At 68.1% G+C, this 56,091-nt stretch carries 50 protein-coding genes and 3 pseudogenes (2 of these 53 cut by a window edge); 22 read left to right on the forward strand and 31 right to left on the reverse strand.

Annotated elements, in window-relative coordinates:
- Positions 1-3,296 (reverse strand): annotated as a pseudogene (locus tag IPV08_RS03725) (glycoside hydrolase/phage tail family protein); it reaches 605 nt to the left of the window's first position.
- Positions 3,297-3,378: 82 nt separating this feature from the next.
- On the opposite strand from IPV08_RS03725, the gene IPV08_RS03730 reads away from it, so the two are divergent.
- Positions 3,379-3,720, forward strand: a complete 342-nt coding sequence (locus IPV08_RS03730) for a type II toxin-antitoxin system RelE/ParE family toxin (RefSeq protein WP_348646068.1) — start codon at positions 3,379-3,381, stop codon at positions 3,718-3,720.
- Entirely contained in the window at positions 3,717-3,998 is a 282-nt protein-coding gene (locus tag IPV08_RS03735) for an XRE family transcriptional regulator (RefSeq protein WP_056426820.1), read from the forward strand. Before IPV08_RS03730 ends, IPV08_RS03735 begins: the two co-directional genes overlap by 4 nt.
- On the opposite strand, the gene IPV08_RS03740 is transcribed toward IPV08_RS03735, so the two are convergent.
- From IPV08_RS03740 to IPV08_RS03785, 10 genes are all read right to left on the reverse strand, one after another.
- Positions 3,965-4,459, reverse strand: a complete 495-nt coding sequence (locus IPV08_RS03740; protein ID WP_207410818.1) for an NlpC/P60 family protein — start codon at positions 4,457-4,459, stop codon at positions 3,965-3,967. The two genes, IPV08_RS03735 and IPV08_RS03740, sit on opposite strands and share 34 nt — an antisense overlap.
- 19 nt (positions 4,460-4,478) lie before the next feature.
- On the reverse strand, positions 4,479-5,372 hold the full coding sequence (locus tag IPV08_RS03745) for a DUF2163 domain-containing protein (protein WP_207410819.1): 894 nt from the start codon (positions 5,370-5,372) through the stop codon (positions 4,479-4,481).
- A gap of 15 nt (positions 5,373-5,387) precedes the next feature.
- On the reverse strand, positions 5,388-6,023 hold the full coding sequence (locus IPV08_RS03750; protein WP_207410820.1) for a DUF2460 domain-containing protein: 636 nt from the start codon (positions 6,021-6,023) through the stop codon (positions 5,388-5,390).
- A 73-nt stretch (positions 6,024-6,096) separates the two neighbouring features.
- A complete protein-coding gene (locus tag IPV08_RS03755) occupies positions 6,097-6,669 on the reverse strand; it encodes a phage tail tape measure protein (protein ID WP_207410821.1) in 573 nt (190 codons plus the stop codon).
- A gap of 252 nt (positions 6,670-6,921) precedes the next feature.
- Entirely contained in the window at positions 6,922-7,140 is a 219-nt protein-coding gene (locus IPV08_RS03760) for a phage tail assembly chaperone (protein ID WP_207410822.1), read from the reverse strand.
- Entirely contained in the window at positions 7,137-7,460 is a 324-nt protein-coding gene (locus IPV08_RS03765) for a gene transfer agent family protein (protein WP_207410823.1), read from the reverse strand. Before IPV08_RS03765 ends, IPV08_RS03760 begins: the two co-directional genes overlap by 4 nt.
- A complete protein-coding gene (locus IPV08_RS03770; protein WP_207410824.1) occupies positions 7,460-7,867 on the reverse strand; it encodes a phage major tail protein, TP901-1 family in 408 nt (135 codons plus the stop codon). Before IPV08_RS03770 ends, IPV08_RS03765 begins: the two co-directional genes overlap by 1 nt.
- A gap of 62 nt (positions 7,868-7,929) precedes the next feature.
- On the reverse strand, positions 7,930-8,370 hold the full coding sequence (locus IPV08_RS03775; protein WP_207410825.1) for a DUF3168 domain-containing protein: 441 nt from the start codon (positions 8,368-8,370) through the stop codon (positions 7,930-7,932).
- Entirely contained in the window at positions 8,367-8,714 is a 348-nt protein-coding gene (locus IPV08_RS03780; protein WP_207410826.1) for a head-tail adaptor protein, read from the reverse strand. Before IPV08_RS03780 ends, IPV08_RS03775 begins: the two co-directional genes overlap by 4 nt.
- 22 nt (positions 8,715-8,736) lie before the next feature.
- Positions 8,737-9,297 (reverse strand): hypothetical protein, encoded by a 561-nt coding sequence (locus IPV08_RS03785; protein WP_207410827.1) that lies wholly within the window; start codon positions 9,295-9,297, stop codon positions 8,737-8,739.
- Positions 9,298-9,347: 50 nt separating this feature from the next.
- Between IPV08_RS03785 and IPV08_RS03790 the strand changes: the two genes are divergently transcribed.
- Positions 9,348-10,097, forward strand: coding sequence for a S1 family peptidase (locus IPV08_RS03790; protein ID WP_246747770.1), 750 nt, complete (start codon positions 9,348-9,350; stop codon positions 10,095-10,097).
- Between the two features lie 107 nt (positions 10,098-10,204).
- A complete protein-coding gene (locus tag IPV08_RS03795; RefSeq protein ID WP_056426786.1) occupies positions 10,205-11,068 on the forward strand; it encodes a trypsin-like serine protease in 864 nt (287 codons plus the stop codon).
- Between the two features lie 187 nt (positions 11,069-11,255).
- On the opposite strand, the gene IPV08_RS03800 is transcribed toward IPV08_RS03795, so the two are convergent.
- Positions 11,256-11,477: a hypothetical protein gene (locus IPV08_RS03800; protein WP_156467747.1), complete on the reverse strand. Its 222-nt coding sequence runs from the start codon at positions 11,475-11,477 to the stop codon at positions 11,256-11,258.
- Positions 11,478-11,942: 465 nt separating this feature from the next.
- Between IPV08_RS03800 and IPV08_RS03805 the strand changes: the two genes are divergently transcribed.
- Complete coding sequence (locus IPV08_RS03805; RefSeq protein WP_207410829.1) at positions 11,943-13,676, forward strand: hypothetical protein; 1,734 nt, start codon at positions 11,943-11,945, stop codon at positions 13,674-13,676.
- 120 nt (positions 13,677-13,796) lie between these two features.
- On the opposite strand, the gene IPV08_RS03810 is transcribed toward IPV08_RS03805, so the two are convergent.
- Together IPV08_RS03810 and IPV08_RS03815 are read right to left on the reverse strand one after the other, a co-directional pair.
- Positions 13,797-15,110, reverse strand: coding sequence for a phage major capsid protein (locus IPV08_RS03810; protein ID WP_207410830.1), 1,314 nt, complete (start codon positions 15,108-15,110; stop codon positions 13,797-13,799).
- On the reverse strand, positions 15,107-15,640 hold the full coding sequence (locus IPV08_RS03815; RefSeq protein WP_207410831.1) for an HK97 family phage prohead protease: 534 nt from the start codon (positions 15,638-15,640) through the stop codon (positions 15,107-15,109). Before IPV08_RS03815 ends, IPV08_RS03810 begins: the two co-directional genes overlap by 4 nt.
- Before the next feature lie 80 nt (positions 15,641-15,720).
- Here IPV08_RS03815 and IPV08_RS03820 point away from each other — a divergent pair, with 80 nt between their 5' ends.
- The 3 genes from IPV08_RS03820 (at position 15,721) to IPV08_RS03830 (ending at position 16,970) form a co-directional block, all read left to right on the forward strand.
- The gene (locus tag IPV08_RS03820; protein ID WP_056427074.1) at positions 15,721-15,957 is read left to right on the forward strand and encodes a type II toxin-antitoxin system VapB family antitoxin; all 237 of its coding nucleotides are present in this window, start codon (positions 15,721-15,723) and stop codon (positions 15,955-15,957) included.
- Positions 15,954-16,367: a PIN domain-containing protein gene (locus IPV08_RS03825; protein ID WP_207410832.1), complete on the forward strand. Its 414-nt coding sequence runs from the start codon at positions 15,954-15,956 to the stop codon at positions 16,365-16,367. The genes IPV08_RS03820 and IPV08_RS03825 overlap by 4 nt, the downstream gene beginning before the upstream one ends.
- A gap of 165 nt (positions 16,368-16,532) precedes the next feature.
- Positions 16,533-16,970, forward strand: a complete 438-nt coding sequence (locus IPV08_RS03830; protein ID WP_207410833.1) for a DUF4440 domain-containing protein — start codon at positions 16,533-16,535, stop codon at positions 16,968-16,970.
- 5 nt (positions 16,971-16,975) lie between these two features.
- On the opposite strand, the pseudogene IPV08_RS03835 reads toward IPV08_RS03830, so the two are convergent.
- The 3 genes and pseudogenes from IPV08_RS03835 to IPV08_RS03845 all read right to left on the reverse strand — a co-directional run.
- Positions 16,976-17,803, reverse strand: a pseudogene (locus IPV08_RS03835) (phage portal protein); the annotation flags it as partial.
- Positions 17,804-17,995: 192 nt separating this feature from the next.
- Positions 17,996-18,979: a hypothetical protein gene (locus IPV08_RS03840; protein WP_207410834.1), complete on the reverse strand. Its 984-nt coding sequence runs from the start codon at positions 18,977-18,979 to the stop codon at positions 17,996-17,998.
- Entirely contained in the window at positions 18,934-19,170 is a 237-nt protein-coding gene (locus tag IPV08_RS03845; RefSeq protein WP_246747771.1) for a DUF6471 domain-containing protein, read from the reverse strand. The genes IPV08_RS03840 and IPV08_RS03845 overlap by 46 nt, the downstream gene beginning before the upstream one ends.
- Positions 19,171-19,268: 98 nt before the next feature.
- Between IPV08_RS03845 and IPV08_RS03850 the strand changes: the two genes are divergently transcribed.
- The 4 genes from IPV08_RS03850 (at position 19,269) to IPV08_RS03865 (ending at position 21,416) form a co-directional block, all read left to right on the forward strand.
- Positions 19,269-20,246: an IS1595 family transposase gene (locus tag IPV08_RS03850; RefSeq protein WP_207410835.1), complete on the forward strand. Its 978-nt coding sequence runs from the start codon at positions 19,269-19,271 to the stop codon at positions 20,244-20,246.
- Positions 20,246-20,680 (forward strand): hypothetical protein, encoded by a 435-nt coding sequence (locus IPV08_RS03855; protein ID WP_207410836.1) that lies wholly within the window; start codon positions 20,246-20,248, stop codon positions 20,678-20,680. The genes IPV08_RS03850 and IPV08_RS03855 overlap by 1 nt, the downstream gene beginning before the upstream one ends.
- 359 nt (positions 20,681-21,039) lie before the next feature.
- Positions 21,040-21,243, forward strand: a complete 204-nt coding sequence (locus IPV08_RS03860) for a hypothetical protein (RefSeq protein WP_207410837.1) — start codon at positions 21,040-21,042, stop codon at positions 21,241-21,243.
- A gap of 11 nt (positions 21,244-21,254) precedes the next feature.
- Positions 21,255-21,416, forward strand: a complete 162-nt coding sequence (locus tag IPV08_RS03865; protein WP_207410838.1) for a hypothetical protein — start codon at positions 21,255-21,257, stop codon at positions 21,414-21,416.
- 695 nt (positions 21,417-22,111) lie between these two features.
- Here IPV08_RS03865 and IPV08_RS03870 read toward each other — a convergent pair.
- The 3 genes and pseudogenes from IPV08_RS03870 to IPV08_RS03880 form a co-directional block, all read right to left on the reverse strand.
- Positions 22,112-22,459, reverse strand: a pseudogene (locus tag IPV08_RS03870) (phage portal protein); the annotation flags it as partial.
- Between the two features lie 375 nt (positions 22,460-22,834).
- Positions 22,835-24,112 (reverse strand): terminase family protein, encoded by a 1,278-nt coding sequence (locus IPV08_RS03875; protein WP_207410839.1) that lies wholly within the window; start codon positions 24,110-24,112, stop codon positions 22,835-22,837.
- Positions 24,045-24,797, reverse strand: coding sequence for a hypothetical protein (locus tag IPV08_RS03880; RefSeq protein ID WP_246747772.1), 753 nt, complete (start codon positions 24,795-24,797; stop codon positions 24,045-24,047). The genes IPV08_RS03875 and IPV08_RS03880 overlap by 68 nt, the downstream gene beginning before the upstream one ends.
- 382 nt (positions 24,798-25,179) lie before the next feature.
- Between IPV08_RS03880 and IPV08_RS03885 the strand changes: the two genes are divergently transcribed.
- Together IPV08_RS03885 and IPV08_RS03890 are read left to right on the forward strand one after the other, a co-directional pair.
- On the forward strand, positions 25,180-26,235 hold the full coding sequence (locus IPV08_RS03885; protein ID WP_207410841.1) for a dsDNA nuclease domain-containing protein: 1,056 nt from the start codon (positions 25,180-25,182) through the stop codon (positions 26,233-26,235).
- Positions 26,236-26,319: 84 nt separating this feature from the next.
- Positions 26,320-27,975: a hypothetical protein gene (locus IPV08_RS03890; protein ID WP_207410842.1), complete on the forward strand. Its 1,656-nt coding sequence runs from the start codon at positions 26,320-26,322 to the stop codon at positions 27,973-27,975.
- A gap of 271 nt (positions 27,976-28,246) precedes the next feature.
- Here IPV08_RS03890 and IPV08_RS03895 read toward each other — a convergent pair whose 3' ends face one another.
- The 4 genes from IPV08_RS03895 to IPV08_RS03910 form a co-directional block, all read right to left on the reverse strand.
- A complete protein-coding gene (locus IPV08_RS03895) occupies positions 28,247-28,750 on the reverse strand; it encodes a hypothetical protein (protein WP_207410843.1) in 504 nt (167 codons plus the stop codon).
- A gap of 101 nt (positions 28,751-28,851) precedes the next feature.
- A complete protein-coding gene (locus IPV08_RS03900) occupies positions 28,852-29,334 on the reverse strand; it encodes an Hsp20 family protein (RefSeq protein WP_056426748.1) in 483 nt (160 codons plus the stop codon).
- Between the two features lie 619 nt (positions 29,335-29,953).
- Positions 29,954-30,415, reverse strand: a complete 462-nt coding sequence (locus IPV08_RS03905; RefSeq protein ID WP_207410844.1) for a hypothetical protein — start codon at positions 30,413-30,415, stop codon at positions 29,954-29,956.
- Positions 30,416-30,520: 105 nt separating this feature from the next.
- Positions 30,521-31,717, reverse strand: coding sequence for an MFS transporter (locus tag IPV08_RS03910; RefSeq protein ID WP_207410845.1), 1,197 nt, complete (start codon positions 31,715-31,717; stop codon positions 30,521-30,523).
- Positions 31,718-31,840: 123 nt separating this feature from the next.
- Here IPV08_RS03910 and IPV08_RS03915 point away from each other — a divergent pair, with 123 nt between their 5' ends.
- Both IPV08_RS03915 and IPV08_RS03920 read left to right on the forward strand, forming a co-directional pair.
- Positions 31,841-32,629: a helix-turn-helix transcriptional regulator gene (locus IPV08_RS03915; protein ID WP_207410846.1), complete on the forward strand. Its 789-nt coding sequence runs from the start codon at positions 31,841-31,843 to the stop codon at positions 32,627-32,629.
- Positions 32,630-32,745: 116 nt separating this feature from the next.
- Entirely contained in the window at positions 32,746-33,168 is a 423-nt protein-coding gene (locus IPV08_RS03920; RefSeq protein WP_207410847.1) for a hypothetical protein, read from the forward strand.
- Between the two features lie 112 nt (positions 33,169-33,280).
- On the opposite strand, the gene IPV08_RS03925 is transcribed toward IPV08_RS03920, so the two are convergent.
- The 6 genes from IPV08_RS03925 to IPV08_RS03950 all read right to left on the reverse strand — a co-directional run bounded on the left by IPV08_RS03925 (position 33,281) and on the right by IPV08_RS03950 (position 37,277).
- Complete coding sequence (locus IPV08_RS03925) at positions 33,281-33,925, reverse strand: OmpA family protein (RefSeq protein WP_207410848.1); 645 nt, start codon at positions 33,923-33,925, stop codon at positions 33,281-33,283.
- Positions 33,926-33,933: 8 nt separating this feature from the next.
- A complete protein-coding gene (locus tag IPV08_RS03930) occupies positions 33,934-34,386 on the reverse strand; it encodes a hypothetical protein (RefSeq protein ID WP_207410849.1) in 453 nt (150 codons plus the stop codon).
- Between the two features lie 178 nt (positions 34,387-34,564).
- The gene (locus tag IPV08_RS03935; protein ID WP_246747796.1) at positions 34,565-34,759 is read right to left on the reverse strand and encodes a DUF3606 domain-containing protein; all 195 of its coding nucleotides are present in this window, start codon (positions 34,757-34,759) and stop codon (positions 34,565-34,567) included.
- A 2-nt stretch (positions 34,760-34,761) separates the two neighbouring features.
- A complete protein-coding gene (locus tag IPV08_RS03940) occupies positions 34,762-34,956 on the reverse strand; it encodes a hypothetical protein (RefSeq protein WP_207410851.1) in 195 nt (64 codons plus the stop codon).
- A gap of 59 nt (positions 34,957-35,015) precedes the next feature.
- Complete coding sequence (locus IPV08_RS03945) at positions 35,016-35,840, reverse strand: ATP-binding cassette domain-containing protein (RefSeq protein WP_207410852.1); 825 nt, start codon at positions 35,838-35,840, stop codon at positions 35,016-35,018.
- Positions 35,841-35,894: 54 nt separating this feature from the next.
- The gene (locus tag IPV08_RS03950) at positions 35,895-37,277 is read right to left on the reverse strand and encodes a lysine N(6)-hydroxylase/L-ornithine N(5)-oxygenase family protein (protein WP_207410853.1); all 1,383 of its coding nucleotides are present in this window, start codon (positions 37,275-37,277) and stop codon (positions 35,895-35,897) included.
- 198 nt (positions 37,278-37,475) lie between these two features.
- Between IPV08_RS03950 and IPV08_RS03955 the strand changes: the two genes are divergently transcribed.
- Genes IPV08_RS03955 through IPV08_RS03965 form a run of 3 tightly spaced genes read left to right on the forward strand, consistent with a single transcriptional unit; the run spans position 37,476 to position 51,600 of the window.
- On the forward strand, positions 37,476-37,691 hold the full coding sequence (locus tag IPV08_RS03955; RefSeq protein WP_056426712.1) for an MbtH family NRPS accessory protein: 216 nt from the start codon (positions 37,476-37,478) through the stop codon (positions 37,689-37,691).
- A gap of 40 nt (positions 37,692-37,731) precedes the next feature.
- Positions 37,732-47,472, forward strand: coding sequence for a non-ribosomal peptide synthetase (locus IPV08_RS03960; protein ID WP_207410854.1), 9,741 nt, complete (start codon positions 37,732-37,734; stop codon positions 47,470-47,472).
- Positions 47,473-51,600: a non-ribosomal peptide synthetase gene (locus IPV08_RS03965; RefSeq protein WP_207410855.1), complete on the forward strand. Its 4,128-nt coding sequence runs from the start codon at positions 47,473-47,475 to the stop codon at positions 51,598-51,600.
- Between the two features lie 20 nt (positions 51,601-51,620).
- Here the strand turns inward: IPV08_RS03965 and IPV08_RS03970 are convergent, their stop codons facing one another.
- Entirely contained in the window at positions 51,621-52,403 is a 783-nt protein-coding gene (locus IPV08_RS03970; protein ID WP_207410856.1) for a GNAT family N-acetyltransferase, read from the reverse strand.
- A gap of 535 nt (positions 52,404-52,938) precedes the next feature.
- Between IPV08_RS03970 and IPV08_RS03975 the strand changes: the two genes are divergently transcribed.
- The 3 genes from IPV08_RS03975 to IPV08_RS03985 form a co-directional block, all read left to right on the forward strand.
- Positions 52,939-54,006: a siderophore-interacting protein gene (locus IPV08_RS03975; RefSeq protein WP_207410857.1), complete on the forward strand. Its 1,068-nt coding sequence runs from the start codon at positions 52,939-52,941 to the stop codon at positions 54,004-54,006.
- A 41-nt stretch (positions 54,007-54,047) separates the two neighbouring features.
- Positions 54,048-55,337, forward strand: a complete 1,290-nt coding sequence (locus tag IPV08_RS03980) for an MFS transporter (protein ID WP_207410858.1) — start codon at positions 54,048-54,050, stop codon at positions 55,335-55,337.
- Between the two features lie 70 nt (positions 55,338-55,407).
- Positions 55,408-56,091, forward strand: the 5' portion of a protein-coding gene (locus IPV08_RS03985; protein WP_246747773.1) for an ABC transporter substrate-binding protein. Its footprint extends 132 nt past the window's final position; 684 of the gene's 816 nt are visible here — the first part of the coding sequence; it begins with the start codon at positions 55,408-55,410; the stop codon falls past the right edge of the window.

Below are 56,091 nucleotides of genomic sequence, written 5' to 3' on the forward strand. Positions count from 1 at the left end.
CGATGATCTCGACCCCGCCATCGCTGCCCACCAGGGCGAACAGGTTCCCGCCCGCCAGAACGTCGCTCTCCGCGATGGAGGAGAGGGCGCCGGCATGGCGCAGGCGCAGATCGAGCCGGGTCCCCCGGTCGAAGCGCCAGAGCGGTCCCGGCGGCAGCGGGGTCAGCGTCTCGCCGAGGCAGGCGGGGTAATCGACGATCCGGTGCAGGCCGAGCGGCCCGTCCGTGCCGGCGGAGCGCCAGACGGCCATCTCACCGGGCCAGGGATCGGCCGAGACGGCGAGATATTGGAGGATGGTCGGGCTGCCCCTGTCCACCGGCAGGTCGAGCACGCGGGCGAAGGGGCGCCCGGCCATGGATGGCGGCGGCCTGTGGGATTTCCCGTCGGGGCTGCGATAGGCGTCGCGGCGGAACCCCTGGGCCGGGACCGCACGGGTCTCGATCCGCCGCGCGCCGGCGCTGTCGGCGATGCGCACGATCCGGTGGGGCAGTCGCGCGCCGGGCAGGGCCAGGAGGTCGCCCGGCACCAGGTCGATCCGGCGCGGGCTCACCGCGAAACCCGCGCTGTCGCGCCCGGCAATGGCCATGTCGAGGAGCGCCTCGGCCAGCGCTTCCGCGCTCTCCCGCCGCGTGACGATGGGGGCGTCGGCGCTGCTCTCGCGCCGTCTCAGGCCGGTGGGACGGATCGCCGAGGCGCTGGCTTTCCGGTAATCGGTGCTCTCCCCGTCGCAGAAGCCGAGGGTGAGCGCGCGCGGCAGTTCGGATTCCTCGGCGCGGACGAAGCTGAGCGGCGCCCGGTCCCGCTCGGTGAGCACGAGATCGGCGGCCGCCAGGACGATCGGCCTCTCGCGGCGCGGGCCTTGAATGTCGAGCCTGCCGCCCACCGCCGAGACCGTAGATCTGGGCGAGCGGTTCCAGGGCGCCGCGCGCCGAGATCGGCCGGTCGATGACGTAGCCGTCGAGCCAGGCATCGGCGGCGATCCGGGCCGGCGCGATGATGCCGAGATCGGCGAGAATCGCGCGGATCAGACGGTCGAGCTCCAGCCCCTCGATCCGTCCTGTGATCCAGTGACCCAGGGACCAGTTCTCCGCATCCGCCCAGACCGTGTCGAAATCCGGGAAGGCCGGGAAGGGCCGCGCATCCCAGCACCAGACGAAGACCGACTCGGCGGCGACCATCGGGCCGCCATAGACGGGCGAGACCGGGTTGTGAGCCGGCTCGAAACCAGGCAGCGCCGCATCGAAGCGGGTCAGGATGGCGCTGAGGCCACGGGCCTGGATCAGGTCGTCGCGACGATTGGCCGAGAAGGGCGGCGCGGCGTTCTCGGAGGATTTCGCGTCCGGGAAGACGTTGGGGCCGTTGGTGCCCCTGTCCACGGCGGGCACGCCGATCTCGGTGAGCCAGATCGGCTTGGATCGGGGAATCCAGGCGGTGGTGCCGGTCTCGACCCCGCCGTCGCGTTCGCGATGCGGGTTCGACCACCAGGAGACGAGATCCTTGGCCCGGTAGATCCAGGGCTTGGCCGCCGCGCCGTCGGTGATCGGCGTGCGCCGTTGCGCCCGCCGGTCGGCGTCGTCGGCATAGTACCAATCGAAGGCCTCGCCGGCCCCGAGGCGGCGCTTGAGATAGGCCGTGTCGTAGAGGCTGTCGGTCTCGGCGAGGTCGGCATGGTCCTCGCCGTCGCGCCAGTCGCTGATCGGCGGGTAATAGTCGATGCCTACCGCCGCGATGGCGGGATCGGCGAAGAGCGTGTCGAGGGGGAATCGGACCGTTGCCCCGCCGTCGCGGACATGGGCGCCGTATTCGGTCCAGTCGGCCGCGTAGACCAGGGCCACGCCGGCCCCGAGGCGGGCGCGCACCTCCTGGGCCAGCGCCGTGAACGCCTCCACGGCCGGATAGCGCCCGGCCTCGCCCCGCACGCGGGTGAGGCTCGGGAACTCGCTGCCGATGATGAAGCCGGAGAGCGAAACGCCGTCGGCCGCCCAGCCGGCGGCGAGGTCGGCATAATGGAGAAGGAAACGGCGATAGCCGTCCGGGTTCTGGAAGAAGGCCGCGACCTGCGCGGACGCAGCGGCGGTCCCGTCCGGGCTTCCGGGCTGGCCGGGGGCCGGCGCGCAGGTGATACGGCCCCGCCAGGGATAGGGCGGCTGATGGAGCGCGCCCGCGTCGCGCGGATCGGGCAGGCCGTTGCCGGCGGGCACGTCCATCATCACGAACGGGTAGAGCACGACCTCGAGACCGCGGCGGCGCAACTCGGCGACGAGGCGGCCGAGCCCGGCATCGGAGGGCGTGCCACCATAGGCCGCACCTCCCATGGGCGCGGTCGAGACCGTCTCCACCTCATCGCGGGTCAGCCCGGCGACGCTCCATGTGTCGCCGAGGGTCGCCTTGTCCGGCCGGTCGACCTTTGGCGTCACCGTGCATCGGCCCGCGCGCAGGTCGCTGCCGAACCAGCTCGCCACCACCGAGACGCGGGCGAGGCGCGGGCACAGGGCCTGGAGCGCGTCGAGGGAGGCGGTGACGTCGCTCGCCTCCTGGAACTGGAACCGGTTGGCGGCCCGCGTGGTGCCGAAACCCGCATCCTCGGTGACGAGGCGGGGGTCGAGGCCGAATTCCGTCGAGCCGGGAATGAGGCAGACGGCGCGGACCATCCCGGCGAGCCCGTCCACGGGGCGGATCACCTCGAAGGCCAGCTGCGGCACCCGGTTGCCGAACTCGGTGAGCGCCAGACGCTCGAACACCATATAGGCGAGGCCACGATAGGCCGGTGCTCGGTCCGCGCCCTCCTTGGCGACGATCAACGGATCGGGCGCCTGGTCGGCCCCGCCCCGGTGCAGGCGGAAATTCAGGGTGGTGAGGTCGATCTCGCGGCCATCGGCCCAGACCCGGCGGACATGGGCGATCTCGCCTTCGCACAGCCCCACCGCGAGGTCGGCGAAATACGCATAGGTCGTGGTCACGGTCTTCTGGCCGGCGCCGCCCTTGCCCCCGGACGCGGCGCGCTGGACGCTGGTATTGGCGACCTCCAGCGGGCGCGTCGCCCAGATCAGGGTGCCGCCCACCTTGGCGCGGCCATAGACCCGCTTGATCGGCTCGCCCTCCGTGGAGGACAGCCCGGCCACATCGGTCAGGCGCGGGCCTTCGACGAAGCGCGGCCCGGCCCGCGCTCCGAACAGGGCGCTGTCGATCGCACCACCGGCCACGGCGCCGAGCGTGCCGAGCACGGCCCCGCCGATCGGCCCGCCGAGCGCGGTCCCGAGAGCCGCCCCGGCTGTCTGCAGGATGAGCGTGGCCATGCGGGAGGGCTCCGGGAGGGAGGGGATGTGTTTGCGCGGCCGCTCTCCTTGGCTCGCCATACAAAATCTTGTATAGAGAGGCGTGGCAGAGCGATCCAAAGACGTTGTGTTTGTCGGTAACTCGCTCGATCAGCTCCGGGCGTTTCCGCTTTCGGCTAGGCGCAAGGCTGGACACCAGCTCGACAGAGTGCAGTCGGGCCACGAACCCGATGATTGGAAGCCGATGACTTCAATCGGAGTTGGTGTCCGAGAGATTCGCCTGCACGAGGCGACGGGAGCCTACCGGGTCATCTACATCGCCAAGCTGGCGGACGCCGTCTTCGTCTTGCATTGTTTCAAGAAGGCGACACAGAAAACGAGTCCCAAGGACATCGCGGTCGCCAAAAGCCGCTACGAGACTTTGATCAGGGACATGACACGATGATCGGACAGGCATTTTCGAGCGTCTGGGACGCGATCGAGGACAGTTCGGCCGAGGCCGAAAACATGAAGCTTCGCTCTTCGCTCATGATCGCTTTGCAGAACCACATCGTGGGCGAAGGTTTGAGCCAGACTGAGGCCGCCAAAATTCTCGGTGTGACGCAGCCGCGCATCTCGGATCTGATGCGTGGCAAGATCGATCTGTTCGCAATCGATTCCCTCGTGAACATGCTGGGCGCGGTCGGTCTTCACGTCGAGATGCGCGTCAGCAAGGCAGCCTGAGTTTCCGAGGTGGGAACGCATCCGGGAAACCGGAACACATGCGCCAGGTGACGGCGCCACCATCGCGTGAGGGTGACTTCCGACACCGCGGCGCCGTCATGGGCGTGGATCATCGTCCCATCCCCGCTCGCGATCGCGCAGTGCTTTGCTGGCAAATGAGAGCGGAAGGCGAAGAGCAGGACGTCGCCTGCTACCGGTGTGTAGCCGCTCAGAGGATCGCGCACGGCGGCGAGATGGCGGCGGGCGGCCTCCGCCATCGGGTCGCTGCCGGGGAGGGCGGATTCCGCCCATGAGGCCGAATAAGGCGGCGCGGTCTCGGGCTCCGGCCCGAGGAGCCCGCGCCAGATTCCCCGGACCAACCCGAGGCAATCGCAGCCGACGCCCTTGAGCGAGGCCTGATGCCGGTAGGGCGTGCCGATCCAGGCCCGTGCCTCGGCGACGATCCGGTCGGAACTTCGCATGACCAATTCCTTTGCCGGCTCAACGGAACAGGCTGCCGCCGTCGAGGGCGGTACTGGAACCCGGGATGGCGCGCATGACGAAGTCGTTGCCGGGCATGTGCGGGAATCCCTGGAAGTTCACCGCATTGGCGAAGACCGCCGCACAGGTGGAGAGGCGCTTGTCGCAGCCGGCCGTCAGGGTGAACCGGTCCCCGGCGGCCATGGCGCGGGGCGGCTCTTGCCAAAGTTCGATCAGGACGCCGCCCTCGGCCTGCCGGTGCTCCCGGACGTCGTTGGCGAGGCCGGCATTCGCGCCCGAATCCCAGCTGAGCCGTCCGCCCGTGAAGGTACCCTCGGCGAAAATCCCCGCCAGGGTGGCTGGCATGTCGCCCGGTGTCGCCGGCGCGAGAACGGTCCCGGTGGTTCGGTAGCGCGGATCGGCGAGGTCGACGCGGCAGCGTGCATCGCCGAGATCCGCCCCGCAGGTGGCGCGGAAGGTCCGGCCGCGCTCCTCGTCGAGGCGGTCCATCAGCCCGCGCAGTTCCGCGACGAAGGCGGTGCCCGCCCGGCGGATCTCGCCGATGGTCCCGACATCGAGGAGGAGCCGCGTTCCCGGGTCGGTCCAATCCACGAGCCAGGTCTCGATGCCGGCCGCGTCGTAGAGCCCACCCGCCACGTCCGCGTCGGCGATGCCGAGCGAGGTCAGCGCCCCGGCGACCTCGCCGCCGCCCACCGCGAAGCCGAGCTCCGCGCTCGCCTCGGCGGCCTCTAACCCCGAGCGCGCCGCGAAGGTGATGCCGGAGAAGGCGAGGTCGCGGTCATGGTCGGTGAAGCCGAGGGTGAGGCCGTCGCGCCGGGTCAGTGACCAGCAATGGCACAGGGTGGTGGACCCGCCGGCGAGATGCGCGGCGAGGGCGGCGGGGATGTCGCGCATGAATCCAAGCTCCGGTCAGGGCACGATCTCGATGAGCGGCACGTTTGGGATCTCGCCGGCGCTGAAAGCCTGCAGGTCCACGCTGAGATCGTCGGTGTCGAAACGGACGGGCACGTCGAACCAGAACCCCGCCGTCACCGGCGCGCCCGGGGCGGGGGCCGTCGCCAGGGTCACGAGGCCCGTGGTGCCGTCGCAGATGAAGGAAGAGGCCGGCTGCTCGACACCGGCCACCGCCACCCGCACCGTCTCCGCCACCGGCTTGGCGATGAGGCGGCGATAGGGCAGCGGCCCGGTGCCGTAGGTCTTGGCGAGGGCAAACACCCGCGTCGCGCCGTCCCCGAGGCCGAGAGGCTGGTCGCCCGGCCCCACTGCCTGGCTCGGCGGCCCCGAGCGATGGTCGATCCTGTCGCGATAGCGGAAGCCGTAGAGGCGCCCGCGCCGCTCTTCGAAGAAGGCCAGGACCGCGTGCAGGGCGTCGAGGGTGCGGATGCCGAGGCCCGCATCGTAGCGCCGCCGCGAATCGGCCCAACGGCTGTTGCGGTGCTCGCGCCCCGAGGCGAGGGTCACGATTTCGGTGAGCCGGCTCGGCCCGCCGCTGCCGCGCAGGGCCACGTCGAGGGGAAAGCGGACCTCGTGGAAATCACCGGCCATGGCGGGCCTCCCTGGATGGTGTTCAGGATGCCGTGGTTGTTCAGGATGCGCGCCGGCCGCGCGTCGTTCTCGCTCAGGACGCGCGCCTGCCCCGCGCTACGGCGCGGGCGAGGGCGGCGGCCACCTGGGCCTCCGAGCGGCGGAAGCTCTCCGCATCCGGCGTCGCGATATGGACGGTGACGGAGACCGGCTGCCCCGCCGCCCCGCCGGCGACCCCGAGCCGCCCGTCGCTGCCGCGCGCGAGGGGCAGGATCGCCTCCGGCCCGGCCTCGCCCATCAGGCCCGTCCCGTCGCGCATCGGGAAGTAGGTGGGGGCGGCCACCACGCCGCCGCTGGCGAAGGGGCGCACCCGGCCTCCAGCGATCACGCCGCCCTTGGCGAAGGCCGCGCTCGATGCGCCGGAATTGATGAGGCTCTTCACCAGGGATTCGATGCCGCCCTTCACCGGGTCGAGGACGGCCTTGCCCGCCATGCCGGCGAGCTTGGTGACGAGGGAGTTCAAGGCTCCATCGAGCTGCTTGGCCGGGCCGACCGTGCTGATGAAGGCCTTGCTCAGGCTGTCGCCGAACTTCTGGGCCAGATTGTCCAGGGTACCGAGTTGCTTTGCCTGCGCGGCTATGGTGCGGTCGATCTCGGTCTCGGCCATGGTCGGCTCCTGTCATCCGCTTCTCAGGGGCTCGGTTCTCCCCGCCCCCATCCTATCCAGCGACCTCATCCTGAGGTGCCGCAGCGCAGCGAAGGCCTCGAAGGAGGGCTCCAGAAGCCGCAGAGGGGGCTGGAGGGCTCCTTCGAGGCGGCTGTCGCCGCACCTCAGGATGAGGTGGTTTTTTGGAAAAGAGGTCCCTCATAGGCAGCGCGGCTCGCGTGGGAGCCGGGCGTCATCGAAGGCCGAACCACGTCACGACGGGTCGGGATAGGCATTCATCAGCCGCCGCAGGTCGGCGGCGCTGGCCGCGTCGCGGCGGCTAGAGCCTCCGAGTGCGGCCATCAATTCGCGGGGCGTCGCCGCCCAGAAGTCGCGCGGGCTCCAGCGCAGGGCATTCAGGCCCAGGGCCATGACCTCGTCCCACGGGAAGGCGGAGGGAGCCTCCGGCCCGATCCCGCCCGTGGGGCTCAAGGGTCCGGCGTCGCGGCTCCGAAGGCGGCGGCCAGCGCCTCGCCGAGGGCCGTGGCGATGGGTTCGATCCCGCCCGAGAGCGGCAGCCGCGCCACCGCCGCGTCGTCGAGGTCGTGGCCGCCGCCGCGCAGGGTCGCGCCGAGAAGCGCGATGAGGTCGCGGCTGGCAAGGCGGCCTTCGGCGAAGCGGCCCGCCAGGCCAGTGAGATCGGTGGCGCCGAGCGCCTCCTCCAGTTCGGCCAGGGCTCCCAGGGTGAGGCACAGGGTGTAGCACCGGTCCCCGATCGCGACGGAGACCTCTCCGCGCCTGCGGTTCGCCATCACAGGCTCGTAAAGGTCAGGGGCCCGGCCGACTCGAGGGCCATGTCGAAGGTCACCTCGCCGGCATGGTCGCCGCGATATTCCAGGCTGGTGATCTGGAACAGGCCCTGGATCGTGCCGAAGGCCGGCACCACGACCTGCAGCGTGTCGATGCTGCCGTCGAAGAACATCTGGCGCAGGCGCGCGTCGGAGGCCTCGTCGCGAAAAACGCCCGAGCCCGAGACGGCCGCGCGGCGCACCCCCGCCCCGGCCAACAGCTCGCGCCAGCGCCCGACGGATTCGGCGCTCGTCACGTCCACGGTCTCGGCGTTGAAGGCGAGCTGCCGGGCGCGCAGGCCGGCCACCGCCGTGAACCCCGTTCCCTCGCTGATCCGAATCAGGAGGTCCTTGCCTTTCTGGGCACTCATGGGGTCGCTCCTTAAAGCGGGTTTCGCAAACGTGGTCGCCGGATATGCGGGGCAGAACTCGCTCAGGAGGCCGGCAGCCGCTCGGTGACGGCCTGGAGGGTGAGGATGGCGCGGGTCTCGCCGCTGCGCTCGTCACGGGCGCAGGCGAGGGATTCGACCCGGAGGACCGAGAGCGCATGGCCGGCGGGAGAGAGCAGCGCCTCGTGCAGCAGGGCGGCGGCCCGGCCTGCAGCCTCGATGGCGCTGCGACTGGAGCCGGGCCTGGCGAACAGGATCAGCCCGATCCGATGGGTATGGCGCAGCGCGCCGTCGACGGAATCGTCCCGCATCTCGGCGGGTCCGAACAGCGCGTAGACGGGTGCCGCGCCGCGTGGAGGCTCGTCATGGATGCGGACCTCGCCGCCCATGAGCCGGCCGAGCTCCGCATCGCCGCCGAGGACGGTGAGGATGGCGGCCCGCATGGCGAGGAGCGGGTTGGCCGGAAGGGACAGGGCGTCGCTCATGTCAGGCCCCCCGTCGCTTCGATCAGCTCCTCGACCTCGCAGACGAGATCGCGCCCGCGCCCGTCGGGATCGCCCGCCGCGCGGATGGCGAAGCGGCGCGAGCCGGAAACGAGCCGCATGGCTGGCGTGACGTCCGCCCGGAAGGCGAGGCGGATGCGGTGGGTCGCCACCGCATCCGAACGGCCGCCGCGTGTACGCTCGGCATGGCCGGTGGAATCCAGCGTGCCCCACAGGAGCGGGCCGGCCACGAACCGGCGAAGGTGCCCGCCGAACCCGTCCGGGTCGTCGACGAAGCGTTCGAGCACGTAGCGGCGTCGCCGCGCGCCGATGGGCGGATGCGTCATGGCAGAGCTCCGGACGGTACGGTTAGAGGCGCATCCGGCGGTGGGGGGCGACGAGCGCCTCCACCATCGGGGCAAGGGTCACCGGCAGGTCGCCGCGATGCTCGAACCCATGCGCCGCCACGAGCCGGATCGCCTGGGCGAGGGCAGGAGGGATCGGCGGGCCCGATCCGCCATACCCGGCATCGACCTCGATCAGGGCGGCGGCCCGGTACAGGGAGGGAAGGGCGGGCGAGACGATCAGCCCCGGCGCTTCCACCGTATCCGGCGCGAGGCGGACGAGGCCGGGGGCAAAGTCCGTGACGGTGCCCGTCGCATCCACCGAGCCGGCGCTCGCCAGGGCGACGAGGGGGCTCAGGGGAAGGGGTACGAACCGGTCCCGGGGCCAGGCCGTGAGCATCACCCGGTAGCGTCCGGGCGCCAGGATGCGCCGCGTCGCGAGTTCCACCATGGCGCGGGCGGAAGCGATCAGGCTCTCCACCAGCGCATCCTCCGCATCGTCGTCGGGGTCGAGCCGCAGGTGGGCGCGCATGTCGGCCGACGTGACCGGCTCGACGATGGCGGCATCGACGCGTATCGGATTCATCGTCGTCTCCGGGTGGGACGGTGAAAGGGATGGGCGGAATGGATCTCGACATGCGGTCTGCGGGTATCGCGCTGCTGCTCGGCCTCGCCGCCGCGCCGGCCGGTGCCGTGGTCGGCGGACGCGAGGCGCCGGAGGCGGCCGGCTCGGCCGTGATGGTGCTGTCCTCGAACGGCGGCGTGTGCACCGGCATCGTCGTGGCGCAGGATTCGGTGCTGACGGCGGGCCATTGCGTGGCGGCGGGCCCCCGCCAGGGCGGCGCGGAGCACCGGGTGCATTTTCGCGACGAGGCGGGCCAGCCGGTTCTGGTCGATCTCGCGGCCCGCGCGGTCCATCCCGGCTACGATGCAGGCGCCATCGCCGGGCGTCGGCGCTCCATCGATCTGGCCCTCGTCCGCACCGCCACGCCGCTTCCCGGCCGCTTCCGGCCGACCCCGTTGAGCGCCGCACTGCCGCGCGCCGGCGAGAGCCTCGTCCTCTCCGGCTACGGCGTTTCGAAACCGGGCGAGGCACGCACCACCGGCACCTTCCGCAGCGCCGTCCTCCCCGTGGTCGAGCCCTATGGGCAGAGCCGCATCCTGGTCTGGATGAAGCCGTCCGGCGGCGCATCCGGCGCTTGCCAGGGCGATTCCGGCGGGCCGATCGCGGATGCGCCCGGAGCGCCGCCGCTGGCCGTCTCCGCCTGGGTCGGGGGCGGGGCCTGCGGTAGCATCTCACAAGGCGTCCTGCTGGGGCCGCAGCGCGACTGGATCGACCGGACCCTCGCGGGCTGGGGCCGCTCCGCCGGCTGGTCCGCCCCCTGACGCCGCACTGCCTCAGCGACGGAACCGGAGCTTGGCCGAGGGATTGCCTTACGCTAGGCTTCATTCCAGGGACGTCCGGGGCTCATGCCGGGCGCGGGAGAGACACGATGTTCACGACCGCGCTGCGAAGGGTCGCCGTCACGGCGCTGGTCGGTCTCGTCCCGGCTCCGGCGCTCGCCGTGATCAACGGCGAAGTCTCCCGTGATCCCAATGGTTTGCGCGCCTCGGTGGTGCGCATCGAGAGCACCCAGGGCGAGATCTGCTCGGGCACGCTCATCGGTCCCGATCTCGTCCTCACCGCCGCGCATTGCGTCATGCACCAGGCCGGCTACAGCGTCGTCGCCGTCGACCGGTCGTTCCGCCAGCGCCGCATCTCCGCCATCGCGGCGTCGATGCACCCCGATTTCGTGCCCGGCACCACGCCTGAGGATCAGCCGGGCATCGATCTGGCCCTGATCAAACTGTCCGAGCCCCTGGGGGCCGATTTCCAGCCCCTCGATCCGCGCGGCGGCGGGGCCATCGGCACCGGCGAGTCGGTGGACATCGCCGGCTTCGGCGTCGTGGCCGAGAACCGCCGCAACACCGCCCGCACCCTGCGGCAGGCGCATCTCGTCTCCATCGGCTCGCTCCAGGTCGCCAACACGGTCACGGTGGTGACGGACCGGCGCAAGCTCGCCGAGACGGCGGGGGCCGGCGCCTGCCTCGGCGATTCCGGCGGGCCGATCCTGCGCGGCGGTCCGGGCGGCTACCAGATCGTCGGCGTGGTCAGCTGGTCGAGCGGCGCCATGCGCCAGGACAAGCGCGCCCGCACCGCCTGCGGCGGCTTCACGGCGGTGACCCCGACGGGCCAGCATGCCGGCTGGATCACCTCCCGCGCCGCCGAGATGGCCCAGCTCTCCCCGAGCGAAGCCCCCGCGAGCTTCCGCCGCTCCAACCGCTCCGATTGGATGGCGCGGCCGGGTCGGCGATGAGGGGCGGAGCGTCGATTCTCTTCAGAATCGGCGTTCGTTCGTCGGCGTCATGCCTTGAAACGAGCCTCTGGGACGCGCTCAACGGAGGTGGGCTTTGACTGTGGACGGCCTCGGTCGTCACCGGTCTAGGTGGCCTCGCCGGGCGCAGTGTCTGTCCTCGGCGCTCCGCAGCCCTCCGGCTTCTGGATCAGTTGTGACCGTTCTGCGTCCAATGGATATTGGCGTCCAAGATGGACTCGTTCTCCGAGTGCAGACGCTCAGCTGATCCTGCGATGTGCTGAGCCACCACTTGGTGAGCGGTCTCGGCAGGAATCCCCGCTCGTGTCAGGTGCTCGACGAGCCGCGCACTGGCCTCCTGTGATGCGACGTGCTGCGCCTTCAGGTAGGCGATCGGGCTTACGGCTGACATTTGCGGCTCCATGCTGGGTTGCAGGGCTGAACGTCTCGGAGCGTCCCTGGCAATGGTGACGATGGGTATCTGGAAATCACAACCGGGCGTACCATCCACGGTTCGCATGAGATAAGCGAATAATCGGTTAAATCATTCTTTCGATAGCGCCGTTTGGTTCGTGGCGATAGAGGAAAAGTTCCTTCTCCTCAACATCTTGCCCTCTGGTGAATCGCACCCGACGCGAATGTCAGGGCCGCTCCCCGGCGATGCGCCACACGGGATGTCGCGTCGCTTCAAAGGATTCGAGAGATGCGCTTGCGGAGGCTGCCATGACACGCATAGGTAGCATTCACGCGTCTCCCTTCGAATTGCAAGTGCGCCACGATGTCAGCCTCGCTCAGTGTCGGCACAATTGTCGCGCGCATTTTCCCCAACGGAACGCGCTCCTTCTTTTCGGACAAAGGACATGAGGGATGGCCTGCCGTGCCGGACTACCCGGCGGATCTGTTTGCCGTCGCCGCCTATCTTCTGGAGACGGCGGGCGCCTACCACTATCTCGTGCCCCGAGACGAACCTGCGAATTGGAGTGCGTCGGCCCTGCTGATGGACCTCGACGAGCATGCCGAATGGGTGAAGTCCGGGCAGACGTGGATGGGCCATGCCGCCGTTCCGGAACTGGTGACGCGCTTATGGAGCGAGGTCGGTAAATGTGCCGGCCACCCGGTGTTCGTCGAGCATCGCCCTCATGCGCCCCCCGCCCGCTGGTGGCTTCCGGCCATCGGTCTCCTCGTCATCGCGGACGAAGCCTGTGCCGATCTCGGATACGGAACGACCCGCGAGGTCGTCCCTTCCGGAAGCGCGGCGACAAGCTGGGTCTACGATGCCTGGTACAGCTCGCAGGAACGGATCTACCAGAGCCTGCTGGAGAAGGCGCAAGCCCACATCACGTACTTTCCCCAGCACTCGACCGTCTGCATGCAGGCCGATCCAGACGTGGTCTGCGTTCAACCCAAATCGCGCACACCTCCGATGGGCTGCACGCTCCGGACCTTCAGTCACAACCTCGCGACGCTCCCGCCTCGCGGGATCGTCCGTGCGTGCTGGCAACGGCCGCCCGGACCGCTGAGGTCCGATGACGACGACGCGCTCAACCTGCTCTTGATCCCCTACCCATTCCAGATCTCGGCCCAGTGGTTCAAGGGACACGTTCGCCTGACCCCCGAGGACGCCGATCGTTCGGGGGTCACGAATACGACGCCCTGGGGGTGGTTCGAGCTTCAGCAGCAATGGTTGAATGGGCGCAGGCAGCCGCGGGGAATGACCCGGCGCGACGCTCTCATCGCCTTCACGATCAAGCTCATCGAACGGTCGATGGAGGATGTCGGCCATCTCCACGGCGTGGTTTTCCCGGAGCTCGCGCTCGACTGGCCGATCTACGAAAGGATCGTCGAGGCCGTCGTCACCCGTTTTCCGTCGATCGAATTCCTGGTCGCCGGATCGAGCATGAACTGCAAGGGCGAGGTCGCGAACGTCGCGCTCTCGAGCGTGTTCAAGTCCAGCAATCCCGATTGGCTTGCGCGCACGATCACGACGAGTCGTTCGAAGCACCATCGCTGGCGCCTCGATGAATCGCAGATCTCGACCTATGCCCTGGCCGCCGCCCTCGATCCTCGCGTGACGTGGTGGGAGAAGACGATGGTCCCCAAACGGGAAATCCACGTGAACGTGTTTCGTGAAGCATCGACGTTCACCACGATGATCTGCGAGGATATGGCCCGGGTCGACCCCTGTCATACCGTGCTGCGTTCCATCGGCCCGAGTCTCGTCTTCGCCTTGCTCATGGATGGGCCGCAGGTGCCGGAGAGATGGCCCGCGCGCTACGCTACGGTGCTGGCCGACGACCCTGGGTCGTCCGTCCTCACCTTCACCTCCCTTGCTCTAATCGAACGTGCGAACCGCACCGGCCGCAAGGACGGGTCCAGATCCGTGGCGCTGTGGAAGGAGGATACGGGGAGGACCGTGGCGATCCCCTGCCCGGACGGACATCATGGCGTGGTCCTGACCCTTTCGGGATATCGCACCACGGAAGCCACGTTCGACGGACGGCAGAACCGCGATGGACGGGCATGGCGGTTCCATGGGCAGCAGCCCGTCAAGCTTCGCCCGACGAGACCCGGTGACGAGGCGATGATCGCCCTCGTCACCGGGGCCACCTGAGGAGCACGCCCCCCCCTCTCACCGCCTCGGTTGCGACTCGGCGGGGCGAGCGTCAGCCTCCTATCGCCGGAATGTCGTGGCGGACCGCCCCCCGGTGACCGGCCGACCCGCCCCGTTGCCTCACGCGAATTTCAGCAGCTTGATCGCGTCGAAATCCTGCACGCCGCCGCCGACGCGCTTGGTGGTGTAGAACAGCACGTAGGGCTTGGCCGAGTAGGGGTCGCGCAGGACGCGCAGGCCGGCGCGGTCCACCACGAGATAGCCGCGCTTGAAGTCGCCGAAGGCGATGGACAGGCTGTTGGCCGCGACATCCGGCATCGCTTCGGCCTCGGCCACGGGGAAGCCGAGGAGGGTCGCGATCCTGTCGGCCGAGACCGGCGGCTGCCACAGGTAGTTGCCGTCGGCATCCTTCATCTTGCGGATCGTGCTCTGGACCTTGCGGTTCATCACGAAGCTGGCGTTCTGGCGGTAGCCGGCGCGCAGGGCATAGACGAGGTCGAACAGCACGTCGGACGGGTTGGCGCTGGGGAAGGCCCCCGCCGCGCCCGTGGCGACGAAGCCGAGCTTGCCCGGTACCCAGGCGGAATTCTCGACATTGTCCACGCTGAGGAAGCCGCGCGGGCGGCTGACCCCGTTGCCGGTGACGAAGGCGACGCTTTCCTGTTCGGCGAAGGCGGTCTCCACCTCGTCGACGAGCCAGGCGTCGATATCGACGATGGCGTCGTCGAGGAGCGTCTGGGTCGCCGCCGGCATGGCGTAGAGTTCCATGGCCGGGAAGCTCAGTTCTGAGAGGGACGGAGCGTCCGTCTGTGGCCGCGCCGCGGTCTCGGCGACCCAGCCCGAGACCGCATCGGTGGTGGAGACGGCGCGCTTGTAGAGCCCGCCCGAAATGGTGCGCACCGTGGCGAGCGCCCGGATCGGCGAGAGGTTGGCGAGCCGCTTCAGCACGTCCCGCTCGATGGCCTGCGGCACGAGATAGCCGCCATCGGGGCCGGAGCCGGCCGAGAGCGCCTTCTCCTCCAGGCGCTTCAGCCCGCCGCTCTCGCCCGCTCGGACATAGAGGTCGAAGGCGGCCTTGTGCTCCACGGAAGCCGGGTCCGGACGGGTCGGCCCATCACCACCCAGGGGCGGACGGCGGCCGTCCAGGGTCAGGCGGTCGAGGCGGGTCCGCGTCGAGTCGAGGGCCGCGTCGATGCGGGCGAGCTTCTCCTCGGTGAGGACATCGCCCGAGCGGCGCCCCTCAAGTTCGGCGAGCCGGCCGTCATTGGTCTCCTTGAAGGCCTCGAAGGCGCGGGAGAGTTCGCCCATCGCGGCGCCGATTTCGGCGTCGGAGGCGGGGCGCGCCGCTTTGTTTTCCAGAAGGGCGTGGTTTTCCAGAAAGCCGTGCGGATCGGCCTTGGTCTCCGGGGCGCTCGGCGAAACGTGAACACTCATGCGAACCTCGTCTGCTGGGTGAAGGGGGAAGGGGCGGAGGCCGTCCGGGGGGACGGCGCGCCACGCGGCGCGAGCCGGTGCGCGAAGGCGCGCAACTCGCGGGCGAGGGGCGTCACCGTCCCGTCCGGCGCGGCGGCGCGGGCGCCGGGCAGGAGCGGGAAGGTGACGAGGGAAATCTCCCAGAGGTCGATGGCGAGCAGGCGGCGCAGGCCGCCGCGCTGCGGGCTCGACCGCAAGGTGCGAAAGCCGATGGACAGACCGTCGAGGCCGCCCTCGCGCATCAGCGCGTCGACCTCGCGCCCGCGCTGGACGGCGAGGTTGATCAGCCCCTCCACCCGCAGGCCGCGCGCATCCTCGCGCAGGGAGAGCCACCGCCCGATCGGCTCGGCCGGATCGTGCTGGAACAGCATCCGCACACCCGCGGCCCCGCGCTCGCCGAGGCTCACCGCGAAGGCGCCGGCGGACACGACGTCGTTGCCGAGATCGGGCACGCCGAACAGGCTGGCATAGCCGGTGAAATGGCCGTCCATGGTGGGCTCCCGAAGGGTGGGGTGACAGTGGGGAGAGGGCGGGATATCCTCATCATGCCGAGGATATCCCGGAGGTGCGCGTGCCGCTCTACATCAAGGACGACGAGACGGCGGGCCTCGTGGTGAAGCTCGCGAAAGCGTCCGGCGTCACCAAATCCGAGGCCGTGCGCCGGGCCGTCACGGCCGAACTGAGCCGCCTGACACCGCCGGTGCCGCTGCGCGAACGCCTCGCCGCCTTGAGGGCCCGTCATCCGCTGCCGAAGCCCACGGGGCAGGCCGCCGACAAGGCCTTCTTCGACGACCTGAGCGGAGAGTGACGCTCTTCGTCGATGCCTCCGCCCTGATCGCGATCATCGCCGGCGAGGCGGAAGCCGACGCGTTCGCGGATATCCTGGAGACCGATCCCGACAGGCTGTGTTCGGCACTCTCGCTCTGGGAAACCATCGCGGGCCTCGTGCGCAGCTACGCCTTCACGGTCGAGGCGGCCCGCGAACGGGTTCGCCTGACTTGCGAGGAGGCGGAAATCCGCCTCGTTCCGATTGCCGGGCGTGAGTTCGAACTCGCCGTCGAAGCCTATGAGCGCTTCGGCAAGGGCCGGCATCCGGCGTCCCTCAACATGGGCGATTGCCACGCCTATGCCTGCGCGAGAGCCCATCAGGCGGTCCTGCTGTTCAAGGGCGAGGATTTCACCCTCACGGATATCGTTTGGGCCGGACCTTCCGGCTAAGCCACCGGCCCGATCGACGTGACACCCGAACCGTCGCGCCCCGATCGAGACGATGGTCCGGGTTGGCAATATCCGCCCGGATAGACCAAGATTTCGCTTTCCTGATCGCAGATCAGTGACATTATTCGACTTCGATCGACTGCGAATCGGAAACGGGGGATCATCATGAGCTTGAGCGTTAAGCTATGCATCGCATCCGTTCTGCTGTGCCTGCTTGGACCGATCCCGGCCTCGGCCGCGGATCCCACCGCCGATGCCCAGGCCGCGGCGGCCCGCTGGGACAAGACCTACAATTCCGGCGACATGGACAGCCTCAAAGCCCTCTACGCCACCGATGCGATGGTGATCCCGAAGGGCGCAGCGGTGTCCGGCGCCGACAAGATCGGCGCCTTCTTCGCCGGGCTGAAGGCGAAGGGGTTCGAGGAGCACGCGATCAAGGTCAACTCGGCGCAGATGAAGGGGGACGTTCTCCTCGTCACCGGGCGCTGGTCCATGTCCGGCCCCGGCGAGGGGGGCGCGAAGAAGACGTTCGAGGGCAACTGGGTCAACGTCCTGGAGCGCGAGGGCAAGGACTGGCGCACGGTGCTGCACACCTGGAACTGACGAACCTATAACGCCGTCCCGTAGCCCACGGCCTCGCGTTTCTCCGCCTCGGTGAGGAAGTCCGCCGCCTGGACCCGGCGCCAGAGCGATTCCCGCTCCGGCGCCAGGGCCTCGATGGCGTCGAGGTCGGGCTCCAGGCGGGCGGGGCCGAAGGCGGGTTCCAGCCATTGGGCGAGGCTCTCTGCGGTGCGGCGCGCCAGCGGGATCACCGTCTGCCGGTAGAAGGCGCGGTTGGCCTCGGCGTAATTGGCGTGGGTGTTGTCGCCCGCGAGGCCGAGCAGCAGGGGCGGCACGCCGAAGGCCAGGGCGATCTCGCGGGCGGCGGCGGCCTTCGCCTCCACGAAATCCATGTCCTTCGGCGAGAGCGAGAGCGGCTTCCAGTCGAGGCCGCCCTCCAGCAGCAGCGGCCGCCCGGCATTGGCCGCGCCCTGGTAATTCGCCTCCAGCTCGCCCTTGAGGCGGGTGAACTGCGCGTCGCTCAAGGTCGCGCCGGTGGAGGTGGCATAGACCAGCGCCCCGGAGGGCCGGGCGGCATTGTCGAGGAGCGCCTTGTTCCAGGCCCCGGCGGCGTTGTGGATGTCGAGCGCCACCGCCGCCGCCTCCATCGGCGACAGACCGTAATGGTCGTCGGCCGGGTGGAACAGGGTGAGGTGCAGGATCGGCGGCACGCCCTCGCGGGTCTGGTCGTGCCGCAGAACCCGCCCGCCCACGGTATGGTCGTAGGCGATGGGCCATCCATCGGGGCCGGGCACCACCCGCATCCGGTCCGGACGGAGAGCGTGGAGTTCGCGCGGGGTGCCATCGAGGCTCAAGGCTTCGAGATAGGCGTTCCCCCGGTCTTATGGAGCAGATGCACCAAGCCCTAAGGCGAGGCGCGTTCGTTTCGGACGGCCGGGTGAGGAACACCCGATGAAATTGATTGCAGTCGAACCGAATCAATTCCGTAGCGGGGATTATGCCCGTCCCCCCGTCATTGGGAGGGCTAACCGTTGATCGGGGCGCTCGCGCTGGGCTTCGCCGGAGCCTTATGCCTGTTCCAGGGTCCAGCTTTCACCGTTAAGCTTTCGCCACCTGTCTGCGGGCCGGGCCTCCTCGTCGGGCATTCTGAATGCGCGAAATTCGCGTTGAATGGACCGTACAGAACCGCCAACTTGAACTATAACCATCAGGTCGGAGGTGAATCTAATGGATCTATTTATTCCAAACACATCGTCGAAAGTTATGTAACCAATCATAGTTCCAGAAAGAATGGCATCATTCCTTGGCGATCTGGCAATGATGGCCGCGATCGTTTCGTTGGAGACCGTATAACCCAGGGGCGAAAGGACAAGCTTTCCCTGTTCCTGTGTCCCCATTTCCAAAATCTTAGTTCCGGGAAAATCGAGGGCTTCTGCATCTGGGAAGTTGGTGGAACCCATCCAAATCTTAGAATGGCGGGCAACAATTTTAACGTCTCTCGCTGGAGTTTGCCCAGTATTTTTTACGAGCATCTCAATGTGTGGAAATATTCCATCACTATCAGGATCAACAATGACCGAAGTCTCTTGCGAGACGATCTGAATATAAGCCCTAGCCTGAACCTCGCCAAGCCTGCGGCTTTCAGTAACAGCATTGTCGGCAACGCTCACGGCCCTGTGGGTGTAGATAATATTTATCAACAACCCGATCGTACCAAAAATGCCAACTATGAAAGAGAGCATGCCCCACAATGCAGCATCACTAGCGGAGTCTGCGGCTTTCCATTGGGCGCAAAGATCGGAATTACGATTGTCTTGGCCGGGCTTGCATGGCCACTTTTCTTCCTTGCTATCGCCCTGTTCGATGGCTTCGACAGACCTCGCAATCGTAGAAAAGCTTTTCTGCTCTGTTTGACCAGTTTTGCTTTGTTTTGCTCCGCTTTCCCGATTTGGCTGTGGGGAGGTGGTTAAGAGCGCCGCAGCTAGGAATATGCCAGCAAGGACGCCTACTCCTCCAAACGCAAAGACGTAGCGCCAACCGCTTCTAGACATTGCAACAAAAACACCGCTGTGAATCCGCCCCGGCTGATCTTATTCGCGATATTCCTTTCCGTCTCCTCCACACCCAAGGGAGCCAGCTTCTCGACCAATTCGCGGTAGCTGACGCCCTTCCGCTTCAACTCGGCCTTGAGGAGGTTCTTCGCGCGGGCCTGCCATTCGGTCTCATTTGCCTTCGTCATCATCGCTCCTGGGGTGAATATCACCATATCCGATATATACCCCCTTGATCTGATGACCAAACATCACCATATTCGATGTATCGACATCGGATATGACGACAGTGACCCAACACTTCCTCCTCTCGGCAGCCGCCCGCACCCTCTCCCTCAAGGCAATCTACAAGGGCGGTGAGGACAAGGCCTACCAGACCTTCAAGCGCCTTCGCTGGCCCGAGACGGACGGTGAGCCCGTGTGCCCCGGCTGCGGTTGCCTTGACCACTACGACATCTCGACCCGTCGTCGCTTCAAGTGCGCGGGCTGCGGCAAGCAGTTCAGCGTCACCAGCGGGACCATCTTCGCCTCGCGCAAGCTGGCCTTCACGGACCTGTGCGCCGCCGTGGCGATCTTCGTGAACGCGGTCAAGGGCCTCTCTGCCCTGCAACTCGGTCGTGACCTGTCGGTGTCCTACAAGACGGCCTTCGTCCTCGCTCACAAGCTCCGCGAGGCCCTTTCGGCTGAGACGCGCGGCTTCGGCCTAGACGGCGAAGTCGAGATCGACGGCGCGTACTTCGGCGGCTCGGTTCGTCCTGAGAACCGCAAGGAAGACCGCAAGGATCGTCGCCTCAAGGCCAACCTGAGCCCTGAGCGTCGGGTCGTCATCGTCATGCGCCAGCGCAAGGGCCGCACCCTGACGTTCGTCACCAAGCGCGAAGCCGAAGGCGTCGCCCTGGCTCAGCAGCACGTCGCCAAGGGCTCCAAGGTCTATGCCGACGAGGCCGGTCACTGGGATGACTTGAACGTCGCCTTCCCCGACATGGGCCGCATCAATCACTCCGAGGCCTACTCGGCTGACGGTGCCAACACGAACCAAGCCGAGAGCTTCTTCGCCCGCCTGCGCCGCATGGTGTCGGGCCAGCACCACTTCGTCACCGCCCGCTACCTTCACCAGTACGCCGCCGAGGCTGCTTGGAAGGAGGATCACCGCCGCGATCCGAACGGCATCGCCTTCGCTCGCACCATCCGTCTCGCGCTCGTCTCGCCGAAGTCCTGGGCCTTCTGCGGCTACTGGCAGCGCCGCCGTACCATGAAGGCAGCCTAATGGCCGAGTCAGTCACCATCATCCAACTTCGTGCCAAGCAGGAGGAGTTGCAGGACGCCATCGCGTACCTTGAAGGGAAGCTGACGGAGGCGCGGGCCGACCTCCTCCACGTGAGCGCGGTCCTGCGGCTGTTCGAGACGAACGGCGAGGTTCAGCAGTTCCCCGCCCACGTGAACCTCTCGCGCATGTTCAGCGCGGGCGAATTGTTCGCGCTCGCCACCAAGGCGCTGACGGAGAAAGGCGGGCCGATGACGACGCGCGAGCTAGGGGCCTACGTCATCAAATCGAAGGGCTGGGACACGATTGACCCGATCCTAGGTCGGGGTGTCACCCACAAGCTCGTCTATGTGATGAGCAAGGCCTACAAGCGGGGCCGCGTGCGAGCGATGGGATATGAGCGGGGCGTGCGGGTTTGGGGGCTGTTAGAGCCGTAACTAATGTCGCTGTTAATGCTGCTTGTGCGCCGCCAAATTGATTTAAAGGGCCACACAGCGGGGATTGATCGCATCGGCTGTTACAGACCGATCTTTCTAAGAATGGCGCTGGCGGGGCCTCTGAGGCCAGAATTTTGGCACAGACCCACAGCGCCGGTTGACCCCCGGTCAAAATTACGCAATGAATTGGAAATGGAAGCCGTCTTGGCTCCTGATATAGCGAAGCCGGGGTGTGGCGCCCCGGCTCCTATGTCCAAATCCGCAGGCCTTGGTCGGTTGCGGACGCTGTCTGGACGTGTGCATTCTAAGCGCCGTTGGATATCTGTCAACTGACCAAGGCCCTTTTTGAAGGGCCTACGATGACACCCAACGTGCGCCGGCCATCGCGCCGACTCTCCCCCGAAGATGCAATTGTTGTCTGGCTCCGTCATTGGAGCGGCGAATTCCAGAACCGGATCGCCGCATTCTTTGACGTGAACCCCGGCCGTGTGAACGAGGTCTTGAAGGGACAGTTGCATCCTGAAAGCCGCTCGGCGGCGCTCGCTCGTCGCTCGTCGATCTAGAGGGGCATCGGATGGCAAAATCAGCCCCACCCCGCCAGACTTCCTCGAAGGTCTCGACCCTGGCCTCCAAGGTGCTTTCGGGAACCCTCAAGCCGACCCTGGCGCAGTCCAAGGCCCTTGCCGCTAGCGCGCTGGGGCAGGATCAGACCAAGGGGCAAAGACCGAAGCGGTGAATTTATTGGCTGCCCAAGATCGAAAAAGGGGGGGGCGTACTCTTAGAATTGCGCCTCCTCTCAACAATCAACTCTCAAGCATAGAAAGAAGAGCGACCATTCCTGCGACAGATAAAATTAGCTTATTACTCTTGAATAACTCGGCAAGCAGGGGGTTGGAGAAAATAGTCAGAGACAGGATTGCTAGAGGAACAAGACTGACGCCGTTCGCAATGTCCAGCCCAGTCTCTTTGCAAACAATTTTGCGTTTAGGGTCAGACCTGTAGCACTTATATAAGGCGTATGCGATGCCGCCCAACAGAGAAAGGCAGTCTATCCAGTTCCCATCGAAAAAGGCTGTCGCAGAAGGCGAGCTCGCCGATACCTGATCCAAGCGAGCCCGCCAAAAAAATTTTAGATGACGTGCAAGATAGCGGCACCAATGCCGGCGGCAGCACCCATGCTTGCCCCGACTGCGCGCGGGTCTATCGTCCCGTGGTCAATCCAGCCGAACGCTGTCCCAGCCGTCACCGCGCCCAGAAGCGCGCACGACGCGACCTTCCTAATGGTGCGAATCACGCTCATAGCGTTTGCCTTTGTCATAGCCCCTACATGCTATTGAACCTGGGTCCCGTCAACGAACTGTTGATGCCGCCGTTCCAAAATCGCCCAGAATGGTGCTGATTGGCACCAACCCCCTTGGTGCATCTGCTCCATAAGACCGCGTTCCCCGAGACCATGAGGTGGCCGTAGAGCGTCTCCAGCAGGCGGGCGCCGCCCTCGCGGTCATTCGGCCGGGCAAGCAGCGCGAGGAGCGGATGCGGCCCCGCCCGGTCCGTCAGCACAAGGGGCAGGGCGGCCGCGGCCTCCGCCACCAGCCGCACCGCCCGGTGGACGATGGCGTTGCGCTGGAACCCCTCCCGCGCCAGCGCCCCGTAATCCCGCGCGGTCCAGACCGCCCGGCCCTCGCCATAGAAGGCGATGCCGAGGCCGGAAACCGGCGCCGCCTTGGTCTCGGCCACAGGAAAGGCGGCCCGCGCGAGGCGGGCGAGGAGGTTCGGCATGGGACTGTCCTCGACGGGGAACAACCCTCCCCCCTCTGCGGGGGAGGGTGGTCGCGGAGCGACCGGGAGAGGGGCGGCGCAGGTCGATCCTGAGAAGGCGGTGGCCGTTGCGCTGCCCCCCTCTCCCCGCACGCGGCGAGGCGGCAGCCGAGGGTGAGGGGGCGCGTCCGAATGAGCCACACCCGGAGAGACCCCCTCACCCTCGCCCTAGCGGGCTCACGTCGCCTCCCGGCAAGGGGAGGACGACGTCCTCTCCCCGCCCGGCGGGGAGAGGGGGATCAGCCTCTTTTGAATAGGGACGTGCCCTCAGGCTGTTGGACCCGAAGGCCGGCGCTCATTCCCCTCTCCCCGCCCGGCGGGGAGAGGGGAATGCGCTCACATCCGCCGGATCCGCGGCTCGGCCCTCTGCCCCAGCATCAGGTGGGTCAACGCCCAGACGAGGGCGTCGAGGCGGTCGGGGGAGGCACCGCTGGAGAGGCCGCCCGGCCCGAAATCGCAGAGCTCGTCCTCGAGCGCCGGCAGGCTGCCGACATGGTGGACGCGGCCCTGCGCGTAGAGCACCGAGACCGGCTCGGCCCGTAGATACTTGCCCCGCGTCGCCCGCACCGGGATCACCGGCACCGAGGCGTCGACCTCGGCGATGACCGCGATGGCCATCTCGCCGCCCTGGTTGACCTCGACCACGAGGCTGTCGGCCTCCAGGCGATGGTAGAGCGCCAGGGCCGCGCCGGCCCAGGCCTGCGGGCTCGCCCGGCCCAACGTGGCGTCGGCGACCACATAGGCATGCCCGTCCGGCCCGAGCCCGGCGGCGACGATTCCGCAGGCATCGGCCCCGGCCTTCGAGGAGGCGGGCGGGTCCACCGCCACGACGATCCGCCGAAGCTCCGGCATCCCGTCCCGGCGCGCGGCCTCGATCCCCTCCCGCGTCCAGAGCGCGTCGGGCCGGTCCTCGATCAGCTCGCCGTCGAGCTCCTGCCGCCCGAGCCGCGTGCCGGCATAGCGCCCCACCACGGTGTCGAGGAAGGACGGCGCGAGGTTGGCGGCGTTGTCGGCGGTGCGCGAGCGGCTCACCACCGTGAGCGGGTCGGAAAGGATGCGGCGGATCAGCGGGATCGGCCGGGGCGTGGTGGTGACGAGGTTGCGGGGCCGCTCACCGAGGCGCAGGCCGAACTGGATCATGTCGTAGGTGGCGTCCGGCCGGCGCCATTTGGCGATCTCGTCGGACCAGGCGGCGCCGAATTGCGGCCCGCGCAGGGAATCCGGCTCCTCGGCCGAGAAGGCCATCGCCACCGCGCCGTTGGCCCATTCGAGCCGCCGCCGCGAGGGCGCCCAATGCGGCCGCGCCCCGGAGAGCGCCAGCAGGCCGGACGGCCCCTCGATCATCACGTCGCGCACGTCGGCATAGGTCTCGCCGACGAGGGCGATACGGCCCACCGCCCGGGCGCAGAAGGCGGGGTCGCCCGTGGCCAGGGCCCGCACCCATTCGGCCCCCGTGCGGGTCTTGCCCGAGCCGCGCCCGCCGATCACCGCCCAGGTCGTCCAGTCCCCCCGCGACGGGCAGGGCGGCAGCTGGTCGGTCCGGGCGTTATGGAGCCAGTCCGAGGCCAGCGCCCGGATCAGGTGCGGCGGCAGGCTCGCCAGGAAACTCGGCATCCGGCCGCTCGCCGAGGCATGCCGCATAGCGCGCCGCGATTGCCGCGCGCAGGGCGGGCAGGTCGCTGTCATCGGCCGGGGGGCGGGACGTCTCGCGGGTCCCTTCTGCGAAAGGCCCGTCCGCAAGGTTGCGCTGCGCATCGCTCCGCTCCCGGTCTTCGCTAGAGAGGTCGTCGAGCAGCCGTTTCAGGCCGCCGAGGTCGCGCAGCACCTTCGCGGAATCGAGCGCGGGCGGCGTCTCGCCGCTCAGGGCCGCGTCGAACCGCGCGATCTGGCGGCCGATATGGGCGCGCAGGGCCTCGCCCAGATTGTCCATCACCCGCGCCGCCGGAGGCGCCGCCCCGGCCTTCGGCGGGCGCGGCGCCGGGCGGGCGCGCGGCCTGCGCTCGAAGCCGCAGGCCCGGAACAGGGCCGGCGCGCCGGCGACGGTGCCGCCCAGCGCCAGAGCCAGCGTCGCGGGCTCGATCTCCATCATCCCGTAGAGCGTCTCCACGGCGCGCCGCCGCGCGGGCGCCCAGGCTCCGGGGTCGAGCCGACGCGCTACGTCGCTCACCCCCTCGCGCCAGCCATGCTGGCGGTTCCATGTGCTGATCGTCTGAGCGCGGACCCCCGTCCGCTCCGCGATCTCGCGGCTCGTCATGCTCGTCGTCCGCATCAACTGCTCGACGAGTTTTCGTGTTTCCAAGGGAAGCTCCATCTCGCTGCCCCTCTCGTCACACTTCTTGAGCGTTCCTCATTGATACCCGAGGAGCGTCACGGTGTCAATCATAAATTCCTATTTTAGGATTCTTTAGAAGATGGTCGGGTGTGGGGCAGAGTAGAAGTGAAAAGCTAGATGTTTGGTCGCGTCCGCTCCCGAGCCCGAACGGACACTGGGATGGTCCGCTTGGAAGAGGAATGGTCGAGCGGGCCATAGCAGCTGATGGCAGCCGAAGCTGACTTTTCGGAGGACACATTCGATTAGACCTCCCACATGAAAGGCGGCCCGCCAAGGTTGCATCGCAGCCGACTATGCATGATCCTCGCTTGAAAAGAATTTGGTCACCGGAGTGCAGGCCTTGAGCTTGATGGATGATCTCGTTGCCGTTCCGCAACGAGAGAAGGGCGGAAGCATCGCGCTTGAACGGCTCGATTACCAAGCGTCGTGGGCTGTCTCGCTCGTTCTGCTTCTGCACGAAAAGCCCGAAGATTATGCAGTCGCGTTCGAATTCCACGACGACATAGTCGTGCTCAACGGCTCGTCCCAGCCCACGAAAGCACGCTTCTATCAAGTCAAAACGAGAGAGTCCGGTCATTGGACCGTGTCGCGGCTTACACAACGCTATCAGCGGCGTGGAGGAAGCGACAAAGTGCCTTCAATCGTGGCCAGGATGTACGATAACCGGATCAAGTTTGGCTGCGCGGCTGAGGTGCTTGGTTTCGTAAGCAACCAGCCTTGTGAGTTCATCGAACAGTCGAACTGCCCTTGTGCCTTCGACGAAGGCGATAGCGTTAAAACTGAGGCGCTTAGGAAAGCCTTAGCTGCCGAGGTTCCAACGTTTCCTGCAAGCCACATCAACCTATTCGAGTATCATTTAACGGATCTCCCTCTGAGCAGGCCCGGAACCATGCTCCGAGGTTTGATCATCCAATTCCTCGAGCGCGAACTCGGAATTCTGGACTGTCCCTCCTCAGCGTTCGTCGTGGTCGTTCTCGAACACGCCCGAGAACGATCTAAGCATATGGGGAGCGTGACGAACTTTCAGGATTTAATGCGGGCAAAGGTGCTCACGCGTGCTCAGGTCCAACAGATGTTGGACGAAACGAAACGGCGCCATCAAAGTAGGCCAAAGTGGTCTGCCGTTTCGGTCGACCTTACGGGGCTATCTCCCATCCAGAAGCGCGACATTGGCCGGGCTTGGGCAAGCTACGAGGTTGACAAACTCAGCCGAGCCTCCCTCGCGTTCGAGCGCTTCTGCACGAAACTGCGCGATCTTGTGAACAGTGTGGAAGATGACGGTCAAACGCTTGCTGAGATCGTCAGATCAAAACTTGGTCGCGTCCGCGCGCTCGCCCAGCAGTTTGGCACCTCTCAGGACGATGCGTATCTGAGCGCTGCCTTTTTGTATGAGTTCTCTTCATGAAAGACGAGCGGAAGTTCAGATTGCTGGTGAGAAATTTGCGCAAGAAATCAGATGAAAAACTTACACTTCAAAAAATTATATCTCATGTCCGACCTGGAGCAGGCGGCGTTTCAGACGACGTTCGACCCAAGGATGACAATAATTTTAGGGGGAAACTCGACCGGTAAGTCATCCCTGATTAAATCCTTGTACTGGATCCTCGGCGCGGATCCTGCGCGCATTCACGAAAGCTGGTCTAATCTGAAAGTGACTGGCCTTCTTGAATTCGAGGTAGATGATACAACTTTTTTCATGTTTCGGCATGGATCGATTTTTGGGCTGTTTGATGACGCAGGTGTCCTTAAGGAGTCGATGCAAAAGGTTACAAGCCAGTTGGGTCCCGCTCTCGCAAAGCTACTCGGAATCAATCTGGTTCTTCCGGACCGCAAGGGGAAACCGACAACCCCCACGCCCGCCTTCTTCTTTCTACCATTCTACGTCGATCAGGATGTGGGTTGGGAGCGTCCCTGGCAGTCGTTTAACGGTCTGAAGCAGTTCGCTGGGTACCATCGAAGCATTGTCTCATACCATTCGGGTATCTTGCCGGACGAATGGTTCGTCCGCCGAGCCGAGCTTCAACAAATTACCGCCGATAAAGGCGAGCTGCAGAGCCAAGCGACCATCGTTGAACGGTCGGCCCTGGCTCTTCGGCAATCTGTCACTCAGGATGCGTTGTCGATTGACCAAGAAGAGTACGAAGCTGCGATCCTACGTTTACTCGCGGAGTTGAAAAAGCTGCGCGAGAAGCGAGCCAAGTTTGCTTCCGCATTGAGCGACGCTATCGCACAAAGAACGCTCCTAAACGACCAGTTCGAGGTTGGCCGTCGCGCCCTTAAAGAACTTGAGGACGATCGCCAGTGGCTCGTGGAGCGTGGCGATGAGGATATTCCTTGCCCAACGTGCGGAACGATCCACGAGAATAGCTTTGCTATGAAGTTCGGCATTATTGAGGACCGCGAGGCATGCGTTGCGGTTCTGAATGAACTTGTGGACCAAATTATCGAGGTCAAAGCGCAGGTTGAAGCCGCTCGCCTTAATCTTAGGACCGTTGACGAGCAGGTCGCAGCAGCCCAGCAGGTGCTCACCATCAAACACGGGGAAATCACTCTCGCTCAGGTAATTGCCTCAGAGGGACAGCGTCAGGCTTTAAGTGTCTTCGATCAGCAGGCGACGGAGATTGAGGGCAACATAACTGATCTGACAAATCAAATTGAGGCGGTCAAAAAGTTGATTCGGAAACTCGAAAACAAAACGAGAAAGCAGAAAGTCGAGGCGTTTTTTGCCAAACAAATAAGAGAAAATTTAAACTTACTCGATGTAAAGAATGTTAATTTGGAGAAGGTGCAGAAAATCGACTACACAATCAAGGATACCGGATCAGTTCATCCGCGTGCAATCCTGTCCTATGTTCTCGCGTTCGTCGGAACCTGCTTCGAACATACAACTGCAATCACGGCGCCTGTCATTCTCGACAGTCCACTGCAACAGGATCAGGACCCCGTAAACGCGAAGCGCATTTTCAGCACGATTGAAGCGCAGAGGCCTGCAAACGCACAGTTCATCGTGGGGTCGGTGTCGCTAAATGGATATGAGATGAGCGGAAAAACGATCGATTTGACAGAAGAACGTAAGCTGCTCCAGCCTAATCTTTATTCGGACGTGTCGGCACTTATTGATGGTTTCAGAAGGCAAATGGTTTGATGGCACCTCAGGCGTCTGCACTGGGGGATGCGTTTTGGTAGCCACCTGATCGGCGCCTATAATCGGCTTCGGCGCACAATCGAAGGTTTGTTTCCGGGCGTCGCGTCAGATTCCGCATCTCACCCTGGGCCAACCTCCCACGCCAGCGCCTAACCTCAGAAATCGCTCGCCTTGGGCCGTGAAGAATGGGGCGGTGTCCTCACAAACGCGGGCTAGACCGGGTGTCGCGACCGCCGCCCCTCGGCGGCGGCGCGCGTCAGCCTTCCCCCGCTCAAGCCGGGATCGCGTCCGCGCTGGGCGGCGTCCGGGGGCGGGGCATGATCGTCGCCGGGCAGGGCGGCGGGTCGTCGTCGTCGTTGTTTCGACGGCGCGGGCGGAGATAGCGGTGCAGGTTCGCGAGGCGCGGCCGGCGGCGCGGCGCGGGCCGGGGCGCGTCGGCGGCGGTCGTCTCCGGGGCGGCAGGGCCGTCGAGTTCGGCGAGCGCCGTGAGCAGGGCATCGACGGTGACCGGCTCGGCCCTGGCCCCGGTGAGACAGCGCAGGCCCGGCGCGCTCTCGAGGGCGCAGGCATCCGAGACCCAGGAGGCCAGGATCGTCCGCTTCTCCTCGCGGGAGAGGAGCGGGTGCGCCAGAACCTCGCGCGGATGACGAAACACGTCCCCGGGAGCGACCACGGCCTGCCAGGCCTCGAACGAGGCGGGCTGCGTGGCGGCGGGGTTCATGATGCCGGAATGCCCGGCGCCGGAACGGGACAAGTGCGTTTCCCTCATCGACATGATCGATCCTCCCTATGGCTGTGAGGCAGGACTGAGAACGGGATGCGGCCCTCGTGGGCCTGAAGGCCCCCGAGGGTCTCTCTCATGCTTGGCGTCGGCGATCAGGCGGCCTCGGCGTGGTCCTCGACCTGGGCGGGCGCGTTGTCCTGGCCCACCGCCTGCGCCGCGCCGCCGATGGCGATGCGGCGGGGCTTGTAGGCCTCCGGCACCTCGCGCACGAGGTCCACGGTCAGCAGCCCGTTGTCGAGGCTGGCTCCGGTGACCTTCACGTGGTCGGCGAGGTTGAAGGTCTGCCGGAACGGGCGCGTCGCGATCCCGCGATGGAGATAGGCGCGCTCTCCGTCCTGGCCCCCCTTCTGGCCCGTCACCTGAAGCACGGTGTCGTGCTGCGTCAGGTCGATCTCATCCGGGGTGAAGCCCGCCACCGCCATGGTGATGCGATAGGCATCGTCGGCCACCTTCTCGATATTGTAGGGCGGCCAGGTGGTCGACGGCTCGATCCGGGTCGCCTGGTCGAGCAGCGAGATCATGCGGTCGAAGCCGACGGTCGAGCGATAGAGCGGTGCGAAATCCAAAGTCCTCATGACCACATCCTCCTGAAGAGCAACGTGATGACAAAGCGCGCCGGACACCGTGTCCGGCGCCAGAATGCGAGCCCATCCGGGCCTCGCACGCGCATAACGCCGATGGTGGGATGTGGTTCCGGGGTGGTGTCGATTTTTTTCGCGGTGTGAGGGGTCGGGCTTCGGACCTCTCGCGGGCAGCGCGGGGCTGCTGGGTTCTCACATCTGCTCGTGCAGGCAGAGCGCGTCCCTCTCCCCCTTGTGGGGAGAGGCTAGGAGTGGGGGTGGCTCCGCTAGCCTCCGAAGCAGCAGGAGGGTCGCCCGACCACCCCCACCTCCAACTCCTCCCCACAAGGGCAGGGCGATCGCATATGACACCACGCCGTCATTCCGGGTCGCCACAGGCGAGCCCGGACCCGGAGGGCCGCGCCGGAGGCGTGCAATCCCGAGCCGCCGACAGTGTAAAGTCCTGCACCACTTGTGTTTCTGGATCCCGGGCTCCGCTGCGCGGACCCGGGATGACGGGGTGGTGCCAGCGGGTTTCTGACAGGCAAATCGGCATATGCGATAGCCCTGCCACAAGGGGGAGGAGGGCAGAGCCGCGCATCTCGCGCGATCTGCGAACGGTGGGGCCGGGCTCTCAGCGGGCGCCGGCAAATTGTTTGATCACCGCGAGCGGGGCGGCAGGGGCCGGCCACAGGACGAGGCGGTAATGGTCCTCGCCGTCCAGGCGGTCGTCGGTGAGGGTGGTAAGGCCGCCGAAACAGGCGCGGACGCGGTAGGTGCCGGGTGCAACGGACAGGATGTCGATGGACCCGCCCGTGCATTCGTGGATTTCGAGCCGGCCCGAGGGCAGGTCGAGGCTCGCCTCCACCACATGGTCCCAGAGGTCGAGGGCCTCGTCGGGCGGCCCGTCGAGGAGGTCGAGCTCCACCGGCACGGACATGTTGCGCTCGGGCTGGATGACCACGAGGAACGGCGCCGTCTTGACCCTCAGCTGGAGGTCCTCTTCGGTGTAATCCAGCGCCGCGTCGGGCATCTCGCCGTGATCCCAGAGATAGAACTGATGGTAGTCGGCGAAAATCTCGTAGCGCTTCTGCATGGCATCGCTCCCGCTGGCGCGACCGGAATAGGACGTTCGCCCGGTTTTCGCGATGACCCCGTCCGATGGCGGTGCGAAGGCCGGTCGCGTGGCGGTTGGCTCTCGTCATTCCGCCGGGGCGAGGGGCCGGGAGCGGTCTTTCCCCGTGAGGCCGAAGAAGCCGACCGCCGAGGCGACGATGACGCCGCCGCACGCCGCCGCGATCCCGAGCACGAGCCCGAACCCGCCCCTCTCGTGCAGCAGGGCGATCAGCGGCACCGCGAACCCGCTCACGGTGAAACCGAGGAAATAGCGCACGCTGTAGGCCCGCGCGCGGTAGAGCGGCGGCACGTAGCGGGCCACCATCGCGTCGTTGATCACCACCTGCCCGTAGAGCGCGGCCATGGTCAGGACGAGCCCGGCGAGGAGCGGGACGCCGCTGCTCAGGGCGGCGATCCCGAGGCCCAGCGGCTGCAGCACGGACAGGCCGAGGAACAGCGCCGGCAGGCTGTAACGGTCGATCAGTCGCCCCATGAGGAGCTGGGTCAGGGCTCCCACCATGAAGACCAGGGTGGCCACGGAGCCGATCAGCGCGAGGGGCAGCCCCTCGCCGACGCGCTCGTCCACCACCTTCGGCAGGGCGATGGTGGTGATGTTGAAGGTCATCCCGCCAGCCACGATGGCGCAGGCGAAAACCACGAGCAGGGGGATGGGGCGGGACACCGCGAGCACCGCCTTCCCCCCTTCCTTGCCCTGCGCGCCCTCGCCGTCGCCGGGGACCATCGCCAGAAAGGCCGCTCCGCAGGCGAGGCAGACCAGCCCCGGCACCACGAAGGCCGCCTGCCAGCCGAACCCCGTCGCCAGCAGCGCCGTGACACCCGAGGCCGTCGCGGCGCCGACATTGCCCCACACGCCGTTCACGCCGAGGTCCCGCCCGAGGCGGCGCGAGTGGGAGACCAGCATGGTCGAGCCGACCGGGTGATAGATCGCCGAGGCCAGCCCGAGCACGCAGAGCCACAGGGCGAAGGCCGTCGGGCTGGCGGCGCTCGCGACCCCGAGGCACGACAGGCCGTAGCCGAAGAAGAACACCGCCAGGAGGTTTCGCCGTCCGAACCGGTCGGCGAGCCAGCCCATCGGCAGCGCACAGAGGCCGAAGGCCACGAAGGCCCCGGTGGCGAGCGCGATGAGCTCCCCATAGGAAAGCCCGGTCTGCGCCGCAATGGCGATCACGGCCGTCGGGTAGATCAGCAGCACGAAGTGATCGAGGGCATGCGCCACGTTGACGAAGCGCAGGGTGCGGCGGGACAGGGTTTCGGCGTCCATCGATAGAGGATCTCCGCAGGCAGGCCCCGCTCTAGCTGACCCGTTGAACGCTGTCGGGCCGAAGGTGTACGCGATCGGGCCAAGGCAAACGACGCCAAGGCAAACCGCGCCGACGGGGAAACCATGCGCTCCATCAGGGCCGAGGATTATCAGGACGTGCCCCGCGCCGTCGCGGTAATGCCCAAGACCTTCGTGGCCGGCAGCCGCACGGAGCGGCACTCCCACAAGCGGGCGCAGCTGCTCTACGCCACCGCCGGATTGATGATGGCGACCGCCGAGGACGGGACCTGGGTGGTGCCGGAGGGCCATGCCCTGTGGATCCCACCGCGCCTCCCCCACGCGGTGGTCATGCATGGCGAGGTCGCCATGTGCTCGGCCTATCTGGCCGTCGAGGCCATCGCCGGCTTCTCCGAACGGGCGCGCGTCATCGAAGTCTCGCCCCTCCTCGCCGCCGCCCTGGTCGCCCTGACAGGCGAGCCCGTTCTGTATGACGAGACGGGTCGCGGCGGGCATCTGGCCGCCCTGGTGCTCGACGAGACGAGACGCGCCCCCGAAACCCGGTTGACCCTGCCCTTGCCGCAGGATGCCCGCCTCCGCCGGATCTGCCTCGGGTTGATCGACGATCCCGCCTTGGCGCTCGGTCTCGACGCCTGGGCCGACCGGGCCGGCGTGAGCCGCCGGACCCTGACGCGCGGGTTTCGCCGGGAAACGGGCCTCAGCTTCGGGCAGTGGCGCGCGAGGGCCAGGATCGTGCGGGCCCTGGCCCTCGCGGCCGATGGCCGGGCGGCACGCCACGTCGCCGCCTCGGTCGGCTATCGCAGCATCCAGGCCTTGAGGGGCAGGACCCAAGCGCTGATCGGACAGGAGGGGGACACCCGGCCGGGCTCGGCGATCGTCGCTCCGCCGGATTGAAGAGCGTCGTCCGTCCCGGCAGGATCGGTCATGCCCCGAGCCCGAGGAGCCCGCACAATGGGTCGACATCCGCGACCTCCCCAGCGCCGTCTCGGACCCGTTCGGGGCCGATCGCGATGCTGATGCGTCTGCTCGCCCTGTCGCTGGCGATATCCTCGCCCGCCTGCGCCTTCGACGAACTCCTGGTCCGGCCGCCGACGAGTCTGGCGGACGAGTGCGTGAACGGCCTCGTCGAGCATCGAACAGGCCAGTGGAAGCGGCGGGACCGGCCGCTCACCTCCGGGGCGTTCGGGAGCGTCGAGGAGATCGTGCGGGACGTCGACCCGCCGGCCCTGCGCACCCTGGCGGAGCGCGGGTGCAGCCGGCACTTTCGGCATCTCTTCCTCTCCTGCACACGGGTCGATTGGTCCGAAAATGCCAGTCCCGCCCTCCGGCCCATGGGCGTTTCGGCCGAAACGGAGGCGGAGATGATGCGGGTCATGCGCGGATGCCTCGCCGACCTGAAGCAGGCGGGCGTGCCGCCGGTGAGGAAGCGATGAGCGCGCAGCCGGACGGATGGAAGCGCCTGCCGTTCGGTAAGCGGGACGAGGCTATCGGGAGGTCGTGGTCCCCGACGATCCGGGTGGACATTTCCGGTCGGTCGTTCTCCGTCTATCCATCGGGCGCGATGAGGAACGCGACGCGGCGGTTCCGCTGCCGTCCGGCGGGGTCGTCGCGACCATCGGGATTGGCGTTGGGCGCGACCGGCATGGTCTCGCCCTTGCCCGCCGCCGACAGGCGCCCGGCGGCGATGCCGCGCCCCACCAGCCAAGCGCGGACGGAGACCGCCCGGCGCTCCGACAGGGCCTGGTTGTAGGCGTCCGCGCCCATGGCGTCGGTGTGGCCGGTGATGGCCATACGGGCCTTCGGCATGGCCGCGAGAACCTCTGAGAGCCGGACCAGGGCCGGGCGGGCTTCGGCGCGGATCACGGACTTGTCGAAGTCGAACAGGACATCGCTCGGCAGCTCCACCAGGATGCCCGCGCCCTCCCGCCGGGCGCCGAGGGCGGAGAGGTTGGCCTCCGTCTTCAGACGCGCCTCGGACGTCATGCCCTTCGCCCCGAAGGAGGAAGCGCCGCCCGAACTGGCCGCAGCGCTCGGTTGGGGCTTCTCCTCCCAATGCGAGGCGGGGAGGCCGATCTCGGCGAACCGGGAGGGAGCCTCGCCGATCGCGGCCCCGCCCGCCGTCACGGTGTAGCTCGACGCATGTCCCTCCGGAGCGAGCCCGGGCAGTGCCAGGATCGCCGCCAAAAGCACTGCCCCTCTCACGGGGTCAGAGCCAGCGGAACGGTGATCCCGGGCGCGTTGATGTCGTCGCCGGACCGGCCGGGGTTGAAGACCAGCGTCAGCCGGCTCGCGTCGGAGGGCAGGGCGCCGGGGAAAACGAGATCGCCCTCCATGGTCCGGCCGTTGAGAACGCGCATCCACTTGTTGTCGGCGATCTGGCGTAGGTGGAGGCGCTGCTCCGCCCCGTCGCCCCAGGCGAGATAGGCGTTCTGGCGGTCGTTCATGTTGACGAAGGTCGTCTTGTGGCTGTCGAAACTCGCCAGCAGGCGGACCGTCGTGGCGTCCTCACCCAAAGTGACGGATTTCACCTGTACGGTCAGGCCCACCGGCGCGCTGACCTGCCCTCCGGCGATCGTCACTGTCCGGTCCGCAGCGTGTGCCGCGACGGGTAGCAGGATCATCAACGCGAGGGCAGTCAGTCTCGAGACCAAAGCGGCGTTCCTTTCGAACGGAGAGACGCGGGCTTACGGTCAGGCATATAGAGAAATCGGCCCCCGCCGGAAGATGCGGGTGCCGCCAAAGCGAGGCGGGACCGGAGCCACGCCTCGTCTGCAAGTTAAGTGGGGGCGACACGTCAGCCTCCCGCCGCTCCCGCTCAAGGGGATTCCCTCACACGATGCCGCTGGCTGCGAACGGCCACGGCTTTCCGAGCCGTTCGGCGACCTTCGCCGGATCGTGGCCGACCTCTGCCACGGCCGCCTCCACCTCCTCGCTCGGGGTCTGGAAGTAACGGGCCCAATAGGCCTTGTCCCGGGGCTCCTTCAGCGACACCGTGGTGGGCGCCTCGGGCGTGGATCCGTCCATGCTCATCGGGCGGCTTCCTCAGCTTCGGTGCCGGGCCGGTCGCTTGGATCGTCCGGCGTTTCCTGAACGATCCCGCTCACTGTATCCTTCGGGCCGGTCGCGGCGCTGTTCTGTTCCGGCTTGCCGGAACCGCCGCCGCGCGACCGGTCGGAGGTGGATTCGGTCAGCGTCTCGGTCGGTTTCGTCGTCTCGGACATGCGTCGCTCCCTGATCTGACGGGGCAACGCCTGAAGCGCGGTACGGGTTCGGGCCGGCCTCAATCGAGGTAGCTCAGGGCCATCCCCGTCCGGGGGTGGGGGAACACTCCCATACGCACCCCATAGATCGCCTCCAGCCCCTCAGGCGTCACGACCTCGACCGGGGTGCCGCGCGCGATGAGGCGTCCGCCATGGAGCGCGATGAGGTCGTCGCAGGTGCGGGCCGCCATGTTCACGTCGTGCAGGACCACGATGACGGTGAGGCCCCGCTCCTGGGACAGGTGACGCACGAGGGAGAGCACCTCGATCTGGTGGGCGATGTCGAGGGCGGCGATGGGCTCGTCGAGAAGCAGGCAGCGCGCATTCTGCGCCACCAGCATGGCGAGCCAGACGCGCTGACGCTCGCCGCCGGAGAGGCTGTCCACCATGCGCTCGGCGAAGGGTGTCACCTTGGTGAGCCGCATCGCCTCGGCGATGGCGTCCCGGTCGGTCGAGCCCAGTCGGCCCAACGCCCCGTGCCAGGGATAGCGGCCCATGGCGACGAGCTCCTTGACCAGCATGCCGGGCGCCTGCGGCGTCGCCTGCGGCAGGTAGGCGACCTCGCGGGCGAAGGCGCGGTCTCCCAGACTCTCGATCGATGCGCCCTTGAACAGGAGACGGCCACCGCTCGGGGCCTGCTGGCGGGCCAGAAGCTTGATCAGGGTCGACTTGCCCGAGCCGTTATGGCCGATGAGGCCGATGACCCGCCCGGTGGGGATGGTGAGGCTCAGTGGGTGCAGCAGCACGCGTCCCGGAACGGAAAACGTGACCCCGTCGAGGCTGTAGTCCGCATCGTCCGGACTCGGCTCGCGTCTCGCTCCCGCATCGGCTCGGCTCAAGGACATCGTTCGCCCGTTCGACGCTGCAACGCCGCCATGATGGTGGGATCGAGGGCCGCGTCAGGCCCGCGCACCGGCCCTCTGCCGGTCGGCGAGGAGCGATTGGGCGATCTCATGCCCCCGCATGACCAGGATGGACAAGAGGGTATCGCTCAGACCGTGGGTCGGCTCGCTGAAACCCTGGACGTAGATGGCGGGCTCGAAGCCGGGCCGGGTGGCGAGGCGGTAGTCGCGTCCGATGGCGCCGTCGGTGAGATGCGGCGCGAGGGCCGGCATCATGGTCTCCAGACGGTCGCGGCGGTACCCCGTGGCGAGAATCACGGTGTCGTAGGATTCCCGCGTCGTGAGGCCGGTGGCGGCGTCCAGGGTTTCGAGGACGATCTCGCCGGCCTGCTCCGAGGCCCCGACCACGGTGGTCCTCGGCCGCAGGGCATGGCGATGCTCGCCGCTGACCTTCTGCTGGTAGAGGAGATCGAAGATCCGCGTCAGCAGGTCGGTGTCGATCACCGAGTAATTGGTGCCGCGGAACTCGTCGATGATGGCCCGGCGATGGGCCTCGGGCTGGCCATAGACGAAGTCGGTGAAGCCCGGGTTGAAGATCTCGTTGACGAAAGGGCTGTCATCGGCGGGCTTCAGCGCCTGGCCGCGGAAGATCATGGCGATGTCCGCGTCGGGGATACGGCTCTGCAGGTCGAGGAACAGCTCCGCCGCCGTCTGGCCCGCGCCGATGACGGCGATGCGCGGCCGGCGCGTGGAAGCCTCCGGCAGGGGAACACCGTCGATCCGCGACAGGTAGCGCGAGGAGTGGAACACCCGGGCGCTGCTCTGCAACTCCTCGAAGACCGGCAGGATGCGCGGCTCGCCCCCGGTGGCGAGGATGACGGCGCGGGTACGCCGCCTCTGCTCGCGGCCATCGGCCTTGCGCGAATGGACCAGCAGGTGGCGGATGGTATCGCCGCGTCCCTCCGGCTCGATGGCCAGCACCGTATCGCCGTAATCGCAGCGATCGGCGAAATGCCCCGCGACCCAGCGCAGATAGTCGTTGAACTCGATCCGGCTCGGGAAGAACGACTTGCGGTTGATGTAGTCGATCAGCCGGCCGTGGACATGCAGGTAGTTGATGAAGGTGTAGGGACTCGTCGGATCGCGCAGGGTGACGAGATCCTTCAGGAAGGAGATCTGCATCCCGCTATCGGGCAGAAGCATCCCGCCATGCCAGACAAACTCGTCCTGGCGCTCCAGAAAGCGCACGCGCGGTTGGCGGCCCTGCTGCCGTCCCGCCTCGTCGAGGGCGATGGCGAGCGCCAGGTTCGACGGGCCGAAGCCGACGCCGACCGCGTCGTAGGCCGGTGCTTCGTCGTCGTCCCAGCGCCCGCCCTGCGAACCCCGGAAGGTGTCGCGCAGGGAATATGAGGTGTCCGAGGGGTCGTAGGATTCCGTCATCACCGAACCTCCATTCCTGCGCCGAGATGTCCGCGCCGAGCGGACCTCACGATCCGCCGGCAACTGTCAGGCTAAGGGACGTTCGGGCGGGGGAGGGATTTAGGAGCCGCCGCGAAAATAGTTGCGCCGCCGCTTAAATTTCGGCCGTCCGCCACCGTCTTGGGCTTCGACACCGGCCCATTCGCGGAGCACGACGCCATGGCTATCGACGACAGCGAAGCGACGTTCCTCGTCGTGATCAACGGGGAGGAGCAATACTCGGTCTGGCCCGCCCACCGCGCCGTCCCGGCCGGGTGGCGTGCCACCGGCTTCTCCGGGCCACGCGCCTCGTGCCTCGCCCATATCGAGACGGTCTGGACCGACATGCGGCCGCTCAGCCTGCGTCGCGCCCTCGACGGCGACGCCAGAGCCTGAGCGTTCCGCCCCCGTTCCGATGACACTTCCAGGACATCCGATGATCGACGGTCTTCCGCGCGCGCCGCTGGCGGTCCCGCCCGCATCAGACCTCGTTAGCCACCTGCGTTGGCTCGAGAGGAACCACGGCACCGTCCCGGCCCTTCATTTCCTCGACGACCCCCGGTCGGGCGAGATCACCGTCACCTATGCGGAGCTCGCCGGGCGCGCGCGGGCAATCGCCGCCCGGCTGCGGCGATCGGCGAGCCCCGGCGATCGGGTCTGCCTGTTGCTCGATACCGGCCTCGATTATGTCGCCGGCTTCTTCGGCTGCCTCCAGGCCGGCCTCATCGCGGTCCCGGTCTTCCCGCCGGAGCCGCGACGGGCGCAGCACCAGGCGCGGATCGCCGCCATCATCGGTGATTCCGAGCCCGCGATCGTCCTCGTCCATCGCGGCGACGCGGATTCCGTTCGCGACCTGCTCGCCGAATCGGGCCAGCCAGGGGCGGTCCTTCCGGTGGAGGACATCACCCCGGACGACCTCGCCGAGGGGGAGGGCGCCGACTGGCTCGTTGCCACGCCGGCACCGGAGGCGGTGGCCTTCCTGCAATACACGTCGGGCTCGACGGCGGTGCCGAAGGGCGTGGTCGTGAGCCACGGCAATCTCATCGCCAACGAACATCTGATCCGGGTCGGGTTCGATATCCGCCCCAATGACGTTATGGTGAGCTGGCTGCCACTCTACCATGACATGGGGCTGATCGGCGGGATGCTGCAGCCGATCTACACAGGCATCCTGGGCGTCCTCATGTCGCCCAAGCATTTCCTCGGACGACCGGCACGCTGGCTGGAGGCCATCCACCGCTTTCGGGGGACGATCAGCGGCGGACCCGATTTCGCGTTCCGCCTATGCCAGGACAGGGTCGATGACGAGACGGCGGCGCGTCTCGACCTGTCGAGCTGGCAGATCGCCTTCTCCGGGTCGGAGATGGTCCGCGCCTCCACCATGGCCGAGTTCGCAGAACGCTTCGCGCCCGCCGGCTTCGATCCCCGTGCGCTGAGGCCGTCCTACGGTCTGGCGGAGGCGACGCTCTTCCTCACCGCGGGCCAGCGGGGCGAGGGCATGCGCAGTCTTGACCTCGACCCGGCCATTCTCGCGGAAGGTCGTGCCGTGGCGGCAGGGGAGGGCACTCGGCTGGTCGATTGCGGTTTCGCGCAGCCCGACCATCCGATTCATATCGCCGGACCTGACGGGTCCTGCCTGCCGGATGGGGCGATCGGCGAGGTCGTGGCATCCGGCCCAAGCCTCGCCCAGGGCTATTGGCGCAACCAGGACGCCACCGATGCCGCCCTCGTCGAGCGGGACGGTATCCGGAGCCTCAGGACGGGAGACCTCGGCTTCCTGCATGGGGGCCGGCTGTTTCTCGTCGGGCGCGAGAAGGATCTCATCATCCTGCGCGGTCAGAACGTCTACCCGCAAGATGTGGAGCGGGTCGTCGAGCGGAATGTCGACATCCTGCGCCAGGGACGCATCGCCGCCTTCGCCATCGAGCGGGATGGGCGTGAAGGCATCGGCGTCGCGGTGGAGGTCTCGCGCACCGTCCAGAAGCTCACCGCGCCCGAGGCGCTGGCCGCCCTGGTGTCCGAGGCGGTCGCCGATGCCTTCCTCGAGACCGCGCGTGTCGTCGTTCTCCTCAATCCAGGCGGCCTGCCGCGCACATCCAGCGGGAAGATCCAGCGGGGCGCCGCGCGGCGCGGGTGGCAGGCAGGCTCCCTCGACGCCTATGCGGTGGTGGAGGATGGCCGCCGAGTCGACGGAGAGGAGGCACCGAACCCCCGCCCCGATACAACCATAACCGGGTTGGAGTTGCGCCTCGCCGCGATCTGGTCCGCGCTTCTCGACCGCAGCGACGTGACCCGCGACAGCCACTTCTTCGCCCTCGGCGGCAACTCGATCGCGGCCATACGGATGCTCGCCGAGCTTCGCACCGCGCTCGGCGTCGCAGTTCCCCCACAGGTTCTGTTCGCTCATCCCCGGCTCGGGGCGTTCGCCGGCGCGGTGGAAGCCGAAATCGCGGCGGGCCGGAAAGCCCTCCTGATCAAGCCCGCATCGCGGGAGGTAGCGCTTCCCTTGTCCCTGGCGCAGGAGCGGCTGTGGTTCGAGGCCGAGTTCGGCGACGACGAAACTCATCATATCGCAGGCGGTATTCATCTGCGCGGCTCCCTCGACCGCGATGCCCTGACGCGCAGCCTCGATGCCCTCACGGCGCGCCACGACGCCTTCCGGACGCGGCTCTCTCGCAGACCCGATGGTCGCGGAGAACAAAGGATAGAAGCCGGCTACAAGATAGATTTAGCCGACTTCGATCTCTCGACGATCCCTCTACAATCCCGCGAAAAGCGCTTCGCCGAACTCTGTCGCGAGGAGGCCGAACGGCCCTTCGCGCGATGCGGCGGCCCCCTGGCGCGCTTCACCCTGGTCCAGCTCGACGAGACGCATCACGTCCTCCTCACCGCCCTGCATCACATCGTGGCCGACGGCTGGTCCATGACGGTGATCCTGCGTGAATGGCCCGCCCTGTACGCGGCGGAAGTCGAAGGACAATCGGCCGATCTGGCCGCCCTAGCGATCCAACCGGCCGATATCGCATTCTGGCAGAGGGGTGAGGCCCAGGCCGAAGCTATGGACGCCGATCTGTCCTGGTGGCGTGACCGCCTCGGCGACGCGGAACCCGCCCTGTCCCTTACCGACCGTCGCAGGCCCGCCGGGCAGCCAGATCGCGTCTGCCGGCACGGCTTCGCGATCGCTGACGGCCTGACCCGCCAAGTCACGGCCCTCGCGGCGGAAACTGGCACGTCGCCCTTCGCGATCCTGCTCAGCGCCTTCGCGCTGTTCCTTCACCGCTACGGCGAAGCACGGCACCTGCGCATCGCGATGCCGGTAGCGGGTCGCCACCTGCCCGGCGTCGAGAATCTCGTGGGCGTCTTCGTAAATACGCTGGTGCTGCCGGTGACCATCGATCCGGTTCTGCCCAGCCGCGAGATCGTGAGCCGGACCTGGGCCTCGCTCACCGATGCGCTGGCCCATCAGGATCTGCCCTTCGAGCGTCTGGTGGAAGCCCTTCAGCCGAAGCGTGTTCCAGGTCGCGCACCGCTCGCCCGCGTCATGATCAGTCAGCAGCCGGCGGCTTTGGGCGCTTTCGGTACGGCCGGCAGCCTCACGCTGGAAGCGTTCGGCCAGGATACCGGCACGCCCGCCTACGATCTCGTCTTGGAAGTGGCGGAGAAAGCCGGCAGCCTGTCCGCGACCTTCGCCTATTCCGAGGCCCTGTTCGATAGTGATACCATCGCCCGGTTCGAGCACGGCTATCTTGCCCTCCTCGACGGCCTCACCGGTACCCCGGCCGAGCGTGTTGACGCATTGCCTCTGGTTCCGTTCGATGTGCTGGCGGATCTGTCGGCGCCCTACGCGGACGGGATGCCGCTGTCGGAGGCACTGGTGCCGGAGCTCATCGGCGAGGCGGCCCTCGCCGCGCCCGACGCCCCGGCGGTGGTCTGCGGGCCACGCACCACCACGTTCGGCGAGCTCGACCGGGCCGCCAACCGCCTTGCCCACCGGTTGATCCGCGAGGGCGTCGGACCCGAGACCGTGGTCGCCGTCGCCCTGCCGCGCGGGCCCGACCAGATCGCCGCCTTCCTCGCCATCCTCCGGGCCGGCGGCGCCTTCCTGCCCCTCGATCCGGCCCAGCCGACGGCGCGCCTCGCCGCCCTTATCGAGGATGCCGGCGCCCGCCTGCTGCTGGCCCAAGGCAGCATCCTCGAAGGGCTGGACCGAGCCGGTCCGGGCGGCCTCGCGCGGCTCGACCCGTCGAACCTCGACCTCGCCTCCGAGCCGGAGACCGCGCCGTCCCACACGGCCCATCCGGACCAGCTCGCCTACGTCATCTACACCTCGGGCTCGACGGGTCGGCCCAAGGGCGTCGCCGTGGCCCACGGCCCCCTGGCCCGGCACGTGCGCGCCACCGGGGCGGTCTACGGCACGGGCCCGGAGACCCGCGAGCTCCATGTCCTGTCGATGAGCTTCGACGGGGCGCAGGAGCGCTGGATGGTGCCGCTGGCCTTCGGCGGCTGCGTCGTGCTCAAGCCGGACGGGCTGTGGACCCCGCGCGAGGCGCTGGACGCCATGGAGCGCCACGGCGTCACCCATGCGGGCTTCCCCACCGCCTACATGCACCAGCTCGCGCTGGAGGCCGCCAGCGGCCCGCGCCCGAGCCGGCGCTCGTACAGCTTCGGCGGCGAGGCGCTGTCGCGGGAGAGCTTCGCCCTGATCGGCCGGGTGCTCGACCCGACCCTGCTGATCAACGGCTACGGCCCGACCGAGACGGTGATCTCGCCCCTCGTCTGGCGGGCCCGGGCCGGCGACGCGGTGGAGGGGGCCTACGCGCCGATCGGCCGGGCGGTGGGGGATCGCCGGGCCTACATCCTCGACGCGGCCTTGCAGCCGGTGCCGGTGGGCGTCACCGGGGAACTGCATCTGGGCGGTGACGCTCTGGCGCGGGGCTATCTTAGCCAGGCCGGGCAGACGGCGGACCGGTTCATCCCCGACCCGTTCCCGGAGCTGTCGGGTCGGGACGGCGGCCGGCTCTACCGCACCGGGGATCTGGCGCGCTGGCGGGCGGACGGGACGGTGGAGTATCTCGGCCGGGCCGATGCGCAGGTGAAGCTGCGCGGGTTCCGGATCGAACTCGGCGAGGTCGAAGCGGCGCTGCTGGCGCAGGAGATCGTGGCCGGCGCGGCGGCGGGCCTGCGCCAGGGCCCGGCGGGTCCGATGCTGGTGGCCTACGTCGTCACTGCGGCCGAGGCGGAGTTCGACCCTACGGCACTCCGGGCCGACCTCGCCCGACGCTTGCCGGACTACATGGTCCCGAGCCGGATCGTGGCGCTGGATCGGTTACCGCTGACGCCCAACGGCAAGCTCGACCGTGCGGCCCTGCCGGAGCCCGAGCCGCTGGCGGAGGGGCTAAGCGGCCCCTCGCGTCCGCTCACCGCCACCGAGACCGTGGTGGCCGACATCTGGGCCAAGGCGCTCGGCCTCCCCGCCATCCCGCCCGACCGGAATTTCTTCGAGGCGGGCGGCGATTCCATCCTCAGCCTGCAGATCGTCGCCCGCCTGCGCGAAGCAGGTTTTGCCGCGACGCCGCGCCAGATCTTCGAGCATCAGACGGTGGCGGCGCTCGCCCGCGTCATCGCGCCGGTCGAGGGGGCAGCGGCTACGATCCGCGTGCCGGAAGGCCCTGCCCCCCTTACGCCGATCCAGCATTGGTTCTTCGAGCAACCGATGCCGAAGCGCGACCACTGGAACCAGTCCGTCGAGCTGGATGCCCGCGTGAATCTCGATGCCGACCGTCTCGGAGAGGCGCTGACGGCCCTCGTCGCCCATCACGAGGCGTTGCGCTACGCCTTCGGTCGTGACGCGGAAGGCGCGTGGTTTCAGGAGCCGGTCTCGCCGGCCCGCCTCGCCGATCCGCTTTCGGTGGTCGAAGTGGAGAGCGATGACGAGGCGCGGACTTGCTTCCTCGCCGCCGAGCGCAGCCTCAACCTCGCGGATGGGCGCGTCTTCGCCGCTGTGCTGGCAAACCTTCCCGGCGGACGCCAGCGCCTGCTGCTCACTGCCCATCACCTCGTCGTGGATGCCGTCTCCTGGCGCATCCTCGTCTCGGACCTCGACCTGCTCTACCGAGGCGATGCGGCCCTCGTGCCCGCGACGCCGTTCCGGTCCTGGGCCCACCGCTTGCGCGACCATACGGCGGAGATCCGGACGGAGACCGAGGCGTGGATCAGCGCGCTCTCAGGCTCGGCCGCCCGGCTTCCCGTCGACCATCCCGATGCCCCACGCGATCAGCGTCACGCACGAGCGACTCATCTGGTCCTCGATTCTTCTGTCGTGGCCGGCCTCGATCGCCTGCGCAAAGCCTATCGGATGCGCCTCGACGAGGTGCTTCTGTCAGGCTTGGCACGGGCCCTCGCCGCCTGGACGAAGCATCCCACGTTCGGCGTGACGCTCGAACGTCACGGGCGGGACGGCGACGCGGCGGATATTCCCCTCGACCGGACCGTCGGCTGGTTCACCACCCTGGTGCCGGTCGGCCTGACGATTTCGGGCGACATCGCGCGCGATCTGAAGGCGACGAAAGAAACCCTGCGTCGGCTTCCCGGCGACGGCACGGACTTGTCGCTCCTGCGCTATCTCGGGTCACGGACCGAACGTGAGCGCCTGTCCGCGCTGCCATGGCCGGAGGTGACCTTCAATTACCTCGGCACCGTCGCCGATATCGATGCGGGCCCCCTGTTCTCTCTCGACACCGAGGCGATGCGGCTGTCGGCGGATCCCGCTGCTCCGCTGGGCTCCGAACTCGTGGTCGACAGCTACCAGGGCCAGGGAGCGATCACCCTACGCCTCGGCTATGGCGGGGAGCGTTTCGATTGCTCGACCATCGAAAGACTGATCGACCTCCTCAGGCTCGCATTCGAGGCCCTCGCCGCGCATGGCCATGACGAGGCCGCCGGCGGCGCGACCCCATCGGATTTCGCCCTCGCCGCCCTGACCCAGGACAAGCTCGACGGCTTCGGCCTCGATTGGCGGACGATCGAGGACCTCTACCCGCTGACTCCGACACAGGGCGGGATCCTGTTCCACGCGCTCGCCGCTCCGGGGGCCGGTCTCTACGTCAATCAACTCAGCGTGACCCTGGGCGGCCTCGATCCCGAGCGCTTCGCGACGGCGTGGCGGGCGAGCGTGGCGCGCCATCCCGTCCTGCGCACCAGCTTCCACTGGACGGACGAATTCGACGCTCCCTTGCAGGTCGTCCATGCCTCGGCGGACCTGCCGGTGACGCGCCTCGACCGGCCGGACGCGACCGACGCGGACCTCGCCGCGATCGCCGAGGCCGAGCGAGCCCAAGGCTTCGACCTGTCCCGGCCGCCGCTGATGCGTCTCCTCATCGTCGATTTCGGCCGGGGACGGCACCGGCTGATCTGGACCTGCCACCACCTCCTCCTCGACGGATGGAGCAATGCCCGCCTGATCTCCGAGGTGCTCCGCGACTATGCGGGCGAGACGATCGCGCCGCCGTCCCGCCTGTTCCGCGACCATCTCGCCCGGCTCTCGACACGCGACCGCGGCGGCGACGAGCGGTTCTGGCGTGACGCCTTGGCCCCGCTGGACGCACCCAGCCTCATCGCCCCGGCTCTGTCCGGCGTGGCAGGGGCGAGCGGCCACATCGCTATCGATACGGTCTTGGGCGAAGCCCGCGCCGACCGTTTGCAGGCCTTCGCCCGGCGTGAGCAGGTGACCCTGAACACGGTGTTCGAAGCCGCATGGGCGCTCACCCTGGGCCGGTTCACCGGACGCAAGAGCGTGGCGTTCGGAATCACCGGGTCGGGCCGTCCGCCTGACGATGGCGGGATGCACGAGGTGCTCGGCCTGTTCATCAATACGGTGCCGCGCTGTGTCGAACTTGGCGGACGGCGTCCGGTCTCGGACTGGCTGCGTCGGCTCCAGGGCGAGGCCGCGGCCCTGCGGGACCACGATCTTGCCTCCCTCGCTGATATCCAGACCTGGGCCGGGCGGAGCGGACAGCCGCTCTTCGATAGCCTGCTCGTCGTCGAGAATTATCCTCTCGACGCCGTCGTCCGAGACCGCAGCCTCGGCGGGCTGGAATTCGGTCCGGTGACGACGCTGGAGGCCACCGACGTCCCGTTGACCCTGTCGCTTCTTCTCGACGGCGCGCCGCGCCTCAACTGGAGCGTGGATCAGGCCCGGATTTCCCCGGCCGATATCCACCGCCTCAATGCGCAGCTGCTGCACATCCTCGACACCGTCATGGATGCGGCTGGCGCGCCCGTGGATACGCTCTCCCTCGTCCTGCCGGAGGAGATCGAGCAGGCCCGACGCCGGGCCGCCGACAGCCGCACGGCCCCGGTCGAACCCGCCATCCATCTGCGGATCGCGGAACACGCCACGGTGCGGCCGGACGCGGTGGCCGTCACCTTCGAGGGCGAGCGGGCGACCTATGCGGAGATCGAGACCAGAGCGACGCGTCTTGCCCGGCGTCTTGTCCGTGAAGGCGTGCGCCCCGGTAATCTCGTGGGGCTCTGCGCAGAGCGCTCGATCTCCCTCATCGTCGGGATCCTGGCGATCCTGAAGAGCGGAGCCGGATATGTTCCCCTCGATCCGAGCTATCCGGCCGAGCGTATCGAGTTCATGCTCGTTGATTCCGGTGCCCGGCACGTGCTCACCACCATGGGCCTCGCCGCGAGCCTGCCCGAGGGTGGTCCCCAGCCGATCCTCCTCGACGAAGCGGCGGCGACCAAGGACGGAGACACCCCCTTGCCGCCGGCGCCTCATCCCGATCAGCCGGCCTATGTGATCTACACCTCGGGCTCCACCGGACAGCCGAAGGGCGTCGTCGTCACCCATGCCAACGCTGCGCGCCTGCTGACCACCACGCAGGCTGATTTCGGCTTTGGCCAGGACGATGTCTGGACCCTGTTCCACGCCTACGGGTTCGACTTCTCGGTCTGGGAAATCTTCGGGGCGCTCTGCCATGGGGGGCGCCTCGTCGTGGTGCCGCGTGAGGTGACGCGAGCGGCGGATGCGTTCCTCGATCTCCTCGTCCGCGAGGGCGTCACGGTGCTGAACCAGACCCCCTCCGCCTTCCGGCCGCTGATGCAGGCGGCCGTCGCCCGCCCGAAAGGATTGGCCCTGCGCCACGTCGTGTTCGGCGGAGAGGCCCTCGACGTCGCCGGGCTGAAGCCCTGGTTCGACCGGTTCGGCGATGCGGTGCCGCGTCTCGTGAACATGTACGGCATCACCGAGACGACGGTTCACGTGACCTACCGACCTCTCGCCGCCGGCGACGCGCAGAGGGCGGACAGCCCCATCGGCGAGGCGTTGCCCGACCTGACCCTGCACCTCCTCGACGATTCCCTCGATCCCGTTCCCGACGGGGTGACGGGCGAGATCCATGTGGGCGGTGCCGGCTTGGCCCAGGGCTATCTCGGGCGCGCCGCGCTGACGGCCGAACGCTTCGTGCCGGACCCGTTCGGTCCGCCTGGCGGACGGCTCTATCGCAGCGGCGATCTCGCCCTTCGCCGACCGGACGGCACGCTCGCCTATCTCGGGCGGGCCGACGGACAGGTGAAGCTGCGCGGTTTCCGGATCGAGACGGGCGAGATCGCCGCCGCCCTGCGGGCGCAGGACGGTATCGCCGATGCCGCGATCGTGCTTCGCGAGACGGCGGGGGACAAGCAGCTCGTCGCCTATGTCACCGGCACGCCGGTGGACGAGGCGAGCCTGCGTGAAGTCCTACTTCGCCGGCTACCGAGCCATATGGTCCCGGCCCATATCGTGTCTGTCCCGTCCTTGCCCCTCACGCCGAACGGCAAGCTCGACCTTCATGCACTGCCCGCGCCGCTGCCCCTTTCGCGAGCCTCGGCCGAGCCGGAGGGGGCGATGGAGGTCGCCCTCGCGGAGATCTGGCGCGAGGTGCTGGAAGTGGACGCAATCGGCCGCGACGACGACTTCTTCGGCCTCGGCGGCCATTCTCTCACCGCCGCACAGCTCGCCATGCGGGTGAAGCAGCGCCTCGGCGTCACCGTGCCGATCCGCGCCCTGTTCGAAGCGCCGACCTTGCGCGGCTATGCCCTCGCGGTGACGTCGAACGAGACGGCGGGCGACGGACGGGACGAGGCGGACGACCTGTCCGACATGGATGCCCTCCTCGCCGATCTGGAGGCCTGAATGACCGCCCGCCCCGCCGACCAAGCCACACCCCAGGCGACCGATCTCAGCCGCCGCTTCGGCCGGCTCTCCGCCGACAAGCGCCGCGTCTTCCTCGACGCCCTGGCCTCCCGGGGCATCGATTTCGCCCGGTTGCCGATCGTCGCGCGGGAGGAGGATGCCGGCCCCGAGGGGGTCGCGCCCCTGTCCTATGCGCAGGAGCGGCTGTGGCTCATCGGGCGGATGGGAGGCGACGCCGCTCTGCTCCATATCGCGGGCGGGCTCGACCTCGTCGGACCGCTCGACGGCGATGCCCTGGCGCGGGCCTTCGAAGCCCTGGTCGCGCGGCATCCGGCCCTGAGGACGGGGTTCCGTGCCGGCGAGAGCAACGGGGTCGAGGCCGTCACCCTGGCGGTGGTCGCGGCGAGCCTGCGGCATGTCTCGCTCGAGACGTCGGATCGCGATATCGCAGAGGAGCGCCTCGCCGCCCTGTCCCGCGAGGAGGCCAGGCGACCGTTCGATCTGGCGGCACCGCCCCTGTTCAGAGCCGTGCTGGTCCGCATGGAGCCAGAGCGCCACGTCCTCCTCCTGACGATGCACCATCTCGTCTCGGACGGTCGCTCGGTGGAGATCCTGCTCGCCGAGCTGATGCGCGTCTATGCGGCGGGCGAGGCCGCCGGCTTGCCCGCGCTGCCCATCGCCTATGCCGATTACGCGCGCTGGCAGCGCGATTGGCTGGAGGCGGGCGAGCTCGACCGCCAGCTCTCCTGGTGGCGCGAGCGCCTCGGGGCCACCGAGACCGTGATCCCGCTGCCCACTGACCGGCCCCGCCCGGCGGTTCAGAGTTTCCGGGGCGCGGCGGTGGATTTCACCCTCGATGCCGATGTGGCGACCGGGCTCGAAGCCCTGGCGCGGCAGGCCGGCGCAACCAGTGCCATGGTCCTCCTCGCCATCCTGTCCCTGGTGCTCCGGCGCTATACCGGCGAGGCGGACCTGCGCATCGGCATCCCTGTAGCCAACCGAAACCGGCCGGAGACGGAGGGGCTCGTCGGTCTCTTCGTCAACACCCTGGCGATCCGGGTCATTGTCGATCCGGGCGCGAGCGTCCTCGACCATGTGCGGGCCGTGCGCGACGCCATGGTGGATGCTCAAGGGCACCAGGACCTGCCCTTCGAGCGTCTGGTCGAAGCGCTCCAGACCCGCCGGACCGTGAGCCACACCCCCGTCGTCCAGGTGATGCACAGCCACCGCGTCGAGGGGCCGGGACGGTTCGAAATCGGCGACCTGACGGTCTCGCCCTTCGGACGCGGGACCGGCAACGTCCAGTTCGATCTCGTGCTGGAGACGGTGACGGAAGCCCGCGGGGCGCTGCGCGGATCGTTCGGCTATGCCCGCGACCTGTTCCAGCGGGACACGATGGAGCGGATGCGAGACGGGTTCCTCACCCTTCTGCGCGGTGCGGTAGAGGAGCCCGGCCGCCGTGTTGACGCGTTGCCCTTGGTTCCGTTCGATGTGCTGGCGGATCTGTCGGCGCCCTACGCGGACGGGATGCCGCTGTCGGAGGCGCTGGTGCCGGGGCTGATCGGCGAGGCGGCCCTCGCCGATCCCGACGCGCCGGCGGTGGTCTGCGGGCCACGCACCACCACGTTCGGCGAGCTCGACCGGGCCGCCAACCGTCTCGCCCACCGGTTGATCCGTGAGGGAATCGGCCCCGAGACCGTGGTCGCCGTGGCCCTGCCGCGCGGGCCCGACCAGATCGCCGCCTTCCTCGCCATCCTCCGGGCCGGGGGCGCCTTCCTGCCCCTCGATCCGGCCCAGCCGACGGCGCGCCTCGCCGCCCTTATCGAGGATGCCGGCGCCCGCCTGCTGCTCGCCCAAGCCGGTACCCTCGACGGGCTGGGCCGAGCCGGTCCGGGCGGCCTCGCACGGCTCGACCCGTCCAGCCTCGACCTCGCCTCCGAGCCGGAGTCCGCGCCGTCCCGCACGGCCCATCCGGGCCAGCTCGCCTACGTCATCTACACCTCGGGCTCGACGGGCCGGCCCAAGGGCGTCGCCGTGGCCCACGGCTCCCTGGCCCGACACGTGCGCGCCACCGGGGCGGTCTACGGCACGGGCCCGGAGACCCGCGAGCTCCATGTCCTGTCGATGAGCTTCGACGGGGCGCAGGAGCGCTGGATGGTGCCGCTGGCCTTCGGCGGCTGCGTCGTGCTCAAGCCCGACGGATTATGGACCCCACGCGAGGCGCTGGACGCCATGGAGCGCCACGGCGTCACCCATGCGGGCTTCCCCACCGCCTACATGCACCAGCTCGCGCTGGAGGCCGCCAGCGGCCCGCGCCCGAGCCGGCGCTCGTACAGCTTCGGCGGCGAGGCGCTGTCGCGGGAGAGCTTCGCCCTGATCGGCCGGGTGCTCGACCCGACCCTGCTGATCAACGGCTACGGCCCGACCGAGACGGTGATCTCGCCCCTCGTCTGGCGGGCCCGGGCCGGCGACGCGGTGGAGGGGGCCTACGCGCCGATCGGCCGGGCGGTGGGGGATCGCCGGGCCTACATCCTCGACGCGGCCTTGCAGCCGGTGCCGGTGGGCGTCACCGGGGAACTGCATCTGGGCGGTGACGCTCTGGCGCGGGGCTATCTTAGCCAGGCCGGGCAGACGGCGGACCGGTTCATCCCCGACCCGTTCCCGGAGCTGTCGGGTCGGGACGGCGGCCGGCTCTACCGCACCGGGGATCTGGCGCGCTGGCGGGCGGACGGGACGGTGGAGTATCTCGGCCGGGCCGATGCGCAGGTGAAGCTGCGCGGGTTCCGGATCGAACTCGGCGAGGTCGAAGCGGCGCTGCTGGCGCAGGAGATCGTGGCCGGCGCGGCGGCGGGCCTGCGCCAGGGCCCGGCGGGTCCGATGCTGGTGGCCTACGTCGTCACTGCGGCCGAGGCGGAGTTCGACCCTACGGCACTCCGGGCCGACCTCGCCCGACGCTTGCCGGACTACATGGTCCCGAGCCGGATCGTGGCGCTGGATCGGTTACCGCTGACGCCCAACGGCAAGCTCGACCGTGCGGCCCTGCCGGAGCCCGAGCCGCTGGCGGAGGGGCTAAGCGGCCCCTCGCGTCCGCTCACCCCTACCGAGACCGTGGTGGCCGAGATCTGGGCCAAGGCGCTCGGCCTCCCCGCCATCCCGCCCGACCGGAACTTCTTCGAGGCGGGGGCGAATTCGCTCACTGCCCTGCGCGTCCTCACCGCCCTCGGCACGGCCTTCCCGGAGCGCAGCCTCACCATCGCCGACATCTTCAACAACCAGAGCGTCGAGACCCTGGCCGCCGCGCTCACCGCCGATGCGGTCGGCACCGCGCAGGTGGTGCGCCTGCGGGCGACGGGTGACCGGCCGATGCTCTACTGCTTCCCCGGCCTGATGGTGAACACCCGCGAATACGCTCCCCTGGTCCGCCGCCTCGGGCCGGACCAGCCGGTCACCGGCTTCGTCTGTTACTCGCTGACCGACGCGCGCAAGAGCGTGGTCTCGGTGGAGGACATCGCCGCGCGCTACGCGGAGATCATCGAGAAGGAGAGCGCCGGACGCCCCTGCACCATGCTCGGCTGGTCCTGGGGCGGCGTCCTCGCCTACGAGGCGGCGCGGATGCTGGGCTCGCGCATCGATCTCTCCTTCGTCGGCATGCTCGACGTCTGCGACATCGATGTGAGCTTCGCCGTCGGCGCCCTGCCGGTGCTGACGCCGGAGCATCGCCGCCACCTTCAGGAGAACGTCGCGTCCTGGCTGGAGCGCTCGCCGATGAGGGCCGATTGGGAGGACCTGTTCCGGCGCATGGACCCGGAACTCCATGAGCAGTTCCTCGCCTATGTGGCGGCCGCCCCCGATCCGCTACCCCTCGACGGGCCGGGCGTCGGCAGCAAGGAATACGAACTCTGGACCTTCGTCGACAACACGCTGCTGTACCGCCGCTACCGGGCGGACAAATTCGATTGCCCGATCCGGGTCTGGCTCGCCGGCCGCTCGGTGGAGCGTGGCCTCAACCATGTGGATTGGGGGCGCTATTCCAACCGGGTGGAACAGGTGACCGTGATCCCCGACGTCACACACCGGGAGATCGTGGATTCCACGATGTTCCACGACAGTTTCGCGGCCTCGCTGTGAGGGGCGCAACCGCTATCGCGTCATCCTGCGAACGCGCCGCCATGCGAGAACACCATCAGCGTCGGGCTCGCCGCCACGGTGAAGCCGAGGCCGGCATAGAGCCGCTCCACATGGCCGCCGGCCACGCATTGCAGCATCACCGTCTCGGCGCCCTCCTGTCTGGCCGTCTCGATCGCCGCCCGCGTGACCAGGGCGCCGAGACCGCGCCCGCGGCGGCTCGCGAGACTGCCGACATTATAGAGGCCCGCGAGGCCTCCCGAGCGGTAGAGCGAGGCGCAGGCGACCGGGACGCCGTCCTCGCTCACCGTGAGATGATGCGCCTCCACGCCCTCGACCGGCCGGGCCTCCCGCAGTACCGGCAGGAACACCGCCTCGGCGATCGCGTTCACGCCCTCGTCGTCGTAGAGGCCGCGACAGACCGACAGATACGCCTCGCCGGGCGCGGCCTTCGCCTCCGCCGCGAGGGTCAGCCCGCCCGGCATGACCGGCGTCTGCGCCTGCCTGCAGTCACGGACCATCCAGCGCGTCGGGAAGGCCGCCTGCAGGTCAGGATGGGTTCCGAGCCTCTCGCGGTCCCGGTCCTCGGTGACGAGAAGGGCGGGAAGGCGTTCGCGTTTCGCGGAAGCCGCCCGGACCCAGGACAGATCGGTGGTCTCCACGCCGACATTGAAGCCCGGTTCCGGAATGGCGGCGGACCAGAGGTAGCGTCCGCCATCGGGCGCGGTTTCGACATCCGAGACGTAACAGCCCGACTGCATCAGGCAATGGGCGTCGAGCATCTCGCGAAAGGCGATTCCCGTCATGCATTCTCCAAGAAGAGTCTCATAAAAATAAGGCTTTATGCAGCAAGAGTATTGATCGGTTCAGGCTGCGAACGCCCAAGAATATGGGGTTTCATTTCGGTTTGTCCATGTCTTAGTAGAGAACGGATTTATCTTGCAAATGGAACGATGAAAATCCGTACCGGATATAGATGCGACTGGAAAGATTTACCTCGACATGGCAGGTCGACCGAATCTCTACCCGCCCGGTTCGAACGGCGCTCCGTCAGGCTGGCACCATCCCCTGCCTTGAAGCCACACCGACACCGGAGATGCGGAGAGCCCGATCGCCCCAGGCTCACCCCTGGGTTGTGGGCGTGGCGTGAATCCAATACAGGTCCGAGTATCATGCTCATGATCCGGGTCGAGGTCCATACTATACATGGTGGTTTGAACCGATGAAGGTGTCGGAATATTCAAGCGCTGCCTTGCGTTGCTCAGCTCTTTACGGTCATCGATCAAATCGAGGCTCGACCTCATCTCGCCCCGCTCTCGTGGAGAACATCTCGTGATAGCCATGGCTTCCGAAGCCCAGGTCCGCCTCGCCGATGCCGGGCGTTACATCGCGGATCTGTGCGAGCATTTCCTCGAACACGACATCCCCGTGCTTCACGAGCCGGGACGCGGCCGGGTCGATTTCGATGTCGGGACCGGAACCCTCGTCGCCGCCGAAGGCCTGCTCGCCCTTAAGGCGGAGGCCGCCGACGAGACCTCCCTCGCCGTCGTCAAGTTCATGCTCGCCTCGCATCTGCAGGAGCTTCCCGGCGCGACGGACGCCTCCATCGTCTGGACCGGCGACGGCTGCGCCGACGAGACCATTCCGAGCCTGCGCGAGGTGACGGTCCGGCGCGTCGTCGATCTCACGCCGCATATGCGCAGGGTCACCTTCATCGGCGCGGACCTGGCCCGCTACGACGCGTTCGACATGCATGTGCATGTCGTCATCCCGCCCGCCGGCCATGCGCCGCAATGGCCCGTGCCGGGAATCGACGGCATCCCGGTCTGGCCGCAGGGCGACGGCGCGCCCTCCATGCGGACCTATACGATCCGTCGCATCGACGCGGCTGCGGGCGAGATCGACATCGACTTCGTCATGCATCACGACGCCGGTCCCGGCGCGTCCTTCGCGAAACGCGCCAAGGTCGGGGACGTGGTCGGGCTGCTCGGCCCCGGGGGCCGCAGCGTCGGCGCGGCGGAGTGGTATTGTCTCGCCGCCGACGAGACCGGCCTGCCGGCCATCGGTCGCATCCTCGGGCGGCTGCCGGGCCATGTCGGCGGGGTCGCGGTGATCGAGGTCGATGGGCCGGCCGACGAGCAGGCGCTCGACCGGCCCGAGGGGGTGGAGCTGCGCTGGCTCCACCGCAACGGTGCACCGCCCGGCACGACCACGCTCCTGGCGGATGCGGTCCGGGCGATCCCGTTCCCGCAGGATCGCACGGTCTTCGCCTGGGCCGGCTCGGAATTCGATGCGTTCAAGGCCCTGCGGGCGCATTGGCGCAAGACCTGTGGCCTCACCCGTGACCAGCATCTCGCCGTGGCCTATTGGCGGCGCGGCGCCGACGAAGACGCCAAGGACGAGGATTGAAGCGTGATGTCAAAGAGCGTCATCCGAGGCGGCATGATTCCATGATGCTCGACCTGTCTCCCCTGCGGGCAAGCCGCGGGTTCCAGTTGCTCTATGCGGCGCGGGCCGCCTCGTTCCTCGCCTTCGGGGTGCTCGGCGTTGCCGTGAGCCTGCAGATGTACGCGCTCACGTCCTCGTCGCTGCAGGTGGCGTTCCTCAACGCGGCCGTCGCGGGATCGATGGCGCTGGCGCTCATCGTCGGCGGCTGGCTCGCCGACAGCTACGACCGCCGCGCGGTCATGGTCTGGTCGCGCACGGCGCATCTCCTCACCATCCTGATCCTTATGGCCAACGCCGCCCTCGCGGCCCCGATGGTCTGGCCGATCTACGCGGCGGCCGTGGTCGGCGGCTCGACCTTCGGCTTCGGCATGCCGGCGATCATGGCCGCCACCCCGGCCCTCGTCGGGCGCGAGCACCTGTCGGGGGCCGCCGCGCTCACCGCCGTTGCGGCGCAGGCGGGCGCCATTGCCGGGCCGTTCCTGGCCGGGGCGATCACCGCCGGCGCGGGGCTCGTCGCCTGCTACGGCGTTGTCGCGCTCATCTCCGGCATCACGCCGATCGTGCTCGGGTTCCTACCTCCGCTGCCGCCGCTGGCCGGCCCGTCCGCTGGAGCGCCCCTTCCCGTGCTCGCCGCCGACGAGGCCGGCTTCATGGGGGGCCTGCGCTACATCGCCCGCTCGCCCCTGGTGCTGAGCCTGCTCCTCGTCGATCTCGTCGCCCTGGTCTTCGCCGTGCCCTACGTGCTGCTGCCCGAACTCGCGACGCATGGGCTCGGCGGAGGGCCCGACAGCATCGGCCTGCTCTATGCCGCCCCTTCGGCCGGCGCGCTCTTCGGCGCCCTGGCCTCGGGACGAGCCGGCGCGAGCCCGTTCGCCGGGCGTTGGCTCGTGGCCTGCGTCGCTGTCTGGGCCTGCGCCTGCATCGCGCTGGGCTTCAGTGAGGGCATGGCTCCCGCCCTGTTCTGTCTCGCCACTCTCGGCGCCGCCGCGAGCCTCGCCGGCATCCTGCGCGCGGCCCTGATCCAGCGCGCGACGCCGGACGCGATGCTGGGCCGGGTGTCGAGCCTGTGGGTGCTGGAGGAGGCGATCGGCCCGGCCCTGGGCGGCATGCAGGCGGGCACCACGGCCCATCTCGCCTCGGCGCGGATCGCCATGGCGGCAGGCGGCGGCCTGTGCCTCGCCGCCACCGCAACCATCGCGGCCCTCACGCCCGCCCTGCGGGATGCGAGCCTCGCTCCGGAGGTGAAAAGGAAGGCCGACGATCTCGCCCTGGCTGCCGTCGATGCGCGCTAGAAGGGCCGTCGTCGGCTTGGCGGCCTGCTTCTTCGTGCTGGCCTGTCTGCCCGCGCGCGCGGAGAAAAAGATGCCCGCGCAGCCGCGCGTCGCGGCCCTGGACTGGAGCGCGGTGGAACTCCTCCTCGGCCTCGGCATCGTGCCGATCGCGGTGACGCAGCCCGAGAACTACAACCGCACCGTGGTGGAGCCGGCGCTCCCCGAAGGCGTGGTCGATCTCGGCCTCGTGGTGGAGCCCAACCTCGAACTACTGGCGGGCCTGAAACCGGACCTCATCCTCGCCAACCCGATCCAGGTGGCGACGCAAGGGAGCTTCCTGTCGCGCATCGCCCCGACGGAGGCGGTCTCCATCGCCAATGCCGGGGGCGATCCCTACGAGCGGGCGAAGGCGGAGACCATGCGCATCGCCCTGCGTCTCGGCCGCGTCGATGAAGCCAAGGCCCTGGAAGCACGCACCGAGGCGATTCTCGCCGCGGCGGCGGCGAGCGCCTGCCCGGCCGAGAGGCACCCGACCTACCTCGTCTGGATCGTCGATCACCGCAACATCGTGGTCTACGGCCGCACCAGCCTGTTCCAGACCGTGCTCGACCGCCTCCGCATCGAGAATGCGTGGACCGGCGCCAGCAACGCATCCGGCTTCACGGCGGTGGGGATCGAGCAGCTCGCCACCGGTCCGGCCGATGCCCGCATGGTCCATGTCGGGCCGATCCGGTCGGATGCGGCCAAGGCGCTGGCCGGAAGCCGGCTCTGGCAG

The organism is Methylobacterium sp. SD274 (genome assembly GCF_017355285.1).
Lineage (GTDB): Bacteria > Pseudomonadota > Alphaproteobacteria > Rhizobiales > Beijerinckiaceae > Methylobacterium.

Excerpts from the sequence above, each read along its gene's own strand:
- IPV08_RS03735 (WP_056426820.1), top strand. The coding sequence starts at position 3,717 with ATGATCGGACAGGCATTTTCGAGCGTCTGGGACGCGATCGAGGACAGT.
- IPV08_RS03740 (WP_207410818.1), bottom strand. The coding sequence starts at position 4,459 with ATGCGAAGTTCCGACCGGATCGTCGCCGAGGCACGGGCCTGGATCGGC.
- IPV08_RS03745 (WP_207410819.1), bottom strand. The coding sequence starts at position 5,372 with ATGCGCGACATCCCCGCCGCCCTCGCCGCGCATCTCGCCGGCGGGTCC.
- IPV08_RS03750 (WP_207410820.1), bottom strand. The coding sequence starts at position 6,023 with ATGGCCGGTGATTTCCACGAGGTCCGCTTTCCCCTCGACGTGGCCCTG.
- IPV08_RS03755 (WP_207410821.1), bottom strand. The coding sequence starts at position 6,669 with ATGGCCGAGACCGAGATCGACCGCACCATAGCCGCGCAGGCAAAGCAA.
- IPV08_RS03765 (WP_207410823.1), bottom strand. The coding sequence starts at position 7,460 with ATGGCGAACCGCAGGCGCGGAGAGGTCTCCGTCGCGATCGGGGACCGG.
- IPV08_RS03770 (WP_207410824.1), bottom strand. The coding sequence starts at position 7,867 with ATGAGTGCCCAGAAAGGCAAGGACCTCCTGATTCGGATCAGCGAGGGA.
- IPV08_RS03775 (WP_207410825.1), bottom strand. The coding sequence starts at position 8,370 with ATGAGCGACGCCCTGTCCCTTCCGGCCAACCCGCTCCTCGCCATGCGG.
- IPV08_RS03780 (WP_207410826.1), bottom strand. The coding sequence starts at position 8,714 with ATGACGCATCCGCCCATCGGCGCGCGGCGACGCCGCTACGTGCTCGAA.
- IPV08_RS03785 (WP_207410827.1), bottom strand. The coding sequence starts at position 9,297 with ATGAATCCGATACGCGTCGATGCCGCCATCGTCGAGCCGGTCACGTCG.
- IPV08_RS03790 (WP_246747770.1), top strand. The coding sequence starts at position 9,348 with ATGCGGTCTGCGGGTATCGCGCTGCTGCTCGGCCTCGCCGCCGCGCCG.
- IPV08_RS03795 (WP_056426786.1), top strand. The coding sequence starts at position 10,205 with ATGTTCACGACCGCGCTGCGAAGGGTCGCCGTCACGGCGCTGGTCGGT.
- IPV08_RS03800 (WP_156467747.1), bottom strand. The coding sequence starts at position 11,477 with ATGTCAGCCGTAAGCCCGATCGCCTACCTGAAGGCGCAGCACGTCGCA.
- IPV08_RS03810 (WP_207410830.1), bottom strand. The coding sequence starts at position 15,110 with ATGAGTGTTCACGTTTCGCCGAGCGCCCCGGAGACCAAGGCCGATCCG.
- IPV08_RS03815 (WP_207410831.1), bottom strand. The coding sequence starts at position 15,640 with ATGGACGGCCATTTCACCGGCTATGCCAGCCTGTTCGGCGTGCCCGAT.
- IPV08_RS03830 (WP_207410833.1), top strand. The coding sequence starts at position 16,533 with ATGAGCTTGAGCGTTAAGCTATGCATCGCATCCGTTCTGCTGTGCCTG.
- IPV08_RS03840 (WP_207410834.1), bottom strand. The coding sequence starts at position 18,979 with ATGTCTAGAAGCGGTTGGCGCTACGTCTTTGCGTTTGGAGGAGTAGGC.
- IPV08_RS03845 (WP_246747771.1), bottom strand. The coding sequence starts at position 19,170 with ATGATGACGAAGGCAAATGAGACCGAATGGCAGGCCCGCGCGAAGAAC.
- IPV08_RS03855 (WP_207410836.1), top strand. The coding sequence starts at position 20,246 with ATGGCCGAGTCAGTCACCATCATCCAACTTCGTGCCAAGCAGGAGGAG.
- IPV08_RS03860 (WP_207410837.1), top strand. The coding sequence starts at position 21,040 with ATGACACCCAACGTGCGCCGGCCATCGCGCCGACTCTCCCCCGAAGAT.
- IPV08_RS03865 (WP_207410838.1), top strand. The coding sequence starts at position 21,255 with ATGGCAAAATCAGCCCCACCCCGCCAGACTTCCTCGAAGGTCTCGACC.
- IPV08_RS03875 (WP_207410839.1), bottom strand. The coding sequence starts at position 24,112 with ATGCCGAGTTTCCTGGCGAGCCTGCCGCCGCACCTGATCCGGGCGCTG.
- IPV08_RS03885 (WP_207410841.1), top strand. The coding sequence starts at position 25,180 with ATGGATGATCTCGTTGCCGTTCCGCAACGAGAGAAGGGCGGAAGCATC.
- IPV08_RS03890 (WP_207410842.1), top strand. The coding sequence starts at position 26,320 with ATGTCCGACCTGGAGCAGGCGGCGTTTCAGACGACGTTCGACCCAAGG.
- IPV08_RS03895 (WP_207410843.1), bottom strand. The coding sequence starts at position 28,750 with ATGTCGATGAGGGAAACGCACTTGTCCCGTTCCGGCGCCGGGCATTCC.
- IPV08_RS03900 (WP_056426748.1), bottom strand. The coding sequence starts at position 29,334 with ATGAGGACTTTGGATTTCGCACCGCTCTATCGCTCGACCGTCGGCTTC.
- IPV08_RS03905 (WP_207410844.1), bottom strand. The coding sequence starts at position 30,415 with ATGCAGAAGCGCTACGAGATTTTCGCCGACTACCATCAGTTCTATCTC.
- IPV08_RS03910 (WP_207410845.1), bottom strand. The coding sequence starts at position 31,717 with ATGGACGCCGAAACCCTGTCCCGCCGCACCCTGCGCTTCGTCAACGTG.
- IPV08_RS03915 (WP_207410846.1), top strand. The coding sequence starts at position 31,841 with ATGCGCTCCATCAGGGCCGAGGATTATCAGGACGTGCCCCGCGCCGTC.
- IPV08_RS03920 (WP_207410847.1), top strand. The coding sequence starts at position 32,746 with ATGCTGATGCGTCTGCTCGCCCTGTCGCTGGCGATATCCTCGCCCGCC.
- IPV08_RS03935 (WP_246747796.1), bottom strand. The coding sequence starts at position 34,759 with ATGGACGGATCCACGCCCGAGGCGCCCACCACGGTGTCGCTGAAGGAG.
- IPV08_RS03940 (WP_207410851.1), bottom strand. The coding sequence starts at position 34,956 with ATGTCCGAGACGACGAAACCGACCGAGACGCTGACCGAATCCACCTCC.
- IPV08_RS03945 (WP_207410852.1), bottom strand. The coding sequence starts at position 35,840 with ATGTCCTTGAGCCGAGCCGATGCGGGAGCGAGACGCGAGCCGAGTCCG.
- IPV08_RS03950 (WP_207410853.1), bottom strand. The coding sequence starts at position 37,277 with ATGACGGAATCCTACGACCCCTCGGACACCTCATATTCCCTGCGCGAC.
- IPV08_RS03955 (WP_056426712.1), top strand. The coding sequence starts at position 37,476 with ATGGCTATCGACGACAGCGAAGCGACGTTCCTCGTCGTGATCAACGGG.
- IPV08_RS03960 (WP_207410854.1), top strand. The coding sequence starts at position 37,732 with ATGATCGACGGTCTTCCGCGCGCGCCGCTGGCGGTCCCGCCCGCATCA.
- IPV08_RS03965 (WP_207410855.1), top strand. The coding sequence starts at position 47,473 with ATGACCGCCCGCCCCGCCGACCAAGCCACACCCCAGGCGACCGATCTC.
- IPV08_RS03970 (WP_207410856.1), bottom strand. The coding sequence starts at position 52,403 with ATGACGGGAATCGCCTTTCGCGAGATGCTCGACGCCCATTGCCTGATG.
- IPV08_RS03975 (WP_207410857.1), top strand. The coding sequence starts at position 52,939 with ATGGCTTCCGAAGCCCAGGTCCGCCTCGCCGATGCCGGGCGTTACATC.
- IPV08_RS03980 (WP_207410858.1), top strand. The coding sequence starts at position 54,048 with ATGATGCTCGACCTGTCTCCCCTGCGGGCAAGCCGCGGGTTCCAGTTG.